Raw genomic sequence first — 55,524 nt, forward strand, 5'->3', positions numbered from 1 at the left:
ACTATAGTTTTTTAATAAACCTGATATGTTGACATTGGACCGAATCACCCCGCCTAAATTATCAATGCTGTCAATGCCGCCGAATTCTTTCAAATCCTTGAGATCAATCAGGGCGTTCAGATGAGAATTAAAATAGGGTGATTTGAGGTTTTTAAAGTCAAAACGACCATTTACAAAGCCTTTTCCTAGCACAGCAGACATGGTATCAATCTGAAGCCTGAAATCAGCCGCATTCCAGCCTGAAACCGTACCTTTAAGCATCAGGCCGGTAACTGATGACCTGGTCCTTGTATTCCTGGCTATGCAATGATCAAGTATGAAATCCGAACGGACCATAAGCCTTTTTTTGGCCGTAAGTTCCCCTTTCACAGTAAGATTAAGTTTACCGTTTCCACTGAAAGCATAATCACCGGTTGAAAATCGGGTGGAGTAGGGAATGATTGACATCAGCTCATCCAGGCCGAATTTTGGTATACTCAGTGTAAGATTAATATTGCTGTGCTTTCCCCCGTTGTATTCAAGACTTATATCTCCGGCGGCTTTATTGAGCTGAACCTTGCCTGATGGAATCCGGATATGATAACCACCCCAGGCCATTTTTACAGCAAGCTGAAAATCAGCATTCTTAACAAGGTTTTTCTTTAGTACGTCCAGGGAACCGATTCGTAAATTTCCCTTCGTGTCCCCTGATAGTATATTCCCGGTATAATTTCCCCTGAAATGCAGTTTTTCAACCCGTGCAATGAGATTTACATCATTAGTGAGTGAAACTACACGAAGTTTTGTATTATAAAATTCGATACACCTTAAATTAACCGAATACCCGGCAGATGAAGAATCCGATGATTTCCATACCGAAAGGTTATGCCTGTCCTTATTGTCGAACAGCACATTTACGGTTCCATCGTTAACTACAATTTTTTTCAGTTCGTTTTTTTTCCGGAGCATTTTAAGCAGATCGAATTGCATGTACACGCTGCGGGCCTCTATAAGAGTATCAGACCATGAGTGGCCAAAATCACGCCGGGAGAATTCATCCCCGCTACGAAGCACCATATCGGTAATTTCAACTGTAATTTTAGGAAAGCCTTTGAGTAGCCTGAAACGGATGTCATCCATCGACAATTCCGTCGTAAGATGTTCACCCAGGTAACCCTTTAAATATTTGATTACAGCCTTTTCATAATATGCAGAAAGAATGGCTGAACAAATACTTACCAGTATAATGATTCCTGCAAGTGTAATCAGTATGTACTTGGCTGACCTGCGGTAAAAACCAGTATTGTCCATATTCACATGAAATGTCAAATATAGGAAACTCCTTAATTGGCACAATTATTACCAATGCTTCGCAAAAGTATTGTGAAAAATCAGAATTCGGGAATTAATTGCTGATAATACGAGACCTGTTTTCAGCAGAAGTTTCGGTTGTCTTCAAATAGCGGTCCATAACAGCCATTAAAGTTGAGGCATCAAGCGGTTTTGGCACATAATCATCGCAACCGGCTTGTCGGATTTTTTCATTATCTCCTGCCATGGCATATGCTGTCTGGGCAATCACAGGCAAATCAGGATTCATGGTTTTAATGAGGCGGGTGGCCTGAAGTCCATCCATAACCGGAAGTTGGATATCCATGATAACAAGGTCAAGGCGTTCGCCTGATTTTACCACATCCACGGCCTTTTTTCCATTTGAAGCATGAATGATTTCAACCTGTGTTTTCCTGAGAAGTTCATTCAAAAAACGGAAACTGATCTGATCGTCCTCAGCAATAAGCACTTTACGTCCGTTCCAGTTATACTGAACTTCGGGCTGTGCGCTTATTTGCCTATGTTCCGGCAGAATGGTCGGTTTAAGATAGGGAATTGTGAACACAAAAGTTGTTCCTGTGCCCGCAATGGAATCAACCCACATTTCACCTCCCAGCAGCTGAACAAGGTTCTTTGAAATGGCAAGACCAAGACCGGTTCCTACGATGTTTTTTTCTTCTGATGTCCTGGCTCTCTTGAACCTTTCAAATATCATGTTCAATTCTTCCCTGGACATGCCGGGGCCGGTATCTTTCACATAAAACTCTATAAGAGTTTCTTCCTTTATGTGATATCCGAATTCGACAAAGCCTTTATCAGTGAATTTTATCGCATTATTAATGAGGTTAACAAGGACCTGCCTGAGCCTGAAAGGATCGGTTTTAAGAAAAACGTCTGATGATGATGGGTCATCCTGTAAAAAAGAAAGAGCTATATGCTGTTTGTTGAACTTATTCCGGGTTTCCAACGAAGTATTCAATAATTCAGCACACAGGGCATTCAGATTACAGTCCTTTTTAACGATTTTAAGCTCTCCTGCTTCAATTTTTGCTATGTCGATGATATCATCCACCAGGTTAAGTAAAATCTCGCTGCTGGTTTGAATATATTGCGTAAAATCCTTTTTCTGAACTTCTGGTATCTGCTCCGAAGCCAGGAGATTTGAAAACCCGATGATGGAGTTCATGGGTGTCCTTATCTCATGCGACATATTGGCAAGGAAGGAGGATTTTAATTCGTCTGAAGATTTCGCTTTACTTGTTTCCTGCTGCAGAGTTTTAATATAATTAACCTTGTCGGTGATGTCCACTATAATTCCCCTTTTTCCTGCAATTTTACCGTTGCGGATGATATTGTCGGTGTAAACAGATACCGGGAAACGGCTGTTATTTTTACGAATGGCGCTGAATGTGGAATTTTCAATTTTGCTAATACCAAGAATGTCCTCAGCATTTTCGGATACAAGGGTTTCAATCAGGTTGAGTCCGTCATTCAGTTCTCTCTCACTGTAACCGAAAGCCTGGTACCAGGCTTTATTTACATACGAATAATTACCGTATACATCCGTCTCAAAAACACTTTGCGGGAGCATATCAGCCAGTTCACGATATCTTTGCTGGTTGTCATCCGCGTTGCGCATGGCATTGTCGCGCTGTTTCTCCCATATTTTAAGCTGTGAAAAAAGGTTTCTGAATTCACCATAAATCTGTTTGATTTCCTTTGCTGAATTCTGTAAATCAGGAGCATGGTTTGAATCAGCGTCGTTTGTCGACATGGCTGAAATGTAGCTTGTAAGTGCTTCGATATGTGAGGCAATATAGCGGGTGGCATGTAAACTCAGGCCCAGTGCTAAAGCGAAAACAAGAATTACAGATATAATATAAAACATGCTGAGTCGCGCCAGTATCACTTTTTGCGCGGAAGCGGTCTTTGAGGAAATGGTGTTGAACGATTTTTCTATTTCAGCACCCAGCTTATCCAGTTGCGCCCTTAACGCAATGTTTCTGTCCAGTCCTGAAAGGCGATCGATATCAACAACCCTCATGAACGACCCGGTATAATTGCTGACCAGGCTCATAGTCCTGTTCTTTTCTAATACAGAGAGCTTACTGTTTCGTGAGATTTTGTCGCCCAGGTAAGCCAGTTGGTTTTGCATCGCCTTAACTGCGGCTGTATCCTTATTCTGAAAATAGTAATTTTCAATATTCCGCAAACGCAGAATATCTTTATTTGTAAGTCCGGGAGCTCTTTCAAGCATCGAAGCATAATCGGCAAGTTCTCCCTGGAGCCCGAAATTCCTGTAACCGCGCTTGTACACCAGATAAACCAGGCTGTCGAACACAGCATTGTAGCGGTTCATTTTATTATCAAGAAAAGCCAGATCCGCCGAAATTCCCAGTTTTGCTGTTTCTCCCGAAGTTCTTATCTGTTGTAAAAAAGTACTCAGATCTTTGCTTTGTTCCTGGTGCCTGACCAGGTATGAACTTTTTCCCTCTGTAAAGAAATCCTGATTGGCTGATTCAAGTGACAGAAAATTGTTGATGTTTTTGCTGTCTCTCAGGAACGCAATGTTCAACGAATTGATCCTGTCCGCTACCGAAGAAATATGTTTTTCTTTATTGTTGAAGGCCAGGTTAACCGGAACCAGGATACCGGCAATAAGCAGCATAAAAACTATAAACCAGACAAGGAGCCTGTTTCGGATAGAATTTAGCATGCTGTCATTTGTGTTAAGATGATTAAACCAAAGTACTGAATTAAGAAATACAGGATTGGAATAAAAACAAAAAGTTATTGACAGGTGTTAAAAATCCTTCAATAGTTATTAAGAAACAGGTAAAAAGATTAGACAAAAAATTAAAAGGGCGAAGTTTTTACTTCGCCCTTTTTTGTTTCAAAACCGTTTAGGAGTTCAGAATTTTCGGAAATTAAAAGTTGAATGACAGACCAAGGCTGAAGGGATGTAATTCAGGACCTTTATCTTTTACAAACATGGTAGTCATGTAGTAATCACCGAAAACGCTGACATTACCGAAGCCGGCCCGGGCTGTAATACCATAGCGGAACGGATTGATGTTGAAATCGTCTCGGTTCTTGTCCTTGCTTTTCCCGTTTTCTTTATAAACAACCTTAGTATGGGAACCGATTTTTAATCCTCCCACGATGCCTACTGAAAGGAAAACTCTCTTCGACCTGATTGCATTGGGAAACTGCACTTCAAGAATAACCGGAACCCGGAGGAATGTGGTTGTCAGTTTACTTTTGCCCACATTGCCTGTAAGAGCACTGTCAACTACATAATCGTTCAATTCTACTATCGTATTGTTGTTGTCGAAAAAATAATTGTTTAATTCAACTCCCAGTCCGGTAACAATTCCTAAATGCGATGTTCCAAATCCCAGGCTGTATTGGGCAAAATTGATATTGGCTACCCATGACCTGCCGGTATTCAGATCCATAAAAGATGCGTCTCCCGTTCTGGAGAGGGAAAAGTCATTATCAAGGAAATTATTGATACCCCACTCAAATCCGGCCCAATGTCCCCTGAATTTAGGATTTGAAATCCGGGGATGATCAATTCGGCTTATTTTTACGTCAGTATCGTCATTGTTTTCAAGAATACGGATTTCCTTATTCCCGACACGGATACTGGTTGAATCGGGATGGTCTCTTACCTCGAGCACAGGACGTTCTCCAACCTTAACATAGGTAGTATCTCCATTTTCGATTACCTTAACCACATCCCTGTCCATCACTCTTACGTTCGTTTCATCCGATTCGTCATCTACAATAACCGGTTCGGAAGAATTGTCATTACGCGGTTCCACTTTCTCATCCTGGTCCTTGTTCATGATGCTTTTCAGCGAATCGAGTTCCTGGGCGTTTATTGCAGAGCAAAATACAGCCACAAGCAATAAAGTATAAAGCTTTTTCATGTTTTAATCGTTTAATTAAATATTGATTTGTTTATCTGTCGGACGTACAGGTAAGCGAAAAGTTACAGGCTATTTTACTTTTGAGCCTTCAATTGAATAACTTTCGGTGTTAACCTGCAAACCGTCGGAAGTTTTGGCAAGTGAAAGCTGTGATTCGGTAAGGTAATTAATACCTGAAATAGCCTTTTCTGCTGTTTTCCAGAAATCGATGTGCGAAACGATTGCCTGCAGCATATTTTCGGAATTCACAATATCATTCCACATATTGCGGGCCGGATTCTTCTTTGGGGCATTGCCCAGCTCAGGCAGCGGATATTCGGATCCATCAAAAACATTTCCACGCAAAGGTTCTATAGAAGCCAGCGTGATTTCTTCAACTATATAGGGCACTTCATCAGAAGCAGTATTTTTGTCTGAAGGCGACAATGGTGCGGATGTATTGACTGCAGCAGCCGATGAAAGCCTTACTGTGTGGTGATTTTTATGGACTGTTGTTTTTTGGGGAACCAGGATTTCCAGTTCGCTGAGCCCGGCCGCAGCCTGACCGGTCTGTCTGCCTGCAGGCATGAGCCAGATGATAAAGAGTATAGCCGCTGCAATACTGACGGCAAAATAAAGGATCCTTACAGGAACAATTTTTCCTCCCTGCTTTTTAAGGGATTGTTTATTTTCAAACAGGATGTTATGATCCGGTTTAAGTTTCATATTCCTGTACGCAGCAAGGTCTTTTTCCTTTCCAGGATTCATTTCAATGTATTTGTGCAGCCGTTTTTCCTGGTTCGGGTTTAACAAACCCTCAACACTGGCGATACAGAATTCGTCGAAGTTTGTCGGATTGATGTGCTGTATATCCTGAAAATCCTTTTTAAGTATGTTTTTGTTCACAAAAACCTGGTCACCTGTATCCAGTTTTTTAATTTCGTTTTCAGGCAGGTAATTGTCAAATTCAGGATTTTCAGCCAGAAAAGCCATAAGTTCTGCTGTAAACACCGGATCGAGGTTGCCTTCGATGTAATCGAGCAGGTACGCTTCAAAATTATTGCGGTTAATCGTCATGGCTTCTAAATTACAGATTCAATACTACCGATGTAATTTTTCAGGAACATTCTGCCCCTGAAAATATAAACCTTTACCTGTGATTCTGTAAGTCCGGTAATGCCGGCTATTTCTTCGTAGGAATACCCTTCGTAGTCCCTTAACATGATCACACTGCGCTGATCTTCCGGAAGTTTCTGCACAGCCTGGTCAAGCAGTTCGGACAACCCGGGGTTTTCTGCCGGTGCAACGTGCTGGTCGTGAATGCCGGCGTCAAATGTTGTGCTTCTTTTTTCCTTACGGATCATATCAATCATTGTGTGATATGCGGATGTGAAGAGATAGGATTTCACTTTGGAGGCGGAGACTTCATCCACTTTCAGCCAAAGCTTTTCATAGGTGTCCTGCACGATATCCCGCGCTTTATCGGTATTTTTTATGTTCTTCAGGATAAAGCGGAAAATACCGTCAGAATGATCATCAACCGATTTGTTGTACTCAGCAACAGTCATCAGAATTCCGGATTTCAGGAATAGGACGTTTGAGATTAAGAAAAGTTACTGAAAAATGTGATAATTTGCCAATGAGCTAATTTGCTAATGAGGGAATGTGTGAATGCAAAAATGCCAATGAACTAAATAATTAGCACATTGGCACATTATCTCATTGGCACATTAATTTACTCCTTCAGCGCCTCTGCACCACCGACTATTTCGAGAATTTCACCGGTGATGGCGGCCTGGCGGGCTTTATTGTAATTAAGTTCGAGCTCGCGGATAAGATCCGTAGCATTATCGGTTGCCTTATGCATGGCAGTCATGCGGGCACCGTGTTCAGCAGCGTTAGACTCAAGCATGGCCCTGAAAAACTGCACTCTCAGCGTGTAGGGGATCATTTCATTGATGATATCCTGTCCCGAAGGCTCAAGGATATAATCTGTTTTTGATTCGTATTTATCATCAGCGTCGGTTTCACCGATCAGGGGAAGAAGAAACTCCTCGGTTATTTCCTGTACAGCTGCATTTTTAAACTGGTTGTAAATGATCTTGATTACACCGTATTTTTGTTCAATGAAGTCCTGTATAAACTGGTTTGTAAGTTCACTTGTTTTTTCAAAAGTGATTTTATCAAACAGCTGATGGAAGGTGGCTGTTACCTTGAAATTTTTCGATTTTAACTGGTCAGCGCCCTTTTTTCCGATGGCAATGATATCTACCTTACCCTGGTTGTATGCTTCCGAATAATGTTCGTGTATGCTCTGGATGGCTTTCTTTACAATATTTGTATTGAAAGCACCGCAGAGTCCGCGGTTTGATGTAATTACGACAATCAAAATCCTTCCGGCATCGGACGAGCGGGTGAACACATTTTCATGATTCTCATCCAGTCCGCTGCCCGCGTGTTTCAGCACATCATGAAGCTTAATGTAGAACGGACGTAACTGAAGGATGGCATCCTGAGCCTTACGCAGCTTGGCAGCCGATACCATTTTCATGGCACTGGTGATCTGCCTCGTGGATTTCACCGAATTCAGCCGGATCCGTATTTCTTTTAGATTTGCCATATATTTTCAGGAAAACCGTTTATTGCAACCGTTCGATAATTTCTTTGGCGATATCGGTCAGTTTCTTTTCCACATCGTCATTAAACTTGCCCTCTTTCAAGGTATTCAGCACATCTTTATGTTTCAGGTCAAGCAGGTCAAGAAACTCGGTTTCGAATTCCCGTATTTTTTCAATCGGAAGACCGGCGAGCAAACCACGGGTACCGCAGAAGATGATGGCAATTTGTTTTTCAACGGTGAATGGCGTATGGAGGGGTTGCTTCAGAATTTCAACGTTCTTGGCACCTTTATCCAGCACTGACAGGGTTGCGGCATCAAGGTCGGATCCGAACTTCGAGAAAGCTTCCAGTTCACGGAACTGGGCCTGGTCGAGTTTCAGCGTACCGGCCACCCGTTTCATCGATTTAATCTGGGCCGAACCACCGACGCGGGAAACCGAAATACCTACGTTGATAGCCGGGCGGATACCTGAGTTGAAAAGGTTTGTTTCAAGGAATATCTGGCCATCGGTAATGGAGATCACGTTTGTGGGAATGTATGCAGAAACGTCACCCGCCTGTGTCTCAATGATCGGCAAAGCAGTGAGTGAACCGCCGCCCTTAACAACCGGCTTGAGCGATTCAGGCAGGTCATTCATGCTGGCGGCAATTTCATCGTTGTTGATTACCTTGGCAGCGCGCTCGAGCAAACGGGAGTGAAGGTAGAATACATCACCCGGGTAAGCCTCACGTCCGGGGGGACGACGGAGAAGAAGCGAAACTTCACGGTATGAGACAGCCTGTTTTGAAAGGTCATCATACACAATGAGTGCCGGACGTCCGGTATCCCTGAAATATTCACCTATTGCACAGCCTGCAAACGGGGCATAAAACTGAAGTGCTGCCGGGTCAGAAGCTGTAGCCGAAACGATAACAGTAAACGGCATTGCACCGTATGATTCGAGCGTTTTGGCAATATTGGCAACAGTTGAACCTTTCTGTCCTATGGCTACATAAATGCAGTAAACAGGTTCGCCCCTGTCATAAAATTCTTTCTGGTTGATGATCGTGTCAATTGCAATTGACGATTTACCTGTCTGGCGGTCGCCGATGATCAGCTCACGCTGGCCGCGTCCGATAGGAATCATAGCATCGATTGCCTTGATACCGGTTTGAAGCGGTTCATTTACCGGGCGACGGAAGATAACGCCGGGAGCTTTACGCTCAAAAGGCATTTCAAAAGTGCGGCCTTCAATGGGACCTTTGCCATCAATCGGTTCACCGAGTGTATTGATAATACGGCCGAGCATTCCCTCGCTTACATTGATAGAGGCTATACGCCCTGTACGTCTTGCGGTATCGCCTTCCTTTACTTTTTCGGTATCGCCAAGCAAAACAGCACCCACGTTGTCCTCTTCGAGATTGAGCACTATACCGCGAACGCCGCCTTCAAACTCAATCAGTTCATTAGAACATACGTTTGACATGCCATAGATCCTGGCGATGCCATCACCCACCTGCAAAACAGTTCCGATTTCATCAAGCTGGGCCCTGGTATCAATACCCTGGAGTTGTTGTTTAAGAACCTTGGATACTTCTGATGGTTTAAGTGCCGACATGTTATTTTTTGTTATTAAGAATTCTAGGAATGTGAATTAATTAGTGATTGTTTGATAATGGCCAGTTTGTTTGAAATGCTGGCGTCTATCTGCTGGTCTCCCACACGCAGAATGAAGCCGCCGATGAGTTTCTCATCCACGTTTTCCTGCAGGTCAACCTTTGTATTGAATTTTTTAGCAATGAAATTCAGGATCGATTTTCTGAGCTGGTCATTCAGCGGAACAGCGGTTACAATTTCAGCCGCCTGAACACCCTGTTGTGATTTAAGTAGACTCAGAAAATAACGGGCTATGCCTTCGAGATACTCATCCCTTCTCCTTTCAAGCACAAGCCTGATAAACGACATGGTAAAAGGAGAGAACGACGATTTAAACGTGGCCTCGAAAAGCTTGATTTTTTCGGTAACTTTTATTACCGGACTGCTCATTATATACTGCAGTTCGGGAATATCATGAATGCACTGCTGAAGCAATTCCATGTCGTTCTTCATGGCTTCGAATGCATTTCCCTCTTTTGCCAGGGCGAAAAGAGCCTTGGCATAGCGAACTGTAATTTTGCTTTCGTTCATTAGTTCAGCTTGGCTTCCACTATTGATTTGTCGATGAGTTCTCTTTGCTTATCCGAATCTTCAAGCTCGTGCATCAGGATCTTTTCTGAAATGGAAACGGAAAGCTCGGCAACCTGTTTCCTGATGTCCTGGATGGCAGCTGCTCTTTCATTTTTAATTGCTGTGCGGGCTTCATCAAGAAGTTTGTGACCTTCTTTTTTAGCCTGTTCACGGGCCTCATTCAGCAATGAATCTTTCATTGCCCGAGCTTCCTGCATGATCTTATCCCTTTCAGCCTTTGCTTCTGCAAGCAATTTTTCACTTTCGGAATGAAGCATTGAAACATCCTTTTTTGCAAGCTCTGCAGCCTGCAATGCCTGGGCAATCGAATTATCACGTTCCTTCAACCCTTTCAGAAGAGGTTTCCAGGCAAATTTGGCCAGGATCAGGAAGGTGATCAGAAATCCGATAAATGACCAGATTATCGTACCGGTTTCGGGAATCAGTAAATCCATATATTGATAATATTAATTCGGTTAAAAACCGGGAAAAGCACCAACCGTGCTATTCCCGGGCAATTCCGTTTTTAGCCCATTACAACAGCCAGGAGGCTGATGATAACGCCAAAAAGTGCAACTCCTTCAATAAGAGCTGCAGCAACGATCATGTTAGCACGGATGTCGCCTGAAGCTTCCGGCTGACGGGCAATAGCTTCCATGGCACTGCCACCGATACGGCCAATACCAAAACCAGCACCCAAAGCAGCAAGACCAGCACCAATAGCACCGCCGAGCTTTGCTAAACCGGCTCCTACAGTCATTCCGGCTGCAACCTGTAAAATAGTATTCAACATAGTATAGTAATTAAAAATTAAAAAACTGTTTCTTAAGCATGTTCATGTGCTTCATGGTTGTCATGATGATGTTCTTCCACAGCCATCCCGAAATAAATAGAGGACAGGAAGGTGAATACAAAAGCCTGGATAAAGGCGACAAGTAATTCAAGGAACATCATGAAAACATTAAAAGCCACGGATATTATGGATACACCATATGCAAGCCCGTGCGACATCTGGGCAAAAATATAAATCAGGCTTATAAAGCCGAGCGCTATGATGTGACCGGCCGTGATGTTGGCAAAAAGTCGGACCATCAGAACAAAGGGCTTTGTGAAAACACCGATCACTTCAACAAGCGGGATGATAGGCAATGGCATTTTAAGCCATACCGGAACACCCGGAGTGTTTACAATATGTTGCCAGTACGTTTTGTTTCCGCTGAAAGTGGTTATGATAAATGTGAAAAGAGCCAGCGTCATGGTAACCGCTATATTCCCGGTAAGATTGGCGCCGCCCGGTGGGATCGGAATCAGGCCCAGCATGTTGTTGATCCAGATGAAAAAGAAAATCGTGAGCAGGTAAGGCATGTAACGTTCGTACCGGGGACCAATAGAAGGTTTGATAACCTCATCCCTGAGAAAAGTAACAATAGGTTCAACAAAGGTCTGAAGACCACGGGGAGCCTGAAGGGGATTTTTCCTGTACATGTTGCCCACACTTACAAAAATCAACAGGATCAGCGTTATGCTAAACAGCATTGCTGCTACGTTTTTTGTTATTGAAATATCGAAGGGCTTTGTTCCGTCTTCTTCGAGAATTTTTCCTTTATTTTCGCCGGTAAGTTCAAGGTGAAAACCTTTGTACGTTTCATGTCCGTGTTTGAATTTGCTCGACATGAAAACATGCAGTCCGGAAGTTTTACTGTAAATAATGACCGGTAAAGGAATTGATACATGTGTTTTACCTACACTCAGAATATGCCATTCATGAGCATCCTTGATGTGATCGAACATGAAATCACCCGGATTGAACTTCTCAGATCCTTCACCTTCAGCGGCAACTTCATGTGATTCAGCCTGCTCACTGGCGATGGTCTGCTGACTGTCTTTTTCGGATGTACTGGAAAACGCATTCACCGAATGCGTCAAAAACAGCATGGCCGGAATGATTAAAACCTTGCAAATCTTACTGTACATATCCTAAATATGAGGCCATAAATATAGAAAACTAATTTGATAAGTGATCGGGTAAATTATTAATTTCTTTATTCCGCCTGATGAGCGAAATCATCACTATTAGATCGAAAATGGTAAATGCCAGGTATGTAATGGCAACGCAAACGGCAAATACAAGTGCCGTACTAGGTGATGCCAGCATATAAGCTATGATCATCAGGAAATAGATCACCAGTTTGATACCTGTTGACGCCATAAAACTTCGGATAAACTGGTTGGGCGTTTTATTCAGTGTTTTGTAGAAAAAAACGAAAAAGCCGGCGTTAACAGCAAAGAAAAACACAATGATAACCGGGAAAAAAGCAAAGTAATATCCCTTAAAAACGAATTTGAACAGCAGTAGTCCAATCCCGGTCATGATCAATGATAAAATAACAAGGCCGGTGATTGTTTTAGCCAGTGAAGTTTTCATTTTCCCCTATTTGTTCCTGAGTAAATCTTTTATACCTGTATAAAGTGCTATACCTGTGCCAAGCAGTGAAAGTATAACAGTGAAGACCGGGAATTTCAGGCTGAGCCATTTATCAACTTTGATGCCTCCGAAGACACCGATAAGGATTATGGCAACCATCTGAAAGGCCAGTCCGGAATAGCGGGCATAATTACTTAGGCCTTTTACTATCTTCTGTTGTTCTTTCGGCTTCTTTTCCTGCATTCGAAGAAGGTTCTGCTGTCATACTGCAATTACCTGAAAAGCGGGCGCCAGGTTCAATGGCCAGTCGACGGGTTGTAATGTCGCCTGTCAGACTTGAAGTAGCTTTCAGTGTGAGAAGTTCCCCTACAGTGATTTTGCCTTCCACTTTCCCTTCAAGAACAGAATTTTTGCAAACGATTTCTCCTTTAACCGATCCGGTTTCGCCAATAACCACCTTACCCTTGGTTTTTAAATTGCCTGTGAGTATGCCATCAAAGCGGATATCACCGTTTGTGGTAACATCACCTGTGATTTCAGTTCCAACACCAATCTGGTTGATAACATTGTTTTCGGTCTCAATAATTTTTGCCATCCGATGTAATTTTTAAAGTTGAAAAAGGCATAATGATTTACGTAACTGACAAAGATAAAAATTACATTACAAAATCCTCAGAAACCAACGAATTTTGTTCAGGTCAGCAGCGCACGTCAATGCGTCAGATAAACGGCAAAAAAGAAGAATTATTTCGGATCAAAGGCCCATTTAAGGTAAATGGATCCCCATGTAAATCCGGCGCCAAAAGAGGCCAGGATCAGATTATCGCCTTTTTTAAGTTGTTTTTCGTAATCCCACAGGCAAAGGGGTATGGTAGCGGCAGTTGTATTGCCGAACTTGTCAATGTTGATGATCACCTGGTCTTTTGAAATTTCCATACGGCGTGCAACGGCTTCGATGATTCGCATGTTGGCCTGGTGGGGGACAAGATATTTTATATCCGAATGGCTGAGATTATTTCTCTTCATAATGTCAACCGAAACATCAGACATCTTGGAAACAGCCATCTTAAAAACAGCCTGCCCTTCCTGGAAAATGAAATGTTGTTTGGCATCCACTGTCTCATGCGTGGGGGGATGCAGTGAACCTCCGGCATACATGTGCAGGTGTTTGGCACCCGAACCATCAACTGCGAGGATGGAATCCATGATGCCAACCTCTTCGGTTGTGGGTTCAAGGAGCACTGCTCCGGCACCGTCACCAAAAAGAGGACAGGTCGAACGATCGGTATAATCAACAATAGCCGACATCATATCGGCACCTACCACAATCACTTTGCTATAGGCGCCGGATTCAACCATTCGTCTTCCGGTTTCAAGCGCAAAAATAAATCCTGAACAGGCAGCACTCAAATCAAAGCTGAATGCGTTGCTGAGGCCCACTTTATCGCTGATAAGATTGGCAGTGGAGGGGAAATGCATATCCCCCGTTACCGTTGCACAGATCAGTAATTGTATATCAAGAGGTGAAGTCCCAGTCTTTTCGAGTAAATCCTTAACAGCTTTTGAACCTAAATAAGAGGTGGCTTTGCCTTTTTCTTTCAAAATCCTTCGTTCCCTGATACCTATGCGTTGCATGATCCATTCATCGCTGGTATCGACCATTTTACTTAACTCATCATTGTTGAGAACGTATGACGGTACATATCCGCCAACACCTGTAATAGCTGCTTTTATTCGGGACATTCCTTAAATGCTTCTTTAATTTTTTCGCACAAGTTACTTTTAATAACTTCTGCTGTATGTAAAACCAGGTTTTTAATGGCAACGTCGTTAGATATACCGTGTGCTATCAAAACAGGCGCATTAATGCCCAGCACAGGTGTACCGCCATAATTCACAAAATTGAATTTCTCGAAAAAGTCATCCACTATTTTGCGTTTCCTGATCATCGTGTAAAATGCTTCGGCTTCTTTCAGCATGATGTTTCCTACAAAACCGTCGCAAACGAGAACGTCAGCCTTATCGCTGAACATGTCATTTCCTTCAACATTTCCTACAAAGTTGAAGTTTGTTGAATCTTTCATTAACTGGTGAGCGGCTTTTGTAACCAGGTTGCCCTTGCTTTCTTCTTCGCCAATGTTCAGCAGCCCTATCTTCGGGGCATTAATACCCACAACGTAACGGCTGTAAATATTTCCAAGAATGGCATACTGGTTTAATTCGTCCTGCTCGCAATCCGGATTCAGCCCGACATCAAGAAGGAGTGACGGGAATTCGGACGGTCTCGGGATTGAAGCGGCAATGCAAGGCCTTATAATACCGGGAATTGATTTGATGATTTGCATGGCGCCCACCATCATGGCACCTGTATTCCCGGCACTGGCAAAACCGTCAATTTCACGGTGTGCCAGTAACTTAAAACCTTTTACAACACTCGCATTGGGTTTTTGAGCAAAAGCTCTGGCCGGATGTTCGCCCATCTGAATGCATTCAGATGTATGAACTATGTCAAATACAGATGAATCAAATTGTTCGCGCTGACATATTGACTGGATCGCATGTTGGTCACCTATCAGCACCAGACGCGAATCAGACGGAAGAATTTTTGCTGCCAGTATGGCTCCCTTAACGGTTGCCTCTGGAGCAAAATCACCGCCCAGAATATCAAGACCAATTCTCATGATCAAACAGTGATCTGTAAGGTTATACGGCTACCTCTTTGCTGATGGCAGGTTTACCTTTATAGAAACCGCATTCGGGGCAAACCCTGTGGTACTGAATGGCAGCGCCGCAGTTCTGGCATGTTCCCAGTGTAGGAACGATCGCTTTATCGTGAGTTCTTCTTTTGTCTCTCCGCTGTTTCGAATGTTTACGTTTCGGATTCGGCATATTATTTAATTATTATGAGTGATAAATTAGTATATTACAATCTTGATTACACAAGATACTGATCAAGCTTTTCAAGCATTTCAGGATCACAGCCGGATCTGCCGTCGGGAAGATCGGGATGCACTTTCCGGATGGGGATAGTCAGAGTCAGGCATTCATACAGGTAATGCGCCAGGCTGATCTCATACTCATCGGGGTGAACCCAGACTACTTCTTCATCAGGCTCTTTTTCAGTTTCACTGAACCGTACGATAAGATGACTGCTGTATTCAACCGGAAGGCTGAAATATTCAAGACACCGGTCACATTGCACCTGCATGGCTCCTGTAAGCAGGAATGAAAGACCGAGAAAAGTGGTTTTCTTGTCGAGCACCACCTTCACATCTACATGTCCATCAGGAACGGCAAGGTATTCAAATGCTTCAAAGAACGGCTTGTCAATTGAAAATGCAAAATCATGAATCCCCTCTTTCAGCCCCTTGAATTGAATAATATATTGATTTTCAATTTTCAAAACTAATGGCACATAAAAAAAGTGGTGCAAAAGTATGAATTTAATTGAGAAATACAAAGAAAAATTAGAAGAGAGAGAAGAGAGGGAGGGGTAAGGAGTAAGGAGTAAGGAGTATGGAGTAAGGAGTAAGGAGTAAGGAGGTCCGGTCCCTAGAGTCTCTAAGGTCCCTATCGTCCCTGGAACCAACACCGATTACCGATTACCGGACACCGATTACTTATTTAGGATACTGGATGCTGGCTTCGGCAAGCTCAGCCACCGGCTTTTGTTTGTAAACAATGGCCGCTTCGACAGGCTCAGCGGACATATTATTTCAATTGGAATATTCAGCCAGGCATGACTGAGCTTGCCGAAGCCAAACCAACACCGATTACCGAACACCGATTACTGATTACCTGAACCCCTAAACCCCTGAACCCCTAAAAAGCTAATCCAGCTTCTCCATGAAATAATTCTCCACCGTCTCAATAAGGGTATTGATGAAGAAGTCGTCTTTAATTACGTACTGCATGGCACCGAATTGCATGAACCGATCGATTAGATCCTTGTCTTTTTCACGGCTGAGAATGACAACAGGAATATTCTTATTCTGCTGGTTGATCTTTTTAAGAGTGTCGAGACCGGACATCGCACGGGATTCGCCTTCACCGAGATAATAATCAAGAACGATAAGACTGGGTTGAAGGCCTAAATTTTCAAGGCATTCTTCGCCTGAAAAAAATGATTTCACATCAAAACCTTCCCTGCACTTGAACGTGTACTCCATCAGATTGAGCATCATCTTGTCATCATCTACGAAAAAAATCAGTTTGTTCTCCATCAGGGAAGAATAAATTTGTTAAGACCGTTTTGCCTCTTATACGAGTACCACCAAAATGGTTATATTATTTTTGATGAATTTGCAAACAAGAATGTAAAGGGATGAAAAAGGGTTATTCCAACCGGAACAACCCTTTTAATTCAGTGAAGTTTTGTCAGAATTTGAAGGCAATACCGAGTTTAAGGATGGCAATACCATATCCTAATTCAGCATTTGCAGCCACATTGTCAGTAAAATAATACCGGGCTCCGGCAAAGGGCTCAACAAGCACGCCACTGCCTAATACAGAATAACTGTAGACCCCAGGATCATAACCACCATATACCTTTTCGTTTATAATTTTTCCACCAATATCAATGCCACCGTAAAGATCAAGTTTATCAACAAGATCGGTAAAATGATAGGTGCCACGCAATGCGATAATGAATCCGGTATATTTATATCCTGCACTATTGCCCCATTTGACGGTTGAATAACCAAGGATTCCACCTACGCCAAGATTTCCCGGGCCGAGATCTTCTCTTAAACAATAATCACCAGCTATCCAGATTGGCGGAAGGGTTGTTGAATAAAGTGATCCAAGAGGAAATATTGAATTTCCCAGACCAATACCTGCACTTATAACCATATCCCCTTTATCAAACAACTGTGCCTGCATAACAGTGGGAGAAATCAATGCCAGAGCCAGACCAAGCGTAATAACTTTAAGTATTCTTTTCATAAGAGTATAAATTGATTTAGTGATTGTCAAAAACAAAATTAACAAATCAAAAACATGCCAACGGGAATAACTTATTTTTTTTGACGACCGGATGTAACCCGTTGATGAATGAAAAGAATATCAGCCATTTTGTAGTAACGATTTCATGAAGTCCTGATTCATTAAATTCTGCTTCTCATTTTATTAAAGTAATCATTTTAATAATATATTTGTGGCTATAATTTTAAAGCATATTGTAATGACACAGTTGGTGGGGGAAGTTATTCAGATCATTGGCCCTGTAATGGACATAAGTTTCGAAAGAGCCGGTAATCAATTACCCAATATTCATGATGCACTTGAAGTCATAAAAGATGACGGAAGCATCATCGTTGTTGAATGCCAGCAACATATCGGTGAGAATTCAATAAGGGCTATCGCCATGGATTCCACTGATGGTCTTCGCCGTGGTATGAAAGCAACCGCAATGGGCAGCGCTATCAGGATGCCGGTTGGCGAACAGATCCGGGGCAGGCTTCTGAACGTTATCGGTGACGCTATCGATGGTTTGCCAAAGGTTGACAAAACCGGCGGTTATGAAATTCATGCCGATCCTCCGAAGTTTGACCAGCTTTCTACTGAAACTGAAGTGTTATTCACGGGAATTAAGGTAATTGACCTTCTTGAACCGTATCCGAAAGGTGGTAAAATCGGTTTGTTTGGTGGTGCCGGTGTTGGAAAAACCGTAATCATCATGGAGCTTATCAATAATATTGCAAACAAATACGCCGGTATTTCTGTATTCGCAGGTGTTGGTGAAAGAACCCGTGAGGGGAATGACCTTCTGCGCGAAATGATCGAATCGGGCGTTATCAAATATGGTGAAGCTTTTAAAAAGAGCATGGAAGAAGGCAGCTGGGACCTGTCACTTGTTGATCCTGAAGCCCTCAAGCAATCGCAGGCTACACTGGTGTTCGGTCAGATGAATGAACCTCCCGGGGCACGTGCAACTGTAGCTCTTTCAGGACTAACGGTTGCCGAATCATTCCGTGACGGAGATGAGCAGTCAGGCGGACGCGATATCCTGTTCTTTGTTGACAATATTTTCCGTTTTACCCAGGCCGGCTCCGAAGTATCCGCTTTGCTCGGCCGTATGCCTTCAGCAGTAGGTTACCAACCTACTCTGGCAACGGAAATGGGTATCATGCAGGAACGCATTACTTCAACCAAAAGAGGTTCCATTACATCGGTTCAGGCTATTTATGTACCGGCTGACGACCTTACTGACCCGGCTCCTGCAACCACATTCTCACACCTTGATGCAACAACTGTATTAAGCCGTAAGATTTCCGAGCTCGGTATATATCCCGCTGTTGACCCCCTCGACTCCACTTCACGAATTCTTGCACCTGAGATCATAGGAAAAGAACACTATGATACAGCCAAGAGAATTAAGGAATTGCTGCAGAGGTACAAGGAACTCCAGGATATTATTGCTATTCTTGGTATGGATGAGCTTTCTGAAAAGGATAAGCTGGTTGTTCACCGTGCACGCCGTGTTCAGCGTTTCCTTTCACAGCCTTTCCACGTTGCCGAAGCCTTCACAGGTACACCGGGCGTATGGGTATCCATCGAGGACACCATCAAGGGTTTCAACATGATCATGGACGGAAAAGTGGATCAATATCCCGAAGCTGCCTTCCATATGGTCGGAACTATCGAGGAAGCCATTGCCAAAGGTGAAAAACTCATTGAACAGGCTAAGAAAAGCTGATTATCGTGAAACTTGAAATCATAACACCGGAAAAAAGCCTTTACGACGGGAAAGTGAAACTGGTACAGGTACCCGGGGCAAAAGGTTCTTTTGAAATACTGAAGAATCATGCGCCTATCATTTCAACCCTGGTTCCCGGAAAAATTAAGGTTATCAGTGAATCCGACAAACAGGATTTTTTTGATATCATCTCCGGAATTGTGGAGGTAAAGTCAAATCAGATAACAATTCTTGCTGTTACTGCTTGAACAGACAAACGATAAAAATAAAAAACGAGCGGCCATTGCCGCTCGTTTTTTGTTTCATCAAGGAACGTCATTGCGAGGAGCTTGCGACGAAGCAATCTGCCCGCACAGGCATAACGTCCTTCCTATGCGGGCAGATTGCTTCGTCGCAATTTCTTTATATTATAATCAATGGACTGTATGGCTCCTCGCAATGACGAGGTTTGTATCCAGCATCCACCTCTAAATCGCTTTATAACACCTTACCCAATCCACCTCAAGTTCAGCCGGCAGAACCGAACCGTTTACATCCTGGTAAATGGCAGAGCTTATATTAAGGTACATGGGAATATTAGGGATTCCTGTCGTGGTCGAAAAAGCAGGCACGCCGTTTACCTTCCATGTCATTTTTTCCTTAGTCCATTCAAGTGAAAAAATATAGTAATCATAACCATAGCGGTCACGGTTCATGGATGCAGCCCTTTTTTCAATACCGCCTTTTGCATTAGGATTACCCCAGTACGTTCCGACTGCAATATTTTTGGCGGCCCTGGCTACATCAATATGCGGTAACATAAGATCGGATACGAGCCAGAATGCGTGATTTACCGGGAAATTTCGGTTAAACCTGATTTTAGCCTCAAAAAGACCGAACTGCTGCCTGAAGCTGTTTCCAGTATTTATAATAGCGGAAGTATAATCAAAATCCTTCGGGAAAAACCCGATAGCCGGATTCCACACTTTCCCTGCTGCCTTCTCGCGCCTTGTCTGAACTTTAATAATACTTCCCGAAATGGCGATATTGTTTTCCTCGGTGAAGAACTGCTTTTCTCCCATATTCACGTAGCTATCCTTCAGTACTTTGTCACCCCAGAAATAGCGGGTCAGCCATTTTGTCCTGTCAAGTTTTGGCTGCTCAAATTCCTCGGCAAAAGTAAGGTCCCATCTCTTGATTTCGTCGAATTTTTTTGAATTGCGGGTTTTGAAATACCATTTGAATTTATCGGAATTCTTCAGCCCGGCAAACTGCTGTTCCATACGGAATTCCTCCGACATCTCATATTTCTTTTTACCGGGGAGAAGCATGTATTCTTTCACCTTGGTAAATTCAGGCGACTTCAGGTATTTGCCCAGCTTTTCAAATTCCGAAATTTTCTCAGACCCGATAAGCAACGTGAAATTCACATAATCTTTTGACTTTTTAAATGAAAAATGGTCCTTGAACCTTTTAGAATTTTTCAGTGACTGCAGTTCAACCCATTTTTCATATTCCGGTGTTTGTCTGAATTTTTTCTTTCCGAGAGATTGTTTTTGTTGCATGAATTCATCGGAACCGGTAAGCTTTTCAAGGGTATGATAATGTTTGAGATCCTGTGAATTCTCAAATTCGATGAAGTCCTTAAGTTCAACGGAATCCTTTACTTTATAATACCGTTTTATGTCGTTCTGCTTCGAGAGCGCTGCATATTCCTTTTCTTTCCTGAATTCAGGAGTATCTGAAAACCGTTGTTTCAGGATTTCGCTTTTCCTGCGTTTGAAGTCAGATGAACCGAGAGTCTTTTCGAGTTCGGTATATTCGGCTAATTCCGGCGAGCCTGTAAATGCTTTGAGATCCTGGAATTCTTTTCTTAAAGAATTTTGTTTTGCCTCATAATCGGCAGTTTTCGGAACCAGTCCGAAAATAACTCTTAAGTTTATCATTGGTTTATAGTAGATTCTGTTCCTGAAAAAACTTAAATTGACCCTGCAACATTGTATGCAAGGGCCACTTTTTGTTAAATATACGAAAAAATCAAACCGATGTTTTGGGAATATTTACAATAGTTGGATGCCGGATACTGGATATAGGATACTGGATGCCGGATAACACGGCCGTCATTAGCAGGAGCCCAGAATTCACCAATTAAGCTACGATCCGCATTAGCGGATTAATGTGAATAGCGCCGGCTGAAAGCCGGTTGACAGATATGGTCTATGACTTTTTATACCGAAAACACCGAACCCGGTAATGGTGAATGAGCGGTCAGACGAAGTCAGAGACTTCGCCTAGCATTTTCTAGTTAGTCCCCAATGTCCCTATACTCCCTAAAAGCGTTGCGTTAATACAACATTTCCCCCAGCGCCGATTTGAATTTCAGCTGGTAAAACTTAAAATCCACCTGTGCACGGAGCATCGATAACCTGCTTTCGGCAAGTGCATTGGATGCATCAAGCAAATCCAGATTGGTAATGGCTCCGGCTGCATAATTGGCCTTCGCATGATTATATGCTTCTTCGGCAAATGCAACCTGGGCCGCATACTGGTCGATCTTCGTATAGGCCAGCTGCATGGATGCATAACTTTCATTTATCTCATCCCTTATCTGGTTTCCGGTATTCTGTGCGGCAAGCTGACTGTCGGTAAAGGCTGAACCTGCAAGTTTTGTATTGATCTTTTTACGGCCGTTGTCGAATATAGGTATCATCAGGCTTAAACCTGCACTGTAATTGAATTTTAATGCATTGATCTCACCCATATAGCCGTTTTTATACCCGGTGCTTCCGAAAAACGACAGGGTGGGGTTGCTTCCCGATTTTGCAATGCGATTTCCCCATTCGGCAGCGGTTTCTGTTTCACGTGCAAGCTTCATTTCCGGCCGGTTTTCAAGCGCCAGACTGAATGTGCTGTCCGATATGGCTTCAGGTTTTCCGGCAAGCACATCGTTCTTCACGTTTAGTGTATTGTAACGCGAATTCATCAGGTTGTTGAGGTGTGATATAAGAATCCGGCGTGACGATTCAAGATCCGCCACCTGCGCCTGCGTGGTTGAAATCCTTACCTGTGTAGCCAGGATCTCATATTTCGTGGATGACCCGGTAACCTGCTTTTTCCGAATGATATCTAGATGCTGGTTCAGGGCATTCAGCTGGTCGGTTTTAATTTTAAGGGCCTGCTGTATGTACATCAGGTTATAATAATATCCTGCCGACGCAAGAACCAGTCTCTGCTTCAGCTGGTCGGTACCCAGGCGGCTTATCTCTGTCATGGTCTGCTGAAGCCCGGCATTATTACCTGTCCTGCCAAAATCATAGATCAGCTGGCTTAATTTCAGACTGTAATCCATGGCAATATCCGGAACAAACTGGAAATGCTTCGTCACCATTTCACCCGACTGAGGATCGGGAAGTGTAAAATCAAAAGCGGAAACCGGGAACATCCTCGAGGCTGACGCAGAGGTATAAATGTTGGGATTGTATGCCGACCGGGCCAGTTGTTCCCTGAGTACGCCTGAATTCACTTTCTCCTGCGATTGCAAAATAAGTGGATTATGATTTACAACACTGTCAATTATAGTTGCCAGGTCGATTGAGTCATTCTGTGAGAAAGCCTGCAACGGAAGGGCCAGGAAAAGCAGGAGCAGGAAGCGGTATGTTTTATTCAATAGGTTGTTCATACTCATGTGATTTGTCTTTGTTTACTTTTTTATTATGCAGCCAGAAGACAGGAATTATACCGATAACCGTAATAATGCTGGCAATAAGGAAATCATCATCAATTGCCTGGATATATGATTCTTTGCTGATCTGCGATGACAGGGCACTCTGGCTGTACCTTGCGGCATTTATGGGATTTGTGCCAGCCTGGTGCTGCATGTAGCTGTTCATTTTGTAGGTAACTGATTTGTAGGCAGGTGAATTGGTGTTAACAGACTGCCCGTAAACCTGCTGGTGGAAGTAAACCCGGGTGGTAAGAAGCGTGGAAAGAATAGCCACACCAAAACTTCCACCGAGCTGCCTCACTACATTTGACAGTCCCGAAGCCTGGGCCATTTTCTGGCGCGGTATTTCTATAAGTGCTATGGAACTCAGCGGTGTGAAAATCAACCCAAGAGAAAATCCCCTTAAATACAGGGCAGTCATAATGTATTTATGCTCTGTCAGAAAAGAGAGCTTCGAATTCAGGTAAAAACTGAAGGCAAAGATGAGCAACGCTATGATAAGCAAAATTTTAACGTTAGATTTATCAGCCAGTTTGCCTGAAACGGGTGACATGAACCCCTGGATGATTCCCACCGGAAGAAACACGGATCCGGCCTGAACAGCAGTGTAACCGAGCGAATTCTGAAGGTAAAGGGGTAACAGGAATGTACTTCCGAACATACCGATACCAAAAATAAATATCATAAGAGTACTGATTCCGAAATTGCGGTTAGCCAGCAATCTGAGATCCAGCAATGGATGATCGGTTACCATTTCATTTGTAATGAACACCGCAAGAGCAATGGCAGATATGCCAAAGCAAACAAGAATGTATGTGGCATGCCAACCTTCGGTATTTGTGGTGGCAGCGCCTTCAGAAAGTGCATACAGAACAAGAGGCAGAAATATACTGGCAGAAATGAAACCGATGAGGTCGAATCTTCCTACATGTTTGTTTTTGTATTCCTGCTGGATAATAATGGTTGCCAGCATGCCCAGGATACCAACCGGTACATTGACTTCGAAAATAAGTCCCCAGTTAAAATTGTCAACCAGGAAGCCACCGATCAGGGGTCCGAAGGAAACGGAAGCGGCTGATGAAATGGCCCAGAAACCCAGGGCAACGCCCCTTTGTTCGGGAGGAAACTCGTGTGTAATAATGGCCATACCAAGCGGCATCAGGGTTCCTGCCCCGAGTCCCTGCACGATCCTGGCAAGGATCAGCATGTCTTCACTTGATGAAAACCCGCACAGGAATGAACCGAAAGTGAAGGCTAACATTCCAAGGAAGTAGATCCTTTTATAACCGAATTTATCGGCAAGCCATGCCGATGTAGGCAGCATAACGGCCATCGACAGCATATAAGCCGTTATGACCCATTCAATTTTATCAATGCCCACGCCAAAGGACGCCATAATCTTTGGCAAACCCACATTGACAATGGTGGCATCCAACACAGCCATAAAGGTACCGATCATTACTGTGGCAAGTAACCACCATTTATAACCCGGTTGGCTTGGATGATACGAAACGTAACGGGGCCTTAACTTCCGGCGTATTTTGTGGGCTACCTTAACCCGCCTTTTTGTCATTTTTTCCTGAGTTTGATAACGGCAGACATTCCGGATAAAAGGGTATACTGCGAAGGACTTCCATCCGAAGTGCTGTCAATGGATACTTTTAACTGAACCCTCTGGGTGATTTTTGTGAAATTACCTGATGCATTGGACGGCGGTATAAGCGAAAATCTTGAAGCCGTATTGTTGCCTATGTAGTTGACTTTTCCGAAAAATTCAACACCCGGGAAAGCATCAATGCTGAAAAACGCAGGCTGTCCCCTGTAAATGTTCCTTAGTTTGGTCTCTTCAATATAAACTGATACCCAACGATCTTTTGAATTATTAATAGTAAATATGCTCTGACCCGGTTGTACAACGTCACCCGGCAATAACCATCTTTTAGCAACCACACCGTCGAAAGGCGAATACACCCGTGTGTTTTTTAACTGTGTGGCTATTACATTGGCCTGGGCTTTTCCATTATCAACGGCACTCCTGGCTGATACTATCTGTGCACGGGTTACGCTGAGCTGTTTTGCCGCAGCTTCAAGCTGTGCATCCGCCGTTTTTAGAGTTTTTGTTGTATTTTCAAACTGCTCCTGCGTGATGATATCTGCCTGTTTCTGAACCACAGCCCTGTCATAGTCAGTTTTGGCCTTATCGGCATTGATCTGCAGAACCTTATTGTTTTCTGTTTCTGCATCCAGCCTGGCCTGTGTGGAAACCACATTGCTGAGAAGCTGGGCTATGTTCGACTGCGACTGCAACCACTGTGCTTTTAGATCGGAGCTGTCAATCTCGGCAAGAAGCTGCCCTGCTTTTACCGAATCGCCTTCTTCAGCATATAATTTGCTGATACGGCCCATTATTTTAGGTCCAAGTGCAACAGAGTTGCAATCAACCACCGCATCATCCGTCTTTTCGAAATGCAGGTACTGCTGATAATAGTAAATCCCGAAACCTATTACAGTTCCGACTACAAGAATCAGGGGTATGTATACTTTCCCGCTGGGCTTCTTTTTTGACTTTTTTTCCATAAATGTTATTCTCTGTTTAAAATGCCTTTTATGAAAATGGCTGTGAATGTTGAAACTCTTTTAAGTATGATATGGTAATCCTGATCATCGAGAAGGCTTATTTCTTTGCTTTTGATATAAATATGCGATAAACCGCGGATTCCATCGGTATATAAACCGGCAATCTCATCCAGTTCCATATCTAAATGCTGTTGTCCCCGCAACCCGATCCTGAAAATCTGAGTAATGCGTTCCTGTTCCTGTTGCCTGAAATCGGCCCAAAGATCCTTTATGATCATCTTAATCCCCTTCAGGTCATCCAGGCTGGCACGTCCCAGGTTGATAAATTTTCTGAAATTATTCATCCGTACTTCCAGAAAGCGCTGCAACAGTGTATTCAGGTCATTTGATAAAGCCGTAATAGAATTGAGCTGATCAATATATTCATGCTGTTCTTTGCGGAAAACAGCTTTGAAAAGCTCTTCCTTATCAGGATAATAATAATATAGCAGGGCCTTTGAAATACCCAGGTCATCGGCAATTTCATGCATGGCTGTTTTTCCGAATCCATACACTCCAAAGCGCTTCTGAGCGGCAAGCAGGATCTCATTTACCTTCTCTTCATTCGCACTGTTATGGGTAACCGGGCACATTTTATAATAACTGACTAAATTATTTAAAAGGTCAAAGATAGATATAAATCAGCCATTGCGGTATAATATTTTCTTAAATTTGTTTAAAACCACTTTTAATAATCATAAAATGAAAAACAGACTGATAATTACTCTTGTCGCTTTTGTGGCTTTCACATGCTTCAATGCGCAATCGCAAAGCCACCCTAAAAGTGCAAAATGGCCTGATCTTTTTACAGCTGACCTCTCTAATGCGGAATATCCTGAAGGGATCTGGACATTCAACGACGGAATCCTTACAGCTAGCAAAGACGAATGTATATGGACAAAAAAGGATTATTCAAATTTTATTCTTGACCTTGAATTCAAAACGGCCGAAGGAACAAACAGCGGGGTGATCGTGTACTGCACTGACATGAAAAACTGGATACCCAACTCAGTTGAAATTCAGATTGCCGATGACTTTGCCAAAGAATGGGCTGAAAGTCCGAAAACCTGGCAATGCGGCGCTATCTTCGGTCACCTGGCACCGACAAAAAGTATGGTTAAAAAACCAGGTGAATGGAATCGGTTTACGATCACCTGCAAGGGAAAGATAATTGAGGTTATGCTTAACGGTGAAACGGTTACCAAAATGGATATGGATTTATGGAAGAGCGCCAAAACCAACCCGGACGGCAGTGAAATTCCATCATGGCTCAGCACTCCTTTTGCTGAACTGAAAACTTCAGGCAGAATCGGCCTGCAGGGAAAACACGCCGGTGCCCCGATTTATTTCAGGAATGTAAAAATTAAGGAACTTTAATAATGTGAAAATGAATTAATGTGCTAATGAAATAACAATTAGCACATTAGCACATTAGCACATTAGCACATTAGCACATTAGCACATTAGCACATTAGCACATTAACACATTAGCACATTAACACATTAGCACATTGGCACATTATTCCTTTATAACTTTTTCGGTAAATACCCCTGTTTCATTAAACATCTGAACAATATATGTTCCCGGCTGGAACGAAGTAAAGTCGATCTGGAAATCGTTGGCACCTACCCGGTCTGTAACCATGATCCTGCCGCTTAAATCCAGGATCCTTACTGAAATGATATTTTCCTGGGATAAAATGGTTAGGACAGTCCTTACAGGATTCGGAAAAATGGTAAAAGTCTGAGGCGGAACATCAGGTTTCTGATTCGAGACTACAAAATCATTTGAGGTTGTCCAGCTTGAAGCAAGGCTGTTATCCAGGTCAGTGGAGATAAGGTTTAAATAGTATCCGTTGCCGTCGGCATCCGGCCATGGCAGATCATCACTGTAAAATACGCTGTCAATGGTGTTGCCGAAAGCGTCGGAAAAAATAATGGCCTGGCCCTTGTTGGACAAATGTCTTGTAAATTCTCCGAACGGTGCCCCGCCGTATCTGGATTTAAAAACCGAAGCTTTTGAGGCCAGTACTATAGCCTGGTTACGGTCGATCACTGAACTGGCAGGAAACTGGTATACAAAACCGGTACCCCTGAAATAATCCCCGGAAAGATCCACAGTAGTATTACCCGTATTCATAATTTCAATGAACTCCTGGTCATCGCTTGAAGTAAACTCAGCCGTTGTATCGGGATGATACATGATCTTTGAAATCACAAGGTCCGGCTCTGAAGGGCTGGAACATTGGCCATAAGTTCCCAGGTTATTATTCATCCAGGTAATTCTTTTGTCTATGAAATTCTTCATATTCTGAATTTCGGTTGCATAATCCCGGCTGTATCCGTATGTCGCCCTTTCTCTCTGCACAGCCTCACTTATGACACTTACCGTCTGATCGATTAAATTCTTAATGCTTTGGCCATTTAATGGTTGTCCCTGTTTGGTAAGCTGATGCCAGCGTTTTGTAAGGTAGCAGCGGAAGGTACTGTTATTAAATAATTGCACCCAGAATTTGGATCCTTCATTATCGTTATTGGATAATTGCCATACATTGTACCAGCTTCTGTCAAGCCCCCAGAAAAACAGGTCATTGCCGAATGTCAGATCTCCGTCCCAAATTGGTCCTGCCCTTAATTTACCGTTCCTGTCCTTATGAAAATAGGTGCTGAACATATACGCGTCACAATTGGAAGATAGTTCACTGATAAGGATATAGTGGATAAAAGACGGGATATCAATAATTGAGGGATATCCATTTATTACGGAGCTATTATTGCTTGCCGTTGCAGATTCAAGGTTATAGAACTGGTTATTGATATAGGTGTTTTGCACCGGGGTTACCTCCTCCGGTTTGGGTAAAACATGGATATAATTCACTGACTCATTTGACCGTGAATACATGGTCCACGCCACCGGATCGCCACCGGTTGTTTTATCAGCTTTGGTTATATAACCGCCCGATAAGCCAGGAAGAAGGTTGTCCGTTTGCTCAATCTTCACCACATCAACCCTGTTGTCATCGGCCTTAATCTTTTCCTGCAGCAGGTACAAGCCCTTGTAAACCCCGCCTATCACCACTTCACAATATACAGTGCGGCTCGCATATTCACCGATCATACGTGAAAGGTTATAACATAAATAGTCCCTTATAAGAGCAGGATCAAAAACCATCCCGTTAAGGATCCAGTCATTTTCTTTGGGTAGTCCCAGCAATTTAACCTTATCTTTATTGATATCATCCGGTTTCATAGTGGTCAAAGCATACTGCTTTTTGTAGGTAGTCTGCGATGACGATCCTCGGGTTTCAATAGTAATTCTTCCGTTATAATCTAGGGCAGAGGTATCATTCACATCCGTCATTGAATTTCTTAGGCCGGGACCCCTGTAAATTATTTTCATATCAGCGGAGACCCTTGATTCATCAAGGATATCAGATTCAGGATTAATGATTACGATGGGCAGGTTGCTGCTCGAAAACTGTTGTGAAAAGGAAGAAAAGGCAGAAACCAGTATTGCGGTAATGAGAAACGTTAATTTTAACGGCACATTAAGAAATTTTAAGGATTTATACAAATATAAAAACAATTCAGAAGCCACCAATTTATCATTTAGTTTGTTATGAAAATTAGGTCAGGGGAGTTGGATGGCACTTATACCAAAAAAGCAGTTATCAGAAACCGATGTTCAGAAAGGCCTGAGAATGGTCATTTGGGACGGACTTGCAGCAGAAGTCATGATTGCATTTACAGGCAGTACATTCCTTACGGCAATGGCACTGCTCCTTGGGGCCAGCAATGTTCAGATCGGATTGCTTGCATCCATGCCCACCATTACCAATCTTTCACAACTTATTTCAATCTTTCTTGTAAGGAAATTCAATAACCGCCGTGCAATCGCCGTATATTGCGCCTACCTGGCCAGGTTACCGCTTGTCATTGCGGGGGTGATCATTGTATTGACCGGCCATACTTCAGTTGAAATACTTCTCACGTTCCTTTTTCTCTATTATTTTTTCGGATCCATAGCCGGTCCCAGCTGGAATTCGTGGATGAAAGATATGGTTCCTGAAAATATGCTGGGCGTTTATTTTTCACGCCGCACGCGGCTTACACAAATGCTGAATGTGGTCATGAGCCTTGCTCTTGCCTTCCTGCTTGATTACATACGCGATTTTTACCCGGATGCCGAATTACAGACTTATGCCGTGTTTTTCATCCTAGCAGGTGCAATCGGGATCCTTGGTGGCTATTTGCTTTCAAGAGCACCCGAACCCCAGTCGAAATTATCACACATAAACCTGGTTTCAGTATTCAAAATGCCGCTTCAGAATATAAACTTCCGAAGATTGCTTTTTTTTAATTCGGCATGGGTATTCGCAACGAACCTGGGTATTCCCTTTTTTTCAGCCTATATGCTAAAGGGACTTGGTATGCCCATATCCTATGTGATCATACTGAATGTGATCAGCCAGATAATGAGCATTCTTACAATCCGAATATGGGGCATTTTTTCAGATAAATACAGCAATAAAACGATAATCGCACTGAGTGCTCCCATTTATATTGCATCCATCCTTGCCTGGTGTTTTGTAGGCTTGTTCAATAAAGCGTACCTGAACCTTGTATGGCTGGCCGGTATTCACTTTTTTATGGGTATAGCAACGGCGGGTATTAATTTATCATTAACAAACATCGGTCTTAAACTTGCTCCCAACAAGGATGCCATCGTTTACCTTTCGGTGAAGAACATAATAACTGCCGTTTTTTCTTCCATTGCGCCTCTCATCGGCGGGTTGCTGGCGGATTATTTCTCAAAAATACAGTTAACAGTTTCAGTCCAGTGGAACAGCCCCAATATCAACCGGATATTTAAAATACTGTCACTTCATGAATGGAATTTCCTGTTTCTCATCAGTGCCACACTGGCTATTATCTCCATGGAGTTTCTGATTCATATCAATGAAGTGGGTGAGATGGACAAATTCATTGTGAGAAGAATCATGAGGACAACGGTCAGAAAGAGTCTTCGCGAATATTTCCTCATCGGGAATATTATTAATATTCATGATGAGATCAGGGCTATGCTGAGACCCAAAAGAGTTAAAAAACCTGATAAATCAGCATCACCCGGAGGATAAGCGCTTATTAAATGAACAAAAGCGCTTCCCGTGTTGTTCCAACTTCAGTAATTCTCTAATTATAAACCCGTTATTAGCAATTTATGTATATTCTTGGAATTAATGCTGCATTTCATGATTCATCAGCATGCCTTCTGAAAGACGGCCTGTTATTGGCGGCTGCAGAAGAAGAACGTTTTACCCATTTCAAATACGGCAAAAGACCGGTTCCCTTTTCAACATGGGAGTTGCCTTTTCATGCAATTGATTACTGCCTGCATACGGCAGGCATTCATTTAAGCGATGTGGATCACATAGCCTACTCATTTGATCCTTTTGTTTTGCTGGATAAAGAATACGCGCATAACCGGACAATTTCGGTGCCGCTGAATTATACCGACCCGGCTGACGGAACCAATCCATGGGAGCCGCTGATGCTATCCTATATCGTAAATGCGCCGGGACAACTTGCCGACGGCTGGCCTCATCATCTGCAAAAGCGATTCATCGGCAGTAAAATATCCGACTGGGAATGGCATTATGTTGAACATCACCTGGCTCACGCAGCCAGTGCTTTTTACCCGTCGCCCTTTAAAAGAGCCGCCATCCTTACAATGGATGGAAGAGGGGAGAAAGCTTCCACCACTTACAGTACTGGAAAAGATTATGCCATTCAGCGGATAGGGCAGGTTAATTTACCCCACTCCCTGGGATTGCTCTATGAAAGGGTTACAACCCATCTTGGCTTTATGCATTCAGGTGATGAATATAAAGTGATGGCGCTTGCTTCCTATGGGAAACCCGAATACCTGCGGACTTTCAGAAAAATGATACATGTCGGGGAGAAAGGTCAGTATACGATCGACTTCATGGATTTTGACGCCTGTTTCGGTCCAAAACGCCTGCGTCATGAACCATTTGAGAGTAACCATTTCAATATAGCCCATTCCCTTCAGAAGGTTCTTGAAGAAACAGCGGTTCAGATTACCGACTGGCTTCAGCAGGAAACCGGGGAAGAAAATTTGTGCACGGCAGGCGGTGTGGCGCTGAATTGCGTCATGAATTCAAAAATAGCCATGCAATCAGGCTTTAAAAATGTCTGGGTGCAACCTGCATCGGGTGATTCAGGCACTGCATTGGGAGCTGCACTGCAAATTGATTCTGAACTTCGGAATGGAACAAGGAGTTTTGAAATGACCCATGCATACTGGGGTCCCGAATACACGGATGAGGAAATCGAAAAGTTCCTGGTCAAATGCAAAATTCCTTATATAAAAACCGATCAGCCTGCAGTAGAAGCAGCCGGCTTACTGGTGAACAATAAAATCATCGGGTGGTACCAGGGCCGGATGGAATTCGGGCCCAGAGCTCTGGGAAGCCGCTCAATCCTTGCATCTCCGGTTGATCCTCAGATGCAGGCAAGACTGAATGAAATAAAGGACAGGGAGGACTTCCGTCCTGTTGCACCGGTGGTGCTTGAAGAGGATGCTCCATTTTGGTTCGAGGATGCCGTATATTCGCCTTTTATGCTTTTCGTTTACAATGTGGTAAAGGATAAAGCCGACCAGATACCCGCTGTCAGGCATGTGGACGGAACAGCACGTATACAGACAATCAACGGCAACCAGCACCCTCTATACTACCAGTTGCTGAAAACATTCAAGGACATGACCGGTGTGCCGGTGCTTGTAAACACATCTTTCAATACACTCGGAAAGCCGATTGTCTGCACTCCCCGTGATGCCATTGAATGTTTCTGGTCATCTCCTTTTGATGCCCTTGTAATCGGATCATTTATAATTGATAAATCGCTGGGGACTTCATTACATGCCACGGTGCTTGATGCCCTGAGTAAAGAAGTCAGTTTACGATAAAATATTCTGAAATGGAAATTTCGGTAGTTATACCTACGTACAGGAGGCCGGCACTATTAATGAACTGCCTGCGATGCCTTGAGAAACAAGTACTTGAAAAGAACCGTTTTGAAGTGATTGTAGTCAGTGATGGTTATGATGCCGAAACGGAATCGGTACTGAACGAATTTATGCTGAAAACGCCGATGCAAATCCGGTATATGCATACGCCTGAAAAGAAGGGTCCGGCAGGGGCACGTAACATGGGCTGGAAGGCAGCATGTGCCGATCTTGTTGCTTTTACCGACGATGATTGCCGGCCTGAACCTTCCTGGCTGAAATCATTCCTGAATCATTATTCGGGAGAATTGTTCGTTGCTTTCTCAGGTTTTACAAAGGTTCCCGTTCCGGCTGAACCAACTGACTTCGCATTGAATACCTATCATTTGCAGACTGCAGATTTTATTACTGCAAACTGTGCCTGCTCGCGACAGGCTTTGTTGCAAACCGGCGGGTTTGACGAACGATTCGGAACCGCATGGCGCGAAGACAGTGACCTTGAATTCGCGCTGATCAAACACCACATTCCTGTTTTGAAAATACACAAGGCGGTCGTAGAACACCCTGTCCGCCACGCCCCATGGGGAGTGAGTCTTAAAGAGCAGAAAAAAGGAATATATGATTCTCTCTTATATAAAAAACATCCCGATCTCTATCGCTGGCGCATTCAGTCAACACCCCTGTGGAACTATTACATTATTGTTTTCTCGTATGTTTTCTCGACAGTGGCATTTATTTACGGATTCAAGCTTATCGCAGCCATCCTGGCTGGTGTCGCATTGATCCTTACGCTTGAATTCTTCCTGCGGCGTATCCGGCGTTCTTCCAAATCGCCGTCTCATGTCACCGAAATGCTGGTTACATCATTCCTGATCCCGTTTTTGTCGGTTTACTGGCGGCTGTATGGCAATCTGAAATACAGGACCCTCCTCCTTTGATTTGGCCAGCATCAAACACATCAACATCAAACATCAAACACAAAAATGGAGTTTGATAAAACCAAAAAAATAGGAATATTCAGGGCGCTTCAACTGGGCGACCTGCTTTGCTCCATCCCGGCAATAAGGGCGTTAAAGAGCGCTGCGCCCTCCGCATCAATTTACCTGATCGGATTGCCTGGAATGAGAATTATCACTGAACGATTCAGTCATTATTTCAATGGTTTTATTCCCTTTCCCGGCTACCCCGGGTTGCCCGAACAGTCTTACAATGTGAATGCAATTGCTGAATTTATTCTGGCCATGCAAAATGAAAAGTTTGACCTGATCCTGCAGATGCAGGGAAACGGCACAAAAGTGAATCAACTCATCGAGCTTTTGGGTGCCAGGTATTGCGGCGGATTTTACACTTCCTCCGATTACAAACCACCCGGTGATCTCTTTTTACCATACCCTGATTATGGCCATGAAACCGAGAGGCACCTGGCACTGATGCACCACATAGGAGTACCCGACGGATCCGTTGAAATGGAGTTTCCTTTGAGAGAGGAGGATCTGCTGGCTTATGATCAGTTGCACCTGGCCGATAAAAAATACGTTTGCATACACCCCGGATCAAGGGGATCATGGAGACAATGGCCGCGTGAGAATTTTGCCCGCATGGCCGATCTTTGCATAGATAATGGCTTAAACGCAGTGATTACGGGAACACCTGAGGAAACATCCATAGTGGAGGAGGTTGCTGCAAAAATGAAACACAAGCCGGTTATTGCAGCCGGTAAAACAAACCTGGGATCAATGGGTGTGATGCTTAAAAGATCTTCGGGATTGGTTTCAAATTGTACGGGTGTTTCCCATATGGCGGCCGCACTCAAAGTACCCGGGATCATAGTTTCAATGGACGGCGAACCCCAAAGGTGGGCTCCCCTGGATAAGGATTTGTTCTATACAATAAACTGGCTTGATGATCCTGATTATTCAAAGACTGAATCAGCGTTGATTACGCTCATACGTAACGGCAGTTTCAGCCAGGGATACGGAAGCTAAAAGTGATTTCATCGCTTCAAGGATCTCATCGGTTGCCGGAACCGGATATTGTTGTTCATAAACCAGGTCATTCACATACCGGATCACCTCATTTTTACTTTCCATTTCCCTGGGAACGCTGTATTCAAGAACCCTGTTCGGCGTCTTCCAGGGAGTATGCTGTGGATTGGTGCGGGCATACAGCACTATAACCGGTGTCCTGAACCCGGCTGCAATGTGCACGGGTCCTGTATTCACCGAAACAAGTAACGAACACTGGCGGATAAGTGCCCCTGACTCGGGAACGGTCAATAAACCGGCGACCGATTCGGCTTTCTTCCCTGATTCATCCGCTATTGAAGTTGCCAGATTGATATCCTGCCGTGATCCTGTGATCAGAATGGGTAAATCAAAGTATGCAGAAGTTTCCCGCACCAAATCGACCCATTTTTCAACCGGAAATGTTCTTTTAGGTTCACTCACACCGGGATGAAAAAGAAAGAACGGGCCTTTCAGCTTAATGCCTTTGAAAAAAAGCTTCCGGCGCATTCTTTCCCTGTGCTCCTTTTTCAGGGAAAGGGAAATATCTTCATGCTGACACCGTGCACCGATGCTTTCAACCAGGGCTATATCTCTTTTAACCTGGTGGCGGATCCATATGTATGGCTCCTTGTCGGGAATCCAGTTTGTAAGCAGGTCGTAAGGATTTTCACGGCAGTACGCCAGCCTGAGCCTTATTCCGCTCATCCAGGCCAACATGGCGGCTGGCAGCGAACTCTGGCTGTATACGGTGAAAATGATACACCCGTCAAACCCACGATTTTTTATTTTATCGGCAAGTCCGGTCAGTTTTTCAGGACTGACCACTTTTTCTTTTTTTAACCAGGGAAGATCGGCCGTAATGGTCTCATCAATGAAAGGGATCATTTCAACTGCAGGGGCTGCCGCATCGGAAGTAAGCAGGGATACTGAACATCTGAAAGTATCTTTAACAGCACGGATCGCAGGAACCGACATAATGAGATCGCCCATGTTATCAGCCCGGATTACCAGTATTTTTTTGCATTCAGACCAGCTGTTCATTTATCAGGATTTATTGAGTATGTATTCGGCTGCCTCTTGCAGGCTTGAAGCGATAAATTCGGGTGTCCTGAAAACTCCGTCCTTCCATTCGGTTTCATTCCCGTTATCAATGAGCACTGTATGACACCCGGCCCTGTTTCCCGCTTCGATATCATTTAATATATCCCCGATCATCCAGGATTCGGTGAGGTTAAGCTTAAATTCCCGTGCAGCCTGAAGAATCAGGCCGGGCGAAGGTTTTCTGCAAAGACAATGACTGTTTTCTTTATGCGGGCAATACAAAAATCCGGTCAGGTCAGCGCTGCTTTTCTTAAACATGCCCGAGATCTTGTTTTTTACACCATCAAGGGCTTCTTCTTTAAAATATCCGAGAGCTATGCCCGGTTGATTGGTGATGATGAAATAGAGATAATTGCGTGCAGATAACAAGGTCAGTCCCTCAGATGCATAATCATTCAGTATTATCTTTTCGGGATCGGTGTTATAGGGAATATCCCTGATCAGGGTACCGTCCTTATCCAGAAAAACCGCTCTTTGCCTCATGATCAGGCTGATTTGTGGATACTTTGAATTTTCTGATCAGACACCGGAAAGAGGTGTTTGCGTTTACTGAAAAGCAAGGAATTATAAATATCCTGCAATTTCAGCACCACCTTTTCCCATGTAAAAAGATCATTGGCCCTGCGGATACCGGCTGTTCCCATTGCAAAGCGTTTAGCCGGATTAAGAATCAACACTTTTACTTTTTCAGCAAGTGCATTTGGGTTTTTAGGCGGTACAAGAAGTCCGGTAACGCCATCCAAAACCGTATATTTAATACCTCCGACTTCAGAACCGATCACGGGAGTGCCGCAGGCCATTGATTCCACAGGAGTGATGCCGAACGGTTCATACCAGGGAGTGGAAACAAATACATCGGCCGCAGAATAATAATAACTGAGTTCCTCATGGTTATGAGGTCCCATGAAATCTACCTTACCTGTAACGTTTTCCTCATCAGCAATTCTTTTAAGACGTTTTAATTCTGCAACACTTGGACCATTTTCGGCATCGCGATCACCGCCCACAACCAGCAGTTTTAAATCGGGCATATCATGAAGATAGCTGAGTGACCTGATTACAGTATCAATTCCCTTACGGGGAACAACTCTTCCGAGCTGAAGCATAATGTGAGTATCTTCAGGGATTTTGAGATACCGGCGTGCTTCTTTTTTGTTTACGGGATGGAATTCATCGGGATTAAAACCGCAGGGAATGATGCTAATATTTTTTGCAGGAGCCTGGTATAATTTTTTCTGGTCTTCTGCATCCTGCGGACATTCTGCAATGATCCTGTCGGCATACTGCATAATTGTTTTTTCAATTGCACTGCGTTCCCTGGGGAATTTATCCGCTTCCTTCTGGTATAGCGAGCGCACAAGGCCAAGGGCATGAAAGGTAATGACAAAAGGAATTTCCAGCCTCATCTTTACCTGCATCGCAACCATACCCGACATCCAGAAATTGGCGTGAACCAGTTCATAGGTTATTTTGTATGACCTGATAAACCGGATCATATTTGAGCTGAATTCCTTCATAAAGGGCATCAGTTCTTCCTTCGGAATGAATTTTTCAGGGCCGGCATGGATGTGAATAACCCTGATGCCGTTGTGCAATTTCACTATTTCTGGTAAAGCTGTATCATCTTTCCGGGTAAAAATATCTATTTCAAATCCGTGTTTCGAAAGTTCAAGAGCTGTTTCATTAACATATATGTTTTGTCCGCCGCTGTCTACGCCCCCGGCAAGAGCCAGTGGCGAGGCATGCTCGCTGATAAACGCTATTTTTAGTTTCATACTTACTGGTTTGGTTTACATATTCTTTTCCATAACATTGCTTTTTTGCATCACTTCGCTGAACAAGCTTTCCCATTCACCTGTAAACCTTGAAATATCAAACATCTGCATGGCTGTTAACCGCGCAGCATCTCCTATCCGTTTTGCTTCCGCCCTGCGGTCAAGCAGGAATTTCATCTTTTCGATCAGGTAATCTGTATTCGTATGAATAAAACCATTGACTCCGTTTTGTAAAGCGACTGACATTTCTGTGGTAGCCATTCCCACTACGGGCATACCCTGCATCATAGCCTCACATACAGCAAGGCCCAGACTGGTATATCGAATAGGATTAAAAAAGAAACGGTATTTGCTGATAAAGGCCGGAAGCTGCGGGTGAAGCACCTCGTAACCGCCAAGCGGTTCGGCGCCCAATCCGACAAGGTCAAGCGGAACCTTTTTTCTCACTTTGTTAAATATGTCTAGTCCCAAAAGACGCCCTCGGGTGGGCAGGTTATTGATAACCACAATGCCTTTCTGTATTTCGCCCGACCACAAATGTCCCATGTCAGAGACACCATGGCTGATGACGTAACTGCTGCTGTTCCCGTTATCCCACATGAGGTGGTTGAAATGTGTGACATGCACTACGGTGACTTCGGGGTCAACCACAACAAGCCGGGCGTTAACAGGATGTGCAATTGGGGGATCGTGCTTAAGAAATATTCTTGGAAGCTTGCGCTGTTCGGGCGAAAGAATGTCGTACTGGTCGACAAGGTAATTCCGGTCAGTCTGGTAAAGGACTACATCAAAATGGTGAGTTTTGACTTCCTCTGCGGGAACTTCGATTACATTGGGACCGAAGGGGAAAGTAAGGCCACGGCCGTAATATCCTTCGTCCCGTTTTTCATTAACCGGGATGTAAATTTCGTAATTACCCAGGGAAAGATAATAGAGATAACTCCCATGGATATGCCATGTAAAAATCTTCTTGCGCATAACAGCATTGCCTTTAACGATGTGATCCAATAATTTAGGAACAGGACTTTCTTGAAAAGGTTTATCAGAAGCGGTTCTATCTGCTCAACTTTAACATTTGGGCTGGCACCAAGTATCCAGTATCAAGCTTTTAATTGCCCCGTGCCTTCAGGCCGGGGTATATTATCCTATGATCACCGTCATGTCAATGGCTTTAGCCATCTCCGGTTAACAGGTGTTTTAGACGGGATGTTTATATGTATCTCCTCCGCATCCAGTATCCGGCATCTTTCTCAAATAATATTTTGATCATAAGACTATTTTGAATATTTTTGCCGTCCATTGAAGCAATTTCTTTTGGCCCTATAGTTCAATGGATAGAACGGAGGTTTCCTAAACCTTAAATCCAGGTTCGATTCCTGGTGGGGCTACTAAGCAATGAGTAATCGGTAATCATTGATCTGTAATCGGTAATCCGAAATGCTTCTTTAATCGTAAATCGTAAATCGTAAATCGTAAATTTTCTCTTAGGGTTTTAGGTAGCCGTTTTCCCTGAACCATTGCATGGCATCTTTAATGGCTGTTTCAACCGGAGTCTGTGGCATGTTTAATTCATGTACAGCCTTTAATCCCGTATAATAATTACCTGTGCGCAGGATTTCTGCATTAATTGAATTCAGGTCGGAACGTATACCTGCATAAGAAATTAGATTTCCAATATCTCCCAATAATGAAAGGAACCAGCCTGGCAACAGAATTTTAAGTGATTTTTGACCCGTTGTTTTTTTAAGTTTCTCAAAGAATTCTGAATAGGTCAGATTTTCATTGGCCAGTAAATAGCACGATCCTGATTTACCATTTTGTATTGCATTGCAGATTGCTATTGATGCATCACCGACATGAATAAAGTTCTTTCCTCCCGGGGGAATAAATACAAATCTTCTCCCGTACATCATCAGCAGAATCCTTCCGGAACTTGGTTTTGTGTCATATGGCCCGATCATGAACGTGGGATTGACAACTACTGTATTCAGCTTTGCGGTCAGCCCGTAATCCTGCACAAGCTCCTGCGCTTTCATCTTGCTTATCGCATAGGGAGCATGCGAAAAAGGATATTTCACCGGATTCGTTTCATTACCCGGATTTTTCCGGGTTCCATGACCAAGGGTGTTTGCCGTACTTATAAAAATAAACCTTTTGATATGGTGCTTCCCTGAAGCCTCAAGAAGATTTAAAGTCGCCTGGTAATTTGTCTGCATCAGGGGCTCAAAACTCCTGTAGTGCTGTGAGGTATCGGCTGCCGCATGTATAACCACATCACAACCTGTCACGGCGTCTTCAGCATCAATCATATTTACCATATTCCCCCGGAACAGCTCATAGTCCGCCCCGTTCAAAGCAGATAAATCAGCCGTCGCACGTACCAGGGCCCGTACCTGATGTCCTCTTTTATTAAGCTCCCTGATTACATTGGAAGCGAGGAACCCGTTTGCTCCGGTTACCAGGATCTTCATGAATTGAAAGTTAGGGATTTTTCAAACAACAAATCACAAAAAAGTAACCACAAGCTCAACGGACATATGATTTCGTTTGATTATTTACCACAAAAAGCATGACTGAGCTTGTCGAAGGCATGCTTGTTATTGTTTAATATCGCGGTGGCTGAGCTTGCCGAAGCCATGCGAACACTGAACACCAATTTGCGATTTAAGAAGTTTTGCCAATCACAACAACGTTATCGATCCGAAACTGGCATAAATTTTTAGTTTCGGCAGGGATGGCGACGGAACATAATTCAACATCCACTTTTCCTGGTCCTGCTTCGGATTATAATTGGTTGTAAACAGGCTGGCATTTGTTGTATAACATTCCTTTGCCATGGTGAGGGGACAATGCGATCCTTCAAACTCTAAAACATTCGGTTTGCAATTCTTATTGTTAACCAGGATTTCAGTTGCATGGCTATTAATCGTCAGGTTGAAAGGCTTTTCTCCGGAAATCATTTTAAAACTCCCTGATTCACATTCAACCGATAATTTTCCGGAAACATTGTCCATTGTAATACCAGCATACCGGGTTTTGAGCGAACCACGCACATTTGAGTTTGTTGCAGCAAAATCCCCGACCTGGATGGAGAGATTCAAAATACCATTGTAATTCGTTACAGCCAGGTCACAGTATTGGAGACCGCCAGCTAATACTCCTGATATTTCGTTCACCGTAACCCTGCCAAATTTATTATTAACAGTAATGTTAGCCCAGGATGGCACATGGATCACATATCCGCATGTCAATGTACTTTTAATTTCCTGTGGCTCATTATCAGGAATAACCGTCTTGTTATTGAGAAATATGTTTCCCCTGCTGCTTATGAGATTATACACAATACGATCCAGATCTTTCCGGGCAACGGATTCCTCTTTATTTTTTGCGCTCATTGTAAATTCAACGGAAACTTCAGACCGGTCCCATTTTTGAATGCTAATTATGCCCCGTTCCGCCTGAATGATGATCTGACCATGAGTATTGTATTTAAATGTTTTTTCAGATTTCCGGGTAACCGTTTTATAGGTTTCCTGGGCCGGCAGGTTATAAAAGCCGGCAGCGAATAGTATAAGTAGTAAAATTTTTGCCATGGCCTTTAATTATCGGTTATTCTGACCTCTGATGATCACAATACCGGCTCGCATACCAATCACAGGGACAAAATGATTCCTGGTGAGGATTGTGTATCCGGGCCATTCTCCATTTGGCGCCCTGAAAACAGGATATTCCTGAACCTCATATTTCAAACCGCCAAATAAATCGATATATCCGATTTTTCCCAGGGTCTTCTGGATCCCGATTTCGGTGCTCAGACCGTATTTTTTTAGCAATATGACTTTTCCCGCATGGTTCGTATTATACAGGTCAGTTACATTAATCCTGTAGTCTTTATAGAACAGGTCTCCAAACGCTGCAAGGGCTGCATAGGTTCCTGATAACGAATTGGTGATTGCAGGATAATATCGTAACTGTTCCTGAATTTTGATCGTGGGAAAATAATTGGCATCATAGTCAAAAAAAGTATTGTTATCACGAAATGCTTCCATTTCTTCCAAACCTGCTCCAATATAGGTGTCTAAGGACCAGTTATGAGATAAAAAACGCTCATAACCAATATTGGTATGTAAAATTCCTAAATCAGCTAGATTAAATTTCCAGACCGATCTGGCTTCGGTTCTTTGTTTATTCAGTGTAAGCATTTTTCCGAGATCAAACCCTGCCCTGATTCCTAATGTGGGTGTCAGATGCCACGAGCGATCGAGAACTGAATTGCTGTAACGGTCCATTGGCAATTCATAAACTGAAGTTTCCTGGTTGCCGCCTAAAAACCGGAGGCCAACATAGATATCAAAATAAGCACTCTGACCGATCTGTCGTTGCATGCCATACCTTAAACCTGTTCCATAAAAAAATCTTTTATCCACAAGCATTGCACCCGTGACATCTGGTTTTGGCTGATAATCTTCACCGCTGAAAACTTCAAGAGCCACGTAATTACCCGAAAAACCGTTTATGTTCTGTCCATATTTTTCACGCTTTTTGAAATTGTAGTAATACTTTAATTGCTGATCGACTTCCCATTCAAATTTCATGGGGAAGAAGCCATCTTTCCAGGGGAGTCCGAATTTTACAAAAGTTTCTTCCGACCAGTTTTTACCCATTTTGTGTTCATAGGAAATGGCAGGCATCAAAACACCGGAACCGGCCAGATCCAGTTTCCATAAAGACTTAATGGGTTTTTCCTTTTCAGCAAGGAATTGTTGATAGAGCCTGTCGTATTTTACATCTGTTGTGTCAATCAACTTTTTTGATAACGGAATGGAATCCTGCTGTGCATTTAAGGCCAGGGAAGCAACAATGAATGCGAAACTGATTTTAATGTGCAATGATGTCATATAAGGTTAATTAGGATTGGATGAGCATTTTTACCATTTTCTTTTCTATTTCAACCCGTGTGTTCTCGAGTCTCAGAAAATATTTCATAAGTTGGGGATCATCCGGCTTCATGTATTTTTCAAGCTCGTTAATTTCAATCTTCACATCACCGAGCTGCTTTTCAAGGTCAATGAAAGCAGGACTTTTGCAGACATCCGGGTTATTCTCACAAAGGGCAGGATCATAAACCGGACTGGTGATCTGAACGGTTTCTGATCCCTGCGATTCCATTGCCTCTCGGGATTTTATAATGCCATACAGGGCCAGGGCAGACACCACGATTACAACCGCCGCAGCCGCCAGTATTTGCATGCGTTTTACAGTGAGAAAGCGTTTCGGATTCTTATCCAGTTCTTTTTCAATTTTTTCCCAAACTGTACCAGGTGCTTTGAATGAAGGTAACTTATTTTTCAATGAAGATTCACAGTCAAGCTGTGCTTCAATCCGCTCCCATAAAGCCGGATCAGGCATTTTGAATGCCGGCAGTTCCTTAATTGCCTTCTTCACTATGTGTTTTTTATCCTTCATCTGTCGTCTTTAAACTCCTGTAAATAGTGCTGGAGAATTACTTTTGCCCTTGATAGCTGTGATTTTGAAGTACCTTCAGAAATATTCAGCATGGTTGCTGTTTCCTTGTGAGAATACCCTTCCACCTCGATTAAAATGAATACCGACCGGTAACCGGGACTCAGCAAAGAAATGGCCTTGTCAAGAAGCTCCCCGGTAAGGTTTTCATCCCATCCCGCCGACTCGGAAAGGTCACCTGATTGTTCCAACTCTGTCGCGGTGTCCGGAGTATACCGAAACTCTTTCCTCTGAATTCTTAATGAGCAACGGATTATGATTGTTCTGATCCAGGTTCCAAGCGACGATTCAAACCTGTAATTTGAAATACCCCTGAAAACCTCTATAAACCCTTCCTGTAGCGCATCGGCTGCCAGTGCTTCATTCCTCAGGATCCGGAAAGCCACGGTATACATGGCATCTTTGTACTTTTCAAAGAGCATTTTCTGCCAATACCGGTCCCCTTGCAGGCATCCCTGTACCAAACTTTTATCATTCCCCTGTTTGTGAAACGGCATTTGACTGAAATTCATCTTATAGTGTAAAGAAAGTAAAAAAAGGTTGCATGTATGCTGGATACTGGATACTGGATGCCGGATGCCGGAAATCTGCCCGCACAGGCATGGCGTTGAAAAGAGCGATACTGGATGCTGGATGCTGGATGAAAACCAATACCGACCCGAATACTGATTTACGATTTAAGAAGTCTTGCCAGACTCAATATTTGATTAAATTTATATGTTCTCAGCCGATAATTTTCACCCATTTTCATTTTATGAAACCACATTCAACTCAGAACCGCATGATCTCCCTTGATTTTCTCAGGGGACTCACCATTGCTTTTATGATTCTTGTAAATAACCCGGGAAGCGAGGAACAAAAATTCTACCTCCTCGGACATGCCCCATGGCACGGCATTACAATTGCCGATTTCGTGTTCCCGTTCTTCGTTTTTATCATGGGCATTTCAATTACGTTGTCCCTTTCAAAGCTGAAGGACTCCAGACCAAATCAAACCCTTTATTTCCGGATTGCTAAACGCACTTTCCTGTTATTCGGAATCGGCATATTGCTGAATCTCCTGCTGATCCCTTATCTGGGCGGATTACGTATAGCCGGTGTTCTGCAACGAATTGCAATAGTTTACCTGGCTTGCAGCATTCTTTACATTAAGACAGGCTGGAAAACTCAAACAGCCATCGCAGCTGTTATTCTTATTGGCTACTGGCTTGTGATGACGCTTGTTCCTGTACCTGAAACCGGAAAGCCTTCGCTGGAACCGGTCAATAACCTGGCCTCATGGTTCGACAGAAAATACCTCCCCGGGATACTGTGGGATAAAGTTCATGATCCTGAAGGGATTCTCAGTACTTTTCCGGCAATAGTTACCGGAATGCTCGGAATGCTTACGGGTACCTTCATGAGAAAATTTGAAAAACTAAGCGGTGCCGTTCGCAAATTACCGATTTTAGGAATATCACTGCTTTTAGCCGGTATTGCCTGGTCATTCGTATTCCCGGTTAACAAAAATCTGTGGACAAGCTCCTTTGTGCTTGTAACCGCAGGTTCAGCCCTGCTTGTTTTCGCACTTTGTATTTGGGTAATCGATATAATGAAAAGAGACAAACTGGTTTTCCCTTTTGTCGTTTTTGGCTCAAATGCCATAGCAGCCTATATCATATCATTCCTGTTCCTGGGACTGGTCACCCCTGCATTTTTTGCCGGTAAATCACTGGTGCAGGTTTGCTGGGATGCCATGGTTTCAGTCGGGATATCCCCTGAATTCAGCTCGCTGATCTGGGCGCTGATGTATGTGGGTTTGTGTTATATCCCTGTTTATGTGTTGTACAGGAAGAAGATATTTGTGAAATTATAAATAACACCTATTCTACCCTCGCCGGGTAGGCCTTGCCGTAATTGATATCACGGCGGGTTACAATGATGTTCTTCACCACCATGTTTCGCCTGAAAGTGCTGTCGGTATTTGAATAGTTGGCTATATAACCACGGATGTTCGTATAAGAACTGTCAATTACGCGGCGGACAGCCTCGTAATTGCGGTTTTCACCCGTACGATTGGTAAACCTGATTTCCTGGAAATTCAGCTTCCTGCCTTCAGCACTGGTATCACTTTTATACAAATAAACACTCATCCTGGGATCAACCGACATATCATCGTCCAGCAGCTTCACATCGGCAGAAACGGTATATATTCCCGGTCCGCTTATCGGCACGTCAATAGCGATGCGGTCAGGTCCGTTTTTGGGGAACACATAAGTAGTATCATTTTTATACAACGTTTCGGTTCCGGCAATCTCGATCTGCTTTTCGGTATCGATAATATCCTGTTCCATGCGCTTCAGCTTTGCTGTAACCGCATTGTAAATTTTCTGAAATTTTTCAGGCCTGGCTCCGTAATAAATCAGGGTGGAATCAAACATGGCACGGGTTATATGGTGCTTTTCAAATACCGAACCGTACAATGTGGCCGAATCAACCCTGTATTTCAGATCCATATCACGCCTGTACTGAACTCCAATCGATTCAGCAATGTGCAGGTCAACCAGCACCGAAATAAATTGCTTTTCAGGTAAAATGAAAGCTTTATGGTTGTGCCGGCATGAAACCGAAAGCAGCAGGATTATCACTATTCCTGCTGCCCGGTAACCTGATAAAAATATTTTTTTCTGCATCAGTCTTTAATATCGTTGAACCGGTATCCGAGCATAATCTCATGGGATCCAAAGTTATGCGCTCCCAATGGATTTAACACGAGATCATAGGAATATCCTATATAAATTTTCCGGTCGTAAATATAGCCTATCATTATGGATAATGCTTCCTGTGTGCGGTAAGAAAGTCCGGCCCAGTACATGTTTTTATACCATACCCGGCAATTCACATCAAGCTGAAACGGTGCAGGCCATACTTTTTTAAGAACAATTCCGGGCTCCACCGCCCATTCGCGATTTACATAATATTTGTAACCGCCCACAAGGTAAATATGTGGTTTTAACCGGCTGCTGCTGTCACGGCTTGTTGAAGAATACAGGTTGATCTTGTTATTCAACACATGCCTGAAAACCAATCCTACATTGTATGTTGATGACCAGAAATAAAAACCTACATTGGCATCCGGAATGTAATAGCTTTCCTTTGAATTGACCACAGGATCAGCATCATCGTACATATCGATTTTTGAAAAGTCGATTTTATACTGCATGATTCCCACGCTCAAACCGGCAGAAACGTTCATTTCCTCATTAATGTTATATTGGTAAGCATAAGAACCGTGAATGGTTCCGGTACTTACAGGCCCACAGACATCATAATAGATTGTTCCGCCCCATCCCATGGGATATTTGACCATCGGGCCATATACGCTGATTGAATTGGTGATCGGCGCATCGGAAAGGCCAACCCATTGAAAACGGTTGGAGGATGTTACCTGGAAATACTTGTTGGTTCCCGCTATCGCAGGGTTCAGAACAAAAGGATTGGTCATGAACATGGTCGATAACGGATCCTGCTGCGCAAGCAATGAAAAACCTGCGACAACGGATAGGCATATTAGGCTGACAATTCGTTTCATCCTCTTATCTTAAAATGGTTACTGTTCCGGTATAGGGTTCTGTTTTACCGTCTTTTACATCAATGATATAATAGTAGGCCCCGATGGGCAATAATTTACCGTTGCGGGAACCGTCCCATTCCACACTGTATCCTTTCGATTCAAATACAAGTTCACCCCAGCGGTTGAACACTCTCACCTTTATCCTTTCGCCATACTGCCAGGCATTTTCAATTCTCCATGTCTGGTTGTAGGCATCTCCGTTGGGACTGAACCCGGTGTATATTTTGATTTTCCTGGCAATGACAACTTTTACCATATCGGTTTCAACGCAACCTTTGTCGGTTGTGCCGAATACGGTATAGAAAATCGTTGACCCGGGCGAGAGCACAACAGCCTGCGCATCAGGATCACTCAGGCCGGTAGCAGGATCCCAATGATAGGATGCAAATCCCGGGGTGGCTGCCAGTGTCGCTGTTTCTCCTTCAAGCAGGTACAATGAATCGCCCACACTGGCCTGTTCGCCAGAAGGATCATAGATATCCATTCCGATCCGTTCATGAACATCAATAACTACGGTATCTTTATCGTAACAGCCATTGTCATATACCGTGTAGATGAACGGCGTACGGGTCTGAACGGTGGCAATAGGACTGATCAGTGTATTATCATCAAGCAGATTTGCCGGTTCCCATTTCACGCTGTCGGCAATGGGCGAACCAAACAACTGGTATTCCGTTCCCGGGCAGATGGTATCATCCTCGCCGGCATAGGCATTGGCCTGGTTAAGCCCGACTACAGTGAAATCAAATTCACCGCTGTTACAGCCGTTTGTGTCGGAAACGACAAGCTTGTAATTTCCTGCTTCAATACCTGACAGGTCTTCCGATGTGCCGCCGTTGCTCCATTCATAAGTGTACTCGCCTGATCCGCCCGTTACGGTGACATCAATGGCACCGTCGGTTGTCACGGCCGAGCACGATGCATCGGTAATAGCTGCAGTGGCCACTATTTCAGAAGGTTCACCGATCACAATGGTGCTTAAGAAAAGCCGGCCTTCGCTGTCTTCAATTTTTACATCATATGATCCCGCTGTCTGTCCTGTAAACGAGAAAGCTCCGCTGTTAATCACAAGGGTATCGGTAAATGAACCGGTAAGTGTATAAGGCCCGGTTCCGTCAATCAGGGCAAGGAAGAAACTGCCATCGGCAAGACCGTAGCATGAAACATCGTGCTTTGTAACATCCACGTTCAGGATTTCAACACTCAGGTTGACATCCTGTGCGAATGTACATCCGAGCGAATCGGTGACAAGCACGTGGTAAATACCGGCAGCGAGATTGGTGAATTTGCCGCTGTCCTGAACCGTAGTACCATTATCAATCGAATACTCATAAGGCGCAACTCCTCCGCTGGCTGTGAGTGTGATGCTTCCCGGATCGGTTCCGATAACCGGAACAATGTCAATATCCACAATAAGCTCTTCATGCTGATAAATGGTTATTGTGGAATCGAGCGAACAGCCGTTAAGATCAGTTGCCCTGATGGTATAGGTTCCGGCTGCTAAATTCAGGAATACACCTGAATCGGCAACCGATGATGCGTTGTCACCCGGAATGAGTGTATAAACGATTCCTTCGTTACCTCCGCTTGCTTTGGCCCTTATAATTCCATCGGATGAACCGTAGCAGAGCAGCGTATCGGTATGCTGAACATCGTCAAACGTAATGGCCGGAGGGGCACTCACCTCAACAGTGGCAACCGATGTACAACCCAGGGCATCGGTAACAAGAACCGAATAGGTGCCCGGACCGAGCATTACATCGTTTTCATCCGGCAGTGAAACAGGTCCTGTCCATACATAGGTAAAAGGTGCGACGCCACCCGAAACGGTTACAATGGCATGGGCATCGTTTGAATTGAAACAGGTTGTCATTAACCGGATGGGTACTACATACGAGGTGGGATGTAATTCGGTGTTAATTGGGTTCTGTATACCTGTTGCAATATTTCCTGAATTATAGGATACAACAGCAGTATCACCCTGGGCATCCAGGTCAATGAATGTGAGAGTGGCCGATGTGAGCAATCCGTCAGCCGGGTCACCGTTGGCATTCTCGGCATCGTAAATGCGGACCTGCCATGCGCCGTTCGAAGGATCCATGCCGTTAAGCACACTCCAGTCGCCGGTGGCGGCAAAAGTGCCTGTAATATTGTTTGAAGCCACACAGTAGTTGATTGTATCCGCGGGATCAGCCTTCGTCGTGAATTGAACATTCACACTGACCGGATGATTGGGAACACAGAAATCACCCGGGCCTTTCAGCAATACTTCCGTTCCGTCAGGAGCAACCAGTGCGAATCCAAGATCGTGTTTAAGGAAATGATTCGTTATTTTAACGCCTACTTCAATCGAAGTGGTGGCTGTATTGATCATAAATGGAGCCGGAGTTCCGATGGTGGCAACCAGGCTATTTACATCCAGTCTTACAAGGTCGGAATACGACGAGCCGCAATCACCATTTACAAGTACCCTGTAATAACCGGTATCGGCATAATCAACCGGGTCAATCGAAAGTGTAGTGGTTGTGGATCCTGAAATACGCGAATCATTGGCCACATCAATCCATGATCCGTAATACAGGTGCTGCCACTGGTAGGTTATAGATCCTGAACCGATTGCAGCCACTGTAAACTGAACAGCAGCGTCCTTACAAACGATAGTGTCAGAATTGATAATATCTGCCACAGTGCCCTGGTAAACAAGCAACACTGCCGGGTTGCTGGTGATCGTATCACACATGCCATATACTTTGACATCATATGTTGCCGCATCGGCAAGTGAAATGGAAGTTAGGTCAAGAGTAGCGGTGGTCCGACCGGGCATATTAACCCCGTCTTTCCTCCATTGGTACGTGAGATTTGTGCCGGTTGCCGTTACAGTAAAAGTAACATCACTTCCTTCACAAAGATCCTGGTCGACCGGCTGGCTGGTTATTACAGGGTTCTGGGCCACTGTAAGAGCCACGGCATTGCTTGTTGCATCTCCGCAGGAGTTTGAGATCACTACGTCATAATTACCGGCATCGGCAGCATCAATTGCTGTGATAACTAATGTTGAATTGGTTTCAGCGGGGAAAATCGGGTTACCGTTCTTTCTCCACAGGTAGGTCAGGTTAGCGCCAGTGGCTGTAACCCTGAATGTTACATTGGTACCTGCACACTGTGTAACTGCCACGGGTTGCAAAGTGATTGCCGGGGCATTGTTGACAGTAAGTGCTGCATTGTTTGATATCACTGTTCCGCAGGTTCCGGTTACTGTAACCGAGTAGTTGGCTGCATCACCGGCGGCTATTGAAGCAATTGTGTAAATACTTCCGTTGGCACCGGTTATATTGGTTCCGTTTTTCTTCCACTGGTAGGTCAGGTTCAGTCCGTCAGCAGTTACACTGAATGTAACCGGGTTACCTGCACATTCGGTTACCGGTGCCGGCTGAATGGTTATAGCCGTGGCCGGATTGAGGGCAAGGGTCACTGTACCGGAAGTGATTGCGGGTCCGCAATCTCCGGTTACAACCACATCATAATTTCCTGCATCGCCGGCTGCTATCGAAGCGATCGAATAAGTCCGGTTTGTTGCCCCGGCAATGTTGGTACCATTTTTCCTCCACTGGTATTTCAGGTTTACACCTGCCGCAGTGACTGTAAAAGTGGCTGTGGTACCGGCACACTGCAATACCGATGTGGGTTGCTGCGTGATCGATGTGGCAGGGTTAACCGTAAGGGCAACCGCATTTGAAGTTACGTTGGCACCGCAGTTTCCGGATACCACAACGGAATAGTTTCCGGCATCACCTGCTGCAATGCCGTTGATTGTATAGGAGCTTGCATTGGCTCCGGGGATGGCCGTTCCGTTTTTACGCCACTGGTATCCGAGACCGGTTCCGGTGGCCGTTACAGTGAACGTGGCATTTGTGCCTTCGCACTGGGTTATCGGCTGTGGCTGAACAGAAATGGCAGTTAAAGGATTGACGGTGAGCGTTGCGTTACCCGAAGTAACTGCAGCTCCGCATCCTCCTGTTACCACAACCGAATAATCGGCTGCGTCTCCTGCTGCAATGCTTGCAATGGTATATGTTGAAGAGGTTGCCCCTGGTATGGCGGTTCCGTTTTTTCTCCACTGGTAAGTGAGGTTAACACCCGTTGCAGTGACCGAGAAGCTTGCACTGGTTCCGGCGCATTGAGTTAATGATACAGGTTGAACTGAAATGGATGTAGCCGGGTTGACAGTGAGAGCCGCATTACCCGAAGTCACATTGGCGCCGCAATCGCCTGATACCACAACCGAATAGTTACCGGCGTCGCCGGCGGCAATGCCTGTAATGGTATATGAATTTGAGTTGGCACCGGGAATGGCTGTTCCGTTCTTCCTCCACTGGTAAACAAGGTTCGTACCGGTAGCCGTAACGGTGAATGTGGCATTTGTACCAACGCACTGGGTTACAGGTTGAGGCTGAACTGATATGGCTGTTGCGGGATTCACAGTGAGCGCCACTGAATTGGAAGTCACGCTTCCGCCGCAGGTGCCCGTCACCGTAACTGAATAGTTTCCTGCATCACCTGCTGCAATACTGGCTATTGTATAAGATGCCGATGTGGCACCTGTTATATTGGTTCCGTTCTTTTTCCATTGATAGGTAAGGTTTGTACCCACTGCCGTTACTGTGAATGTGACACTTGTTCCGGCACACTGGGTAACCGGGTTAGGCTGACCTGTGATGGCAGTAAGCGGATTAACGGTTAAGGCTGCATTGGCTGAAGTTACATTAGCTCCGCAATCACCCGATACAACTACCGAATAGTTGGCTGCATCACCTGCAGCAATGCTTGCAATGGTATACGAACTGCTGTTGGCTCCCGGAATGGCCGTTCCATTTTTCCTCCACTGGTATACAAGGTTTGTACCGGTGGCTGTAACGGTGAATGTGGCACTTGTACCTGCACACCCCGTAACTGCCTGGGGTTGAACAGAAATTGCGGTAGCGGGATTCACAGTGAGAGCTGCATTATTTGAAGTCAGGGTTCCGCAATCTCCTGTAACAACAACCGAATAATTCCCGGCGTCTCCGGCCACGGTTGCGACTATTGTGTAAGTAATGCCATTGGCACCGGTTATGTTAGTACCGTTTTTCCTCCACTGGTAAGTAAGGTTCGAACCTGTGGCCGAAACCGTAAATGTTGCCCCTGAACCGGCACACACTGTAACCGGTGAAGGCTGTACTGAAATTACAGTCGCCGGGTTTACGGTTAATAATGCATTTGATGAAGTTACACTTCCACAATCGCCTGAAACGACAACCGAATAGTTACCGGCATCACCTGCTGCCACACTGGCTATTGTATATGAGCTGGAGGTTGCACCGCCGATCGCAGTCCCGTTCTTCCTCCACTGGTAAGTAAGGTTGGTGCCTGTTGCTGTAACGGTGAAAGTGGCACCTGTTCCGGCGCACCGTGTAAGAGCCTGTGGCTGTGTGCTTATAACTGTAGCAGCATTTACAACGAGGGCTGCATTGTTGGATGTTACAGTACCGCAATCTCCGGTTATAACCACCGAATAATTTCCTGCATCACCCGCAACCGTAGTAACGATGGTGTAAGTACTGCTGTTGGCCGCTGTGATGTTGGTACCGTTCTTTCTCCACTGGTAGGTCAGGTTTGAACCGGTTGCCGCAACGGTGAAGGTTGCTCCTGCGCCTGCGCATACGGTTACAGGAGTTGGCTGTGTTGATATTGACGTTACCGGGTTCACGGTGAGCAGGGCATTGGAAGAAGTTACACTTCCGCCGCAATCACCTGAAACGATCACCGAATAGTTGCCGGCATCACCTGCCGCCACACTGGCGATCGTATAAGAGCCTGAGGTGGCACCGCCGATGGCTGTCCCGTTCTTTCTCCACTGGTAAGTAAGGTTGGTACCTGTGGCTGTTACACTGAAGGTTACACTTGTTCCGGCACATTTCGTTTGAGCCTGGGGTTGTGTGCTGATCGCCGTGTTTGCATTTACAACAAGGGCTGCATTGTTTGATGTGGCTGTTCCGCAGTCACCGGTTACCACAACCGAATAGTTTCCGGCGTCTCCGGCAGCAATGTTGTTGATCGTATAGGAACTTGAATTGGCCCCTGTTATGTTGGTGCCGTTCTTTCTCCACTGGTAGGTCAGGTTTGTCCCGTTTGCCGAAACAGTGAACGTCACATTGGTTCCGGCACACTGTGTTGCAGAAGCCGGCTGGGCGGTTATAGCGGTCACTGTTTTGAGTGCGGCAGTTATTGTATTTGAAGTGGCAGGGTTACCTGTAGTACAGCGGATATCGGATGTAAGGATCACTTTCACCTGGTCACCGGCTGCCAGTGCGGCATTGGTGTAAGTAGCCTGGTTGGCTCCCACATTGGCACCATTCAGTGTCCACTGGTAAGCGGGTGCTGTACCTCCGTTAACCGGCGTGGCTGTGAACTGAACGCTCGTAGCGGGACATATGCTTCCTGACGGATTGGCTGTGATACTCACACTCACGGGCACAGTAGGGGTAGTTCCTACAACTACGTTGGCTCCGCTTTTCTTACAGCCTTTCTTGTCCATAGCCCAGGGCTGATAGGTTCCGGCTGCCAGGTTGCTGAAAAGGCCTGAAGCCTGGTATCCGCTTGCACCGCCGGTTGTAATTGAAAATTTATAGGGATTTACTCCTCCTGATGCAGTAATCTGTATCGATCCGTTTGTCTGTCCCGAGCAGGTGGTGGTGGCCACTGCATTGTCGAAATTGAATACGGGCGGTATACTGTCGGTGAATCCTTCGAAGAAATATTCGACGGCATTGGCGGGACCGCAGCCTTTCGAATCATTCACAACAACCTGGTACCTTCCCTGTGCCAGGTTGGTGGCTGTCTGGCCTGTCTGGCCGATAGGCACCCAGCTGGAACCCGACCTGATGCTCCAGGTGTAGCTATATGGCGGTGTTCCGCCCGATACAACAGCCTGCAACACTCCGTCGGAACCTTCATTACAGGTAAGGCCTTTATTGATCACAATGTCTGAAACAGTGAGTTGTGTGGGCTCGGTAAGCACAAGGGCCCCGTTAAGCGTGCGTGTACAGGTTGTAAAGCTCTGATCACGCATGACCACGTTATAGGTTCCGGGGGCAAGGGCAGTATAGCTGCCTGAACTTGACCAGGGAGTGGTTCCCGTGATGGTATACTGGTAACCGGATCCTGATCCTCCGGTAGGATTTGTAATGGTTATGGTTCCGTTGTTCGAGTGCCAGCAGGTGGAATTTGCTGAGGTCAGCGTAGCGTTCATCTGCGCATTCTGGGTGATCTGCAGGGCAGCATTCAGCACTTTAATGCAACCGGGATTATTCCGGTCACGGATCTGCACATTGTAATTTCCCGCAGGCAGGCCGGTATAATTTCCGGTCGTCTGCCAGCTGCTTCCCCCGTTGATCGAGTAATCGAATACACCGGAACCGCCGGCGGGACTGCTGATTGTAATAGTTCCCGTTGAAGAGCCGAAACAGTTTACATTGGTCTTGCCCACTGTGGCTGAAAGGGCTACCTTATCGGTGAAACTGGTAAGCAATGAACCGATATACATTTCTGTTACATTGTCCCTTACATAGAATACAAGCAGATCGTCAGAAGGAAGGCCTGTAAACGTATATTCCGTGCTGGTTGTGGGGCCAACAGAGTCACTCTGCGTCGGGTTCGTAAGGTTCAGATAAACGTACCAGTATGTGGATGCTCCGCCTGTGCGGGTCATTTTCATGGTTGCGTCGTCAGCACCGTGGCAGGTGATTTCAGTGCGTGTAAAAGTCACTGATTGTGCCTGAAGTGCCAGGGATCCGGAAACGACGAAGGCAAAGAACAGGCATAAATAGTTTAATCGCATAGCCATGGGAAATGTATTATAAGTTCATGGATTCACTGATGATAACCGATTGACCTCTCTGCTCGCCCGAGCCGTCTTCAATTTTAATGAAATACGTTCCGGGTTTCACGCCTTCGAAGGTATAACTGCGCTTTTTCGTGCGGTCGGATTTAAAAAGTACTTTGCTGTTTACCGGGTGGTTGGTTGTCAGATAATACACGAAATCGGGAGAGCCTGATTGCACCGTAACGGTGATGTCGGCTTTCACACCCGAATTGTCGGTTGTGTATTTCACCTGGTACGTAAACTGCATATCCTGGCAGAATGTAAAAGCAGCCGGAAATAACATCAGAAACAGCACTACTGCTATCTTTTTCATAGGGTTACATTTTTATCTCAATATTTACGCACAACTGGCGCAGTGTTAGTTTTACGAGAATTCCCGGTAATTGTTTCGTAATGTAAAAATGCCCCCTCCCCCTGATTACAAGGAAATTTCGTGAATCGAAATTAAATGTAAGGTTAAAATCAAGGCATTAAAATTCAAGGTTTTAACAAACGCTTTTTGAGACAATAACTCTCAGATTGTAAAAAGCTGTGGATTAATGAAATAGAAAAACGAAGGAAAGGGATTGTTTGTTAATAAGTTGTGAAGCTCTTCCTTTCTTTGTCCTGTCACAAAGAAAGGAACAAAGAAAAGACCAGACAAAACGACTTCCAGCGCTCTCTGCTGCAAGGCAGGAATTTCTAACAAACGGTCGCAAGCTCGTTTCTAAGAAATTCCAGCCTTGCAGCATTCACAGCCACGCCGGCTCCCCGTTTTGTCCCGGCAACCGCACGGTGCTTCGATTATTGCTGTGGTTTAAATAAAAAGCTGTGAGATGGTCAAATTGACTATCCGCTTCAATTAACTTAGTGATTACGCCTAATGACCGCTATGTCCGCCTCTGAAAAAACGCGTTAAAAAAATTAATTCACGAAGCGTTAAGAAAGAAAAGCTGTCTGAGTCCGATTCCTGCGGACGAGTTCTTTTCTTTTAGCGTAGTGAATTAATTTTTAGCGATTTTTTCAGCAGCGGCGGCATTTTTTGCTTACTTTTTTTTGCTGCAGAAAAAAAGTAAGTCAGGGCT

At 44.3% G+C, this 55,524-nt stretch carries 47 protein-coding genes and 1 tRNA gene; 9 read left to right on the forward strand and 39 right to left on the reverse strand.

Going from position 1 to position 55,524, the window contains the following annotated elements; all coding sequences use genetic code 11:
* The 20 genes from VK179_20310 to VK179_20405 all read right to left on the reverse strand — a co-directional run.
* Positions 1-1,290 (reverse strand): hypothetical protein (locus tag VK179_20310; GenBank protein ID HLO61105.1); only part of this gene is annotated, 1,290 nt, incomplete at its 3' end.
* Between the two features lie 94 nt (positions 1,291-1,384).
* On the reverse strand, positions 1,385-4,027 hold the full coding sequence (locus tag VK179_20315) for an ATP-binding protein (GenBank protein ID HLO61106.1): 2,643 nt from the start codon (positions 4,025-4,027) through the stop codon (positions 1,385-1,387).
* Between the two features lie 211 nt (positions 4,028-4,238).
* Positions 4,239-5,246 carry an outer membrane beta-barrel protein gene (locus VK179_20320; GenBank protein ID HLO61107.1) on the reverse strand — a complete coding sequence of 336 codons (1,008 nt, stop codon included), beginning with the start codon at positions 5,244-5,246 and terminating at the stop codon, positions 4,239-4,241.
* Between the two features lie 69 nt (positions 5,247-5,315).
* Positions 5,316-6,302: a hypothetical protein gene (locus tag VK179_20325; protein HLO61108.1), complete on the reverse strand. Its 987-nt coding sequence runs from the start codon at positions 6,300-6,302 to the stop codon at positions 5,316-5,318.
* A 5-nt stretch (positions 6,303-6,307) separates the two neighbouring features.
* Positions 6,308-6,793: an RNA polymerase sigma factor gene (locus VK179_20330; GenBank protein HLO61109.1), complete on the reverse strand. Its 486-nt coding sequence runs from the start codon at positions 6,791-6,793 to the stop codon at positions 6,308-6,310.
* A gap of 167 nt (positions 6,794-6,960) precedes the next feature.
* Positions 6,961-7,845 carry an ATP synthase F1 subunit gamma gene (gene atpG, locus VK179_20335; GenBank protein ID HLO61110.1) on the reverse strand — a complete coding sequence of 295 codons (885 nt, stop codon included), beginning with the start codon at positions 7,843-7,845 and terminating at the stop codon, positions 6,961-6,963.
* A gap of 19 nt (positions 7,846-7,864) precedes the next feature.
* A complete protein-coding gene (gene atpA / locus VK179_20340; GenBank protein ID HLO61111.1) occupies positions 7,865-9,442 on the reverse strand; it encodes a F0F1 ATP synthase subunit alpha in 1,578 nt (525 codons plus the stop codon).
* A gap of 23 nt (positions 9,443-9,465) precedes the next feature.
* Positions 9,466-10,011, reverse strand: a complete 546-nt coding sequence (gene atpH, locus VK179_20345; GenBank protein HLO61112.1) for an ATP synthase F1 subunit delta — start codon at positions 10,009-10,011, stop codon at positions 9,466-9,468.
* Complete coding sequence (gene atpF, locus VK179_20350) at positions 10,011-10,505, reverse strand: F0F1 ATP synthase subunit B (protein HLO61113.1); 495 nt, start codon at positions 10,503-10,505, stop codon at positions 10,011-10,013. The genes atpH and atpF overlap by 1 nt, the downstream gene beginning before the upstream one ends.
* A 71-nt stretch (positions 10,506-10,576) precedes the next feature.
* The gene (gene atpE, locus VK179_20355) at positions 10,577-10,843 is read right to left on the reverse strand and encodes an ATP synthase F0 subunit C (protein HLO61114.1); all 267 of its coding nucleotides are present in this window, start codon (positions 10,841-10,843) and stop codon (positions 10,577-10,579) included.
* Positions 10,844-10,875: 32 nt separating this feature from the next.
* Complete coding sequence (atpB, locus tag VK179_20360; protein ID HLO61115.1) at positions 10,876-12,024, reverse strand: F0F1 ATP synthase subunit A; 1,149 nt, start codon at positions 12,022-12,024, stop codon at positions 10,876-10,878.
* Between the two features lie 31 nt (positions 12,025-12,055).
* On the reverse strand, positions 12,056-12,475 hold the full coding sequence (locus VK179_20365; GenBank protein ID HLO61116.1) for a hypothetical protein: 420 nt from the start codon (positions 12,473-12,475) through the stop codon (positions 12,056-12,058).
* 6 nt (positions 12,476-12,481) lie between these two features.
* Positions 12,482-12,718 (reverse strand): AtpZ/AtpI family protein, encoded by a 237-nt coding sequence (locus tag VK179_20370; GenBank protein ID HLO61117.1) that lies wholly within the window; start codon positions 12,716-12,718, stop codon positions 12,482-12,484.
* On the reverse strand, positions 12,666-13,070 hold the full coding sequence (locus VK179_20375) for a polymer-forming cytoskeletal protein (GenBank protein ID HLO61118.1): 405 nt from the start codon (positions 13,068-13,070) through the stop codon (positions 12,666-12,668). Before VK179_20375 ends, VK179_20370 begins: the two co-directional genes overlap by 53 nt.
* 149 nt (positions 13,071-13,219) lie before the next feature.
* A complete protein-coding gene (locus tag VK179_20380; GenBank protein HLO61119.1) occupies positions 13,220-14,218 on the reverse strand; it encodes a beta-ketoacyl-ACP synthase III in 999 nt (332 codons plus the stop codon).
* Complete coding sequence (gene plsX, locus VK179_20385; protein HLO61120.1) at positions 14,206-15,156, reverse strand: phosphate acyltransferase PlsX; 951 nt, start codon at positions 15,154-15,156, stop codon at positions 14,206-14,208. The genes VK179_20380 and plsX overlap by 13 nt, the downstream gene beginning before the upstream one ends.
* A 22-nt stretch (positions 15,157-15,178) precedes the next feature.
* Positions 15,179-15,364 (reverse strand): 50S ribosomal protein L32, encoded by a 186-nt coding sequence (rpmF, locus tag VK179_20390; protein HLO61121.1) that lies wholly within the window; start codon positions 15,362-15,364, stop codon positions 15,179-15,181.
* Positions 15,365-15,410: 46 nt separating this feature from the next.
* The gene (locus VK179_20395; GenBank protein ID HLO61122.1) at positions 15,411-15,908 is read right to left on the reverse strand and encodes a DUF177 domain-containing protein; all 498 of its coding nucleotides are present in this window, start codon (positions 15,906-15,908) and stop codon (positions 15,411-15,413) included.
* 397 nt (positions 15,909-16,305) lie between these two features.
* Complete coding sequence (locus VK179_20400) at positions 16,306-16,698, reverse strand: response regulator (protein HLO61123.1); 393 nt, start codon at positions 16,696-16,698, stop codon at positions 16,306-16,308.
* 154 nt (positions 16,699-16,852) lie between these two features.
* Positions 16,853-17,419: a hypothetical protein gene (locus tag VK179_20405; protein HLO61124.1), complete on the reverse strand. Its 567-nt coding sequence runs from the start codon at positions 17,417-17,419 to the stop codon at positions 16,853-16,855.
* A 238-nt stretch (positions 17,420-17,657) separates the two neighbouring features.
* Here VK179_20405 and atpD point away from each other — a divergent pair, with 238 nt between their 5' ends.
* Both atpD and atpC read left to right on the forward strand, forming a co-directional pair.
* A complete protein-coding gene (gene atpD / locus VK179_20410; GenBank protein ID HLO61125.1) occupies positions 17,658-19,172 on the forward strand; it encodes a F0F1 ATP synthase subunit beta in 1,515 nt (504 codons plus the stop codon).
* A 5-nt stretch (positions 19,173-19,177) separates the two neighbouring features.
* Positions 19,178-19,420 carry an ATP synthase F1 subunit epsilon gene (gene atpC, locus VK179_20415; GenBank protein ID HLO61126.1) on the forward strand — a complete coding sequence of 81 codons (243 nt, stop codon included), beginning with the start codon at positions 19,178-19,180 and terminating at the stop codon, positions 19,418-19,420.
* 219 nt (positions 19,421-19,639) lie between these two features.
* Here atpC and VK179_20420 read toward each other — a convergent pair whose 3' ends face one another.
* From VK179_20420 to VK179_20440, 5 genes are all read right to left on the reverse strand, one after another.
* Positions 19,640-21,097 carry a family 16 glycosylhydrolase gene (locus tag VK179_20420; GenBank protein HLO61127.1) on the reverse strand — a complete coding sequence of 486 codons (1,458 nt, stop codon included), beginning with the start codon at positions 21,095-21,097 and terminating at the stop codon, positions 19,640-19,642.
* Between the two features lie 398 nt (positions 21,098-21,495).
* The gene (locus VK179_20425) at positions 21,496-22,830 is read right to left on the reverse strand and encodes a TolC family protein (GenBank protein ID HLO61128.1); all 1,335 of its coding nucleotides are present in this window, start codon (positions 22,828-22,830) and stop codon (positions 21,496-21,498) included.
* The gene (locus VK179_20430) at positions 22,811-24,448 is read right to left on the reverse strand and encodes a DHA2 family efflux MFS transporter permease subunit (protein HLO61129.1); all 1,638 of its coding nucleotides are present in this window, start codon (positions 24,446-24,448) and stop codon (positions 22,811-22,813) included. The genes VK179_20425 and VK179_20430 overlap by 20 nt, the downstream gene beginning before the upstream one ends.
* Positions 24,445-25,452 (reverse strand): HlyD family secretion protein, encoded by a 1,008-nt coding sequence (locus VK179_20435; protein HLO61130.1) that lies wholly within the window; start codon positions 25,450-25,452, stop codon positions 24,445-24,447. Before VK179_20435 ends, VK179_20430 begins: the two co-directional genes overlap by 4 nt.
* Before the next feature lie 5 nt (positions 25,453-25,457).
* The gene (locus VK179_20440) at positions 25,458-26,084 is read right to left on the reverse strand and encodes a TetR/AcrR family transcriptional regulator (GenBank protein HLO61131.1); all 627 of its coding nucleotides are present in this window, start codon (positions 26,082-26,084) and stop codon (positions 25,458-25,460) included.
* Positions 26,085-26,193: 109 nt separating this feature from the next.
* Here VK179_20440 and VK179_20445 point away from each other — a divergent pair, with 109 nt between their 5' ends.
* Positions 26,194-26,868, forward strand: a complete 675-nt coding sequence (locus tag VK179_20445; GenBank protein ID HLO61132.1) for a DUF1080 domain-containing protein — start codon at positions 26,194-26,196, stop codon at positions 26,866-26,868.
* Between the two features lie 142 nt (positions 26,869-27,010).
* Here the strand turns inward: VK179_20445 and VK179_20450 are convergent, their stop codons facing one another.
* Positions 27,011-29,038, reverse strand: coding sequence for a CotH kinase family protein (locus VK179_20450; GenBank protein ID HLO61133.1), 2,028 nt, complete (start codon positions 29,036-29,038; stop codon positions 27,011-27,013).
* A 97-nt stretch (positions 29,039-29,135) separates the two neighbouring features.
* Here VK179_20450 and VK179_20455 point away from each other — a divergent pair, with 97 nt between their 5' ends.
* The 4 genes from VK179_20455 (at position 29,136) to VK179_20470 (ending at position 34,506) form a co-directional block, all read left to right on the forward strand.
* Positions 29,136-30,629: an MFS transporter gene (locus VK179_20455; protein HLO61134.1), complete on the forward strand. Its 1,494-nt coding sequence runs from the start codon at positions 29,136-29,138 to the stop codon at positions 30,627-30,629.
* A gap of 83 nt (positions 30,630-30,712) precedes the next feature.
* Entirely contained in the window at positions 30,713-32,482 is a 1,770-nt protein-coding gene (locus VK179_20460; protein ID HLO61135.1) for a carbamoyltransferase C-terminal domain-containing protein, read from the forward strand.
* Positions 32,483-32,493: 11 nt separating this feature from the next.
* Complete coding sequence (locus VK179_20465) at positions 32,494-33,459, forward strand: glycosyltransferase (GenBank protein ID HLO61136.1); 966 nt, start codon at positions 32,494-32,496, stop codon at positions 33,457-33,459.
* A 45-nt stretch (positions 33,460-33,504) separates the two neighbouring features.
* The gene (locus tag VK179_20470) at positions 33,505-34,506 is read left to right on the forward strand and encodes a glycosyltransferase family 9 protein (GenBank protein HLO61137.1); all 1,002 of its coding nucleotides are present in this window, start codon (positions 33,505-33,507) and stop codon (positions 34,504-34,506) included.
* Here the strand turns inward: VK179_20470 and VK179_20475 are convergent.
* Genes VK179_20475 through VK179_20490 form a run of 4 tightly spaced genes read right to left on the reverse strand, consistent with a single transcriptional unit; the run spans position 34,450 to position 38,381 of the window.
* A complete protein-coding gene (locus tag VK179_20475; GenBank protein ID HLO61138.1) occupies positions 34,450-35,568 on the reverse strand; it encodes a glycosyltransferase family 9 protein in 1,119 nt (372 codons plus the stop codon). The two genes, VK179_20470 and VK179_20475, sit on opposite strands and share 57 nt — an antisense overlap.
* Before the next feature lie 3 nt (positions 35,569-35,571).
* Positions 35,572-36,111: an HAD family hydrolase gene (locus tag VK179_20480; GenBank protein ID HLO61139.1), complete on the reverse strand. Its 540-nt coding sequence runs from the start codon at positions 36,109-36,111 to the stop codon at positions 35,572-35,574.
* Positions 36,112-36,113: 2 nt separating this feature from the next.
* Entirely contained in the window at positions 36,114-37,403 is a 1,290-nt protein-coding gene (locus tag VK179_20485) for a glycosyltransferase family 1 protein (GenBank protein HLO61140.1), read from the reverse strand.
* Positions 37,404-37,418: 15 nt separating this feature from the next.
* The gene (locus VK179_20490) at positions 37,419-38,381 is read right to left on the reverse strand and encodes a glycosyltransferase (protein ID HLO61141.1); all 963 of its coding nucleotides are present in this window, start codon (positions 38,379-38,381) and stop codon (positions 37,419-37,421) included.
* Between the two features lie 338 nt (positions 38,382-38,719).
* Between VK179_20490 and VK179_20495 the strand changes: the two genes are divergently transcribed.
* A tRNA-Arg gene (locus VK179_20495) sits at positions 38,720-38,791 on the forward strand.
* Positions 38,792-38,887: 96 nt separating this feature from the next.
* On the opposite strand, the gene VK179_20500 is transcribed toward VK179_20495, so the two are convergent.
* The 5 genes from VK179_20500 to VK179_20520 all read right to left on the reverse strand — a co-directional run bounded on the left by VK179_20500 (position 38,888) and on the right by VK179_20520 (position 43,423).
* Positions 38,888-39,874 carry an NAD-dependent epimerase/dehydratase family protein gene (locus VK179_20500; protein HLO61142.1) on the reverse strand — a complete coding sequence of 329 codons (987 nt, stop codon included), beginning with the start codon at positions 39,872-39,874 and terminating at the stop codon, positions 38,888-38,890.
* A 210-nt stretch (positions 39,875-40,084) separates the two neighbouring features.
* Positions 40,085-40,996 (reverse strand): hypothetical protein, encoded by a 912-nt coding sequence (locus VK179_20505; GenBank protein ID HLO61143.1) that lies wholly within the window; start codon positions 40,994-40,996, stop codon positions 40,085-40,087.
* A gap of 9 nt (positions 40,997-41,005) precedes the next feature.
* Entirely contained in the window at positions 41,006-42,301 is a 1,296-nt protein-coding gene (locus tag VK179_20510; GenBank protein HLO61144.1) for a hypothetical protein, read from the reverse strand.
* A 10-nt stretch (positions 42,302-42,311) separates the two neighbouring features.
* Positions 42,312-42,869, reverse strand: coding sequence for a hypothetical protein (locus VK179_20515; GenBank protein ID HLO61145.1), 558 nt, complete (start codon positions 42,867-42,869; stop codon positions 42,312-42,314).
* Entirely contained in the window at positions 42,866-43,423 is a 558-nt protein-coding gene (locus tag VK179_20520; protein HLO61146.1) for an RNA polymerase sigma factor, read from the reverse strand. Before VK179_20520 ends, VK179_20515 begins: the two co-directional genes overlap by 4 nt.
* Positions 43,424-43,470: 47 nt before the next feature.
* On the opposite strand from VK179_20520, the gene VK179_20525 reads away from it, so the two are divergent.
* Positions 43,471-44,781: a DUF5009 domain-containing protein gene (locus tag VK179_20525; protein HLO61147.1), complete on the forward strand. Its 1,311-nt coding sequence runs from the start codon at positions 43,471-43,473 to the stop codon at positions 44,779-44,781.
* A gap of 7 nt (positions 44,782-44,788) precedes the next feature.
* Here VK179_20525 and VK179_20530 read toward each other — a convergent pair whose 3' ends face one another.
* From VK179_20530 to VK179_20545, 4 genes are read right to left on the reverse strand one after another with little or no spacing between them, the layout of a single operon-like run.
* Positions 44,789-45,598 (reverse strand): DUF4296 domain-containing protein, encoded by an 810-nt coding sequence (locus VK179_20530; protein ID HLO61148.1) that lies wholly within the window; start codon positions 45,596-45,598, stop codon positions 44,789-44,791.
* A complete protein-coding gene (locus VK179_20535) occupies positions 45,598-46,497 on the reverse strand; it encodes a type IX secretion system membrane protein PorP/SprF (protein ID HLO61149.1) in 900 nt (299 codons plus the stop codon). Before VK179_20535 ends, VK179_20530 begins: the two co-directional genes overlap by 1 nt.
* Before the next feature lie 4 nt (positions 46,498-46,501).
* The gene (locus tag VK179_20540; protein HLO61150.1) at positions 46,502-54,421 is read right to left on the reverse strand and encodes an immunoglobulin domain-containing protein; all 7,920 of its coding nucleotides are present in this window, start codon (positions 54,419-54,421) and stop codon (positions 46,502-46,504) included.
* A 10-nt stretch (positions 54,422-54,431) separates the two neighbouring features.
* Positions 54,432-54,773, reverse strand: a complete 342-nt coding sequence (locus tag VK179_20545) for a hypothetical protein (GenBank protein HLO61151.1) — start codon at positions 54,771-54,773, stop codon at positions 54,432-54,434.
* Positions 54,774-55,524 lie beyond the last annotated feature (751 nt).

The organism is Bacteroidales bacterium, assembly GCA_035299085.1.
GTDB lineage: Bacteria > Bacteroidota > Bacteroidia > Bacteroidales > UBA10428 > UBA5072.

Excerpts from the sequence above, each read along its gene's own strand:
- atpA (HLO61111.1), bottom strand. The coding sequence starts at position 9,442 with ATGTCGGCACTTAAACCATCAGAAGTATCCAAGGTTCTTAAACAACAA.
- VK179_20330 (HLO61109.1), bottom strand. The coding sequence starts at position 6,793 with ATGACTGTTGCTGAGTACAACAAATCGGTTGATGATCATTCTGACGGT.
- VK179_20460 (HLO61135.1), top strand. The coding sequence starts at position 30,713 with ATGTATATTCTTGGAATTAATGCTGCATTTCATGATTCATCAGCATGC.
- VK179_20515 (HLO61145.1), bottom strand. The coding sequence starts at position 42,869 with ATGAAGGATAAAAAACACATAGTGAAGAAGGCAATTAAGGAACTGCCG.
- VK179_20380 (HLO61119.1), bottom strand. The coding sequence starts at position 14,218 with ATGTCCCGAATAAAAGCAGCTATTACAGGTGTTGGCGGATATGTACCG.
- VK179_20425 (HLO61128.1), bottom strand. The coding sequence starts at position 22,830 with ATGAACAACCTATTGAATAAAACATACCGCTTCCTGCTCCTGCTTTTC.
- VK179_20485 (HLO61140.1), bottom strand. The coding sequence starts at position 37,403 with ATGAAACTAAAAATAGCGTTTATCAGCGAGCATGCCTCGCCACTGGCT.
- VK179_20480 (HLO61139.1), bottom strand. The coding sequence starts at position 36,111 with ATGAGGCAAAGAGCGGTTTTTCTGGATAAGGACGGTACCCTGATCAGG.
- VK179_20470 (HLO61137.1), top strand. The coding sequence starts at position 33,505 with ATGGAGTTTGATAAAACCAAAAAAATAGGAATATTCAGGGCGCTTCAA.
- VK179_20520 (HLO61146.1), bottom strand. The coding sequence starts at position 43,423 with ATGCCGTTTCACAAACAGGGGAATGATAAAAGTTTGGTACAGGGATGC.
- VK179_20400 (HLO61123.1), bottom strand. The coding sequence starts at position 16,698 with ATGGAGAACAAACTGATTTTTTTCGTAGATGATGACAAGATGATGCTC.
- VK179_20420 (HLO61127.1), bottom strand. The coding sequence starts at position 21,097 with ATGATAAACTTAAGAGTTATTTTCGGACTGGTTCCGAAAACTGCCGAT.
- VK179_20525 (HLO61147.1), top strand. The coding sequence starts at position 43,471 with ATGTATGCTGGATACTGGATACTGGATGCCGGATGCCGGAAATCTGCC.
- VK179_20435 (HLO61130.1), bottom strand. The coding sequence starts at position 25,452 with ATGGAAAAAAAGTCAAAAAAGAAGCCCAGCGGGAAAGTATACATACCC.
- VK179_20475 (HLO61138.1), bottom strand. The coding sequence starts at position 35,568 with ATGAACAGCTGGTCTGAATGCAAAAAAATACTGGTAATCCGGGCTGAT.
- VK179_20455 (HLO61134.1), top strand. The coding sequence starts at position 29,136 with ATGGCACTTATACCAAAAAAGCAGTTATCAGAAACCGATGTTCAGAAA.
- atpF (HLO61113.1), bottom strand. The coding sequence starts at position 10,505 with ATGGATTTACTGATTCCCGAAACCGGTACGATAATCTGGTCATTTATC.
- VK179_20510 (HLO61144.1), bottom strand. The coding sequence starts at position 42,301 with ATGACATCATTGCACATTAAAATCAGTTTCGCATTCATTGTTGCTTCC.
- atpE (HLO61114.1), bottom strand. The coding sequence starts at position 10,843 with ATGTTGAATACTATTTTACAGGTTGCAGCCGGAATGACTGTAGGAGCC.
- plsX (HLO61120.1), bottom strand. The coding sequence starts at position 15,156 with ATGAGAATTGGTCTTGATATTCTGGGCGGTGATTTTGCTCCAGAGGCA.
- VK179_20465 (HLO61136.1), top strand. The coding sequence starts at position 32,494 with ATGGAAATTTCGGTAGTTATACCTACGTACAGGAGGCCGGCACTATTA.
- VK179_20530 (HLO61148.1), bottom strand. The coding sequence starts at position 45,598 with ATGCAGAAAAAAATATTTTTATCAGGTTACCGGGCAGCAGGAATAGTG.
- VK179_20405 (HLO61124.1), bottom strand. The coding sequence starts at position 17,419 with ATGAAAAGAATACTTAAAGTTATTACGCTTGGTCTGGCTCTGGCATTG.
- atpG (HLO61110.1), bottom strand. The coding sequence starts at position 7,845 with ATGGCAAATCTAAAAGAAATACGGATCCGGCTGAATTCGGTGAAATCC.
- VK179_20320 (HLO61107.1), bottom strand. The coding sequence starts at position 5,246 with ATGAAAAAGCTTTATACTTTATTGCTTGTGGCTGTATTTTGCTCTGCA.
- VK179_20535 (HLO61149.1), bottom strand. The coding sequence starts at position 46,497 with ATGAAACGAATTGTCAGCCTAATATGCCTATCCGTTGTCGCAGGTTTT.
- VK179_20315 (HLO61106.1), bottom strand. The coding sequence starts at position 4,027 with ATGCTAAATTCTATCCGAAACAGGCTCCTTGTCTGGTTTATAGTTTTT.
- VK179_20430 (HLO61129.1), bottom strand. The coding sequence starts at position 24,448 with ATGACAAAAAGGCGGGTTAAGGTAGCCCACAAAATACGCCGGAAGTTA.
- VK179_20540 (HLO61150.1), bottom strand. The coding sequence starts at position 54,421 with ATGGCTATGCGATTAAACTATTTATGCCTGTTCTTTGCCTTCGTCGTT.
- VK179_20375 (HLO61118.1), bottom strand. The coding sequence starts at position 13,070 with ATGGCAAAAATTATTGAGACCGAAAACAATGTTATCAACCAGATTGGT.
- atpH (HLO61112.1), bottom strand. The coding sequence starts at position 10,011 with ATGAACGAAAGCAAAATTACAGTTCGCTATGCCAAGGCTCTTTTCGCC.
- VK179_20440 (HLO61131.1), bottom strand. The coding sequence starts at position 26,084 with ATGTGCCCGGTTACCCATAACAGTGCGAATGAAGAGAAGGTAAATGAG.
- VK179_20365 (HLO61116.1), bottom strand. The coding sequence starts at position 12,475 with ATGAAAACTTCACTGGCTAAAACAATCACCGGCCTTGTTATTTTATCA.
- atpB (HLO61115.1), bottom strand. The coding sequence starts at position 12,024 with ATGTACAGTAAGATTTGCAAGGTTTTAATCATTCCGGCCATGCTGTTT.
- VK179_20545 (HLO61151.1), bottom strand. The coding sequence starts at position 54,773 with ATGAAAAAGATAGCAGTAGTGCTGTTTCTGATGTTATTTCCGGCTGCT.
- VK179_20500 (HLO61142.1), bottom strand. The coding sequence starts at position 39,874 with ATGAAGATCCTGGTAACCGGAGCAAACGGGTTCCTCGCTTCCAATGTA.
- VK179_20490 (HLO61141.1), bottom strand. The coding sequence starts at position 38,381 with ATGCGCAAGAAGATTTTTACATGGCATATCCATGGGAGTTATCTCTAT.
- VK179_20445 (HLO61132.1), top strand. The coding sequence starts at position 26,194 with ATGAAAAACAGACTGATAATTACTCTTGTCGCTTTTGTGGCTTTCACA.
- atpD (HLO61125.1), top strand. The coding sequence starts at position 17,658 with ATGACACAGTTGGTGGGGGAAGTTATTCAGATCATTGGCCCTGTAATG.
- VK179_20370 (HLO61117.1), bottom strand. The coding sequence starts at position 12,718 with ATGCAGGAAAAGAAGCCGAAAGAACAACAGAAGATAGTAAAAGGCCTA.
- VK179_20325 (HLO61108.1), bottom strand. The coding sequence starts at position 6,302 with ATGACGATTAACCGCAATAATTTTGAAGCGTACCTGCTCGATTACATC.
- VK179_20505 (HLO61143.1), bottom strand. The coding sequence starts at position 40,996 with ATGGCAAAAATTTTACTACTTATACTATTCGCTGCCGGCTTTTATAAC.
- rpmF (HLO61121.1), bottom strand. The coding sequence starts at position 15,364 with ATGCCGAATCCGAAACGTAAACATTCGAAACAGCGGAGAGACAAAAGA.